Source organism: Limnohabitans sp. INBF003 (assembly GCF_055396645.1).
In genome coordinates, this window is record NZ_AP029222.1 from 165,001 (window position 1) to 220,190 (window position 55,190).

Annotated in this window: 53 protein-coding genes and 2 rRNA genes (1 of these 55 running past the window's edge); 32 read left to right on the forward strand and 23 right to left on the reverse strand. The window is 61.6% G+C overall.

The genetic code is table 11. The features are described 5' to 3' along the window. The 9 genes from ACZ5VE_RS00775 to ACZ5VE_RS00815 all read left to right on the forward strand — a co-directional run. Window positions 1-977 (forward strand): 23S ribosomal RNA (locus ACZ5VE_RS00775); it begins 1,903 nt to the left of the window's first position. Between the two features lie 171 nt (window positions 978-1,148). Then, window positions 1,149-1,261: ribosomal RNA gene (gene rrf, locus ACZ5VE_RS00780) — 5S ribosomal RNA — on the forward strand. Window positions 1,262-1,468: 207 nt separating this feature from the next. Next, window positions 1,469-3,802, forward strand: a complete 2,334-nt coding sequence (locus ACZ5VE_RS00785; protein ID WP_464456189.1) for a bifunctional salicylyl-CoA 5-hydroxylase/oxidoreductase — start codon at window positions 1,469-1,471, stop codon at window positions 3,800-3,802. Between the two features lie 158 nt (window positions 3,803-3,960). Next, window positions 3,961-4,749, forward strand: a complete 789-nt coding sequence (locus tag ACZ5VE_RS00790; RefSeq protein WP_464456190.1) for an SDR family NAD(P)-dependent oxidoreductase — start codon at window positions 3,961-3,963, stop codon at window positions 4,747-4,749. 98 nt (window positions 4,750-4,847) lie between these two features. After that, window positions 4,848-5,318: a MarR family winged helix-turn-helix transcriptional regulator gene (locus ACZ5VE_RS00795; RefSeq protein ID WP_464457410.1), complete on the forward strand. Its 471-nt coding sequence runs from the start codon at window positions 4,848-4,850 to the stop codon at window positions 5,316-5,318. Next, window positions 5,315-6,175: an enoyl-CoA hydratase family protein gene (locus ACZ5VE_RS00800; protein WP_464456191.1), complete on the forward strand. Its 861-nt coding sequence runs from the start codon at window positions 5,315-5,317 to the stop codon at window positions 6,173-6,175. Before ACZ5VE_RS00795 ends, ACZ5VE_RS00800 begins: the two co-directional genes overlap by 4 nt. Before the next feature lies 1 nt (window position 6,176). Next, entirely contained in the window at window positions 6,177-7,346 is a 1,170-nt protein-coding gene (locus ACZ5VE_RS00805) for an acyl-CoA dehydrogenase family protein (protein WP_464456192.1), read from the forward strand. A 1-nt stretch (window position 7,347) separates the two neighbouring features. Next, window positions 7,348-9,018 carry an AMP-binding protein gene (locus tag ACZ5VE_RS00810; RefSeq protein WP_464456193.1) on the forward strand — a complete coding sequence of 557 codons (1,671 nt, stop codon included), beginning with the start codon at window positions 7,348-7,350 and terminating at the stop codon, window positions 9,016-9,018. Between the two features lie 10 nt (window positions 9,019-9,028). After that, a complete protein-coding gene (locus ACZ5VE_RS00815; RefSeq protein WP_464456194.1) occupies window positions 9,029-9,424 on the forward strand; it encodes a RidA family protein in 396 nt (131 codons plus the stop codon). Between the two features lie 29 nt (window positions 9,425-9,453). Here the strand turns inward: ACZ5VE_RS00815 and ACZ5VE_RS00820 are convergent, their stop codons facing one another. From ACZ5VE_RS00820 to ACZ5VE_RS00830, 3 genes are all read right to left on the reverse strand, one after another. Then, on the reverse strand, window positions 9,454-10,470 hold the full coding sequence (locus ACZ5VE_RS00820; protein WP_464456195.1) for a YeiH family protein: 1,017 nt from the start codon (window positions 10,468-10,470) through the stop codon (window positions 9,454-9,456). Between the two features lie 25 nt (window positions 10,471-10,495). Further along, entirely contained in the window at window positions 10,496-11,482 is a 987-nt protein-coding gene (locus ACZ5VE_RS00825) for a Bug family tripartite tricarboxylate transporter substrate binding protein (RefSeq protein ID WP_464456196.1), read from the reverse strand. A 131-nt stretch (window positions 11,483-11,613) separates the two neighbouring features. After that, on the reverse strand, window positions 11,614-12,642 hold the full coding sequence (locus ACZ5VE_RS00830) for an AraC family transcriptional regulator (RefSeq protein ID WP_464456197.1): 1,029 nt from the start codon (window positions 12,640-12,642) through the stop codon (window positions 11,614-11,616). Window positions 12,643-12,814: 172 nt separating this feature from the next. Between ACZ5VE_RS00830 and ACZ5VE_RS00835 the strand changes: the two genes are divergently transcribed. The 5 genes from ACZ5VE_RS00835 to ACZ5VE_RS00855 are packed head-to-tail and all read left to right on the forward strand — an operon-like array spanning window position 12,815 to window position 17,014. Further along, window positions 12,815-13,795 carry a quinone oxidoreductase family protein gene (locus ACZ5VE_RS00835; RefSeq protein ID WP_464456198.1) on the forward strand — a complete coding sequence of 327 codons (981 nt, stop codon included), beginning with the start codon at window positions 12,815-12,817 and terminating at the stop codon, window positions 13,793-13,795. 9 nt (window positions 13,796-13,804) lie between these two features. Next, window positions 13,805-14,662 carry a TauD/TfdA dioxygenase family protein gene (locus ACZ5VE_RS00840; RefSeq protein ID WP_464456199.1) on the forward strand — a complete coding sequence of 286 codons (858 nt, stop codon included), beginning with the start codon at window positions 13,805-13,807 and terminating at the stop codon, window positions 14,660-14,662. Window positions 14,663-14,719: 57 nt separating this feature from the next. Then, window positions 14,720-15,778, forward strand: a complete 1,059-nt coding sequence (locus ACZ5VE_RS00845) for a beta-keto acid cleavage family enzyme (RefSeq protein ID WP_464456200.1) — start codon at window positions 14,720-14,722, stop codon at window positions 15,776-15,778. Next, window positions 15,778-16,422 carry a DsbA family oxidoreductase gene (locus tag ACZ5VE_RS00850; RefSeq protein ID WP_464456201.1) on the forward strand — a complete coding sequence of 215 codons (645 nt, stop codon included), beginning with the start codon at window positions 15,778-15,780 and terminating at the stop codon, window positions 16,420-16,422. The genes ACZ5VE_RS00845 and ACZ5VE_RS00850 overlap by 1 nt, the downstream gene beginning before the upstream one ends. A 10-nt stretch (window positions 16,423-16,432) precedes the next feature. Next, window positions 16,433-17,014: an RBBP9/YdeN family alpha/beta hydrolase gene (locus ACZ5VE_RS00855; protein ID WP_464456202.1), complete on the forward strand. Its 582-nt coding sequence runs from the start codon at window positions 16,433-16,435 to the stop codon at window positions 17,012-17,014. A gap of 126 nt (window positions 17,015-17,140) precedes the next feature. On the opposite strand, the gene ACZ5VE_RS00860 is transcribed toward ACZ5VE_RS00855, so the two are convergent. Both ACZ5VE_RS00860 and ACZ5VE_RS00865 read right to left on the reverse strand, forming a co-directional pair. Continuing rightward, complete coding sequence (locus ACZ5VE_RS00860) at window positions 17,141-17,575, reverse strand: MarR family winged helix-turn-helix transcriptional regulator (RefSeq protein ID WP_464456203.1); 435 nt, start codon at window positions 17,573-17,575, stop codon at window positions 17,141-17,143. Beyond that, window positions 17,572-18,120, reverse strand: a complete 549-nt coding sequence (locus tag ACZ5VE_RS00865) for a flavin reductase family protein (RefSeq protein WP_464456204.1) — start codon at window positions 18,118-18,120, stop codon at window positions 17,572-17,574. The genes ACZ5VE_RS00860 and ACZ5VE_RS00865 overlap by 4 nt, the downstream gene beginning before the upstream one ends. Window positions 18,121-18,219: 99 nt before the next feature. On the opposite strand from ACZ5VE_RS00865, the gene ACZ5VE_RS00870 reads away from it, so the two are divergent. The 3 genes from ACZ5VE_RS00870 to ACZ5VE_RS00880 all read left to right on the forward strand — a co-directional run bounded on the left by ACZ5VE_RS00870 (window position 18,220) and on the right by ACZ5VE_RS00880 (window position 19,700). Continuing rightward, entirely contained in the window at window positions 18,220-18,348 is a 129-nt protein-coding gene (locus tag ACZ5VE_RS00870; RefSeq protein WP_464456205.1) for a hypothetical protein, read from the forward strand. 24 nt (window positions 18,349-18,372) lie between these two features. After that, window positions 18,373-18,606: an AMP-binding enzyme gene (locus ACZ5VE_RS00875; RefSeq protein WP_464456206.1), complete on the forward strand. Its 234-nt coding sequence runs from the start codon at window positions 18,373-18,375 to the stop codon at window positions 18,604-18,606. An 83-nt stretch (window positions 18,607-18,689) separates the two neighbouring features. Continuing rightward, window positions 18,690-19,700, forward strand: a complete 1,011-nt coding sequence (locus tag ACZ5VE_RS00880) for a Bug family tripartite tricarboxylate transporter substrate binding protein (RefSeq protein ID WP_464456207.1) — start codon at window positions 18,690-18,692, stop codon at window positions 19,698-19,700. A gap of 116 nt (window positions 19,701-19,816) precedes the next feature. Here ACZ5VE_RS00880 and ACZ5VE_RS00885 read toward each other — a convergent pair whose 3' ends face one another. The 9 genes from ACZ5VE_RS00885 to argS all read right to left on the reverse strand — a co-directional run bounded on the left by ACZ5VE_RS00885 (window position 19,817) and on the right by argS (window position 28,649). Then, window positions 19,817-20,593 (reverse strand): YecA/YgfB family protein, encoded by a 777-nt coding sequence (locus tag ACZ5VE_RS00885; protein ID WP_464456208.1) that lies wholly within the window; start codon window positions 20,591-20,593, stop codon window positions 19,817-19,819. Between the two features lie 56 nt (window positions 20,594-20,649). Beyond that, window positions 20,650-21,045: a PIN domain-containing protein gene (locus ACZ5VE_RS00890; RefSeq protein ID WP_464457411.1), complete on the reverse strand. Its 396-nt coding sequence runs from the start codon at window positions 21,043-21,045 to the stop codon at window positions 20,650-20,652. A gap of 80 nt (window positions 21,046-21,125) precedes the next feature. Beyond that, complete coding sequence (locus ACZ5VE_RS00895) at window positions 21,126-22,457, reverse strand: THUMP domain-containing class I SAM-dependent RNA methyltransferase (protein WP_464456209.1); 1,332 nt, start codon at window positions 22,455-22,457, stop codon at window positions 21,126-21,128. Between the two features lie 10 nt (window positions 22,458-22,467). After that, window positions 22,468-24,009 (reverse strand): RNA polymerase factor sigma-54, encoded by a 1,542-nt coding sequence (locus ACZ5VE_RS00900; protein WP_464456210.1) that lies wholly within the window; start codon window positions 24,007-24,009, stop codon window positions 22,468-22,470. Between the two features lie 40 nt (window positions 24,010-24,049). After that, window positions 24,050-24,808: an LPS export ABC transporter ATP-binding protein gene (gene lptB / locus ACZ5VE_RS00905; RefSeq protein ID WP_464456211.1), complete on the reverse strand. Its 759-nt coding sequence runs from the start codon at window positions 24,806-24,808 to the stop codon at window positions 24,050-24,052. Beyond that, window positions 24,805-25,437, reverse strand: coding sequence for a lipopolysaccharide transport periplasmic protein LptA (lptA, locus tag ACZ5VE_RS00910; RefSeq protein WP_464456212.1), 633 nt, complete (start codon window positions 25,435-25,437; stop codon window positions 24,805-24,807). Before lptA ends, lptB begins: the two co-directional genes overlap by 4 nt. Before the next feature lie 143 nt (window positions 25,438-25,580). Continuing rightward, window positions 25,581-26,255 (reverse strand): thiol:disulfide interchange protein DsbA/DsbL, encoded by a 675-nt coding sequence (locus ACZ5VE_RS00915; RefSeq protein ID WP_464456213.1) that lies wholly within the window; start codon window positions 26,253-26,255, stop codon window positions 25,581-25,583. 28 nt (window positions 26,256-26,283) lie between these two features. Next, the gene (locus ACZ5VE_RS00920; protein WP_464456214.1) at window positions 26,284-26,937 is read right to left on the reverse strand and encodes an SPOR domain-containing protein; all 654 of its coding nucleotides are present in this window, start codon (window positions 26,935-26,937) and stop codon (window positions 26,284-26,286) included. A gap of 14 nt (window positions 26,938-26,951) precedes the next feature. Next, window positions 26,952-28,649 (reverse strand): arginine--tRNA ligase, encoded by a 1,698-nt coding sequence (gene argS, locus ACZ5VE_RS00925; protein ID WP_464456215.1) that lies wholly within the window; start codon window positions 28,647-28,649, stop codon window positions 26,952-26,954. 177 nt (window positions 28,650-28,826) lie between these two features. Here argS and ACZ5VE_RS00930 point away from each other — a divergent pair, with 177 nt between their 5' ends. Continuing rightward, a complete protein-coding gene (locus ACZ5VE_RS00930; RefSeq protein WP_464456216.1) occupies window positions 28,827-29,165 on the forward strand; it encodes a PsiF family protein in 339 nt (112 codons plus the stop codon). A gap of 83 nt (window positions 29,166-29,248) precedes the next feature. Here the strand turns inward: ACZ5VE_RS00930 and ACZ5VE_RS00935 are convergent, their stop codons facing one another. Continuing rightward, the gene (locus ACZ5VE_RS00935) at window positions 29,249-30,175 is read right to left on the reverse strand and encodes a LysR family transcriptional regulator (RefSeq protein ID WP_464456217.1); all 927 of its coding nucleotides are present in this window, start codon (window positions 30,173-30,175) and stop codon (window positions 29,249-29,251) included. Window positions 30,176-30,246: 71 nt separating this feature from the next. Then, on the reverse strand, window positions 30,247-31,176 hold the full coding sequence (locus tag ACZ5VE_RS00940; RefSeq protein ID WP_464456218.1) for a hydroxymethylglutaryl-CoA lyase: 930 nt from the start codon (window positions 31,174-31,176) through the stop codon (window positions 30,247-30,249). Between the two features lie 184 nt (window positions 31,177-31,360). Between ACZ5VE_RS00940 and ACZ5VE_RS00945 the strand changes: the two genes are divergently transcribed. The 4 genes from ACZ5VE_RS00945 to ACZ5VE_RS00960 all read left to right on the forward strand — a co-directional run bounded on the left by ACZ5VE_RS00945 (window position 31,361) and on the right by ACZ5VE_RS00960 (window position 36,266). After that, entirely contained in the window at window positions 31,361-33,592 is a 2,232-nt protein-coding gene (locus ACZ5VE_RS00945) for a malate synthase G (protein WP_464456219.1), read from the forward strand. Between the two features lie 119 nt (window positions 33,593-33,711). Continuing rightward, window positions 33,712-33,981 carry a cysteine-rich CWC family protein gene (locus tag ACZ5VE_RS00950; RefSeq protein WP_464456220.1) on the forward strand — a complete coding sequence of 90 codons (270 nt, stop codon included), beginning with the start codon at window positions 33,712-33,714 and terminating at the stop codon, window positions 33,979-33,981. Beyond that, a complete protein-coding gene (locus tag ACZ5VE_RS00955) occupies window positions 33,978-35,498 on the forward strand; it encodes an MFS transporter (RefSeq protein WP_464456221.1) in 1,521 nt (506 codons plus the stop codon). Before ACZ5VE_RS00950 ends, ACZ5VE_RS00955 begins: the two co-directional genes overlap by 4 nt. A 3-nt stretch (window positions 35,499-35,501) precedes the next feature. After that, window positions 35,502-36,266: a class II glutamine amidotransferase gene (locus ACZ5VE_RS00960; protein WP_464456222.1), complete on the forward strand. Its 765-nt coding sequence runs from the start codon at window positions 35,502-35,504 to the stop codon at window positions 36,264-36,266. 52 nt (window positions 36,267-36,318) lie between these two features. Here ACZ5VE_RS00960 and gshB read toward each other — a convergent pair whose 3' ends face one another. The 3 genes from gshB to icmF form a co-directional block, all read right to left on the reverse strand. Next, a complete protein-coding gene (gene gshB, locus ACZ5VE_RS00965; RefSeq protein ID WP_464456223.1) occupies window positions 36,319-37,260 on the reverse strand; it encodes a glutathione synthase in 942 nt (313 codons plus the stop codon). Window positions 37,261-37,335: 75 nt separating this feature from the next. After that, on the reverse strand, window positions 37,336-38,832 hold the full coding sequence (locus ACZ5VE_RS00970) for an AMP nucleosidase (RefSeq protein ID WP_464456224.1): 1,497 nt from the start codon (window positions 38,830-38,832) through the stop codon (window positions 37,336-37,338). A gap of 113 nt (window positions 38,833-38,945) precedes the next feature. After that, window positions 38,946-42,236 (reverse strand): fused isobutyryl-CoA mutase/GTPase IcmF, encoded by a 3,291-nt coding sequence (icmF, locus tag ACZ5VE_RS00975; RefSeq protein WP_464456225.1) that lies wholly within the window; start codon window positions 42,234-42,236, stop codon window positions 38,946-38,948. A 159-nt stretch (window positions 42,237-42,395) separates the two neighbouring features. Between icmF and ACZ5VE_RS00980 the strand changes: the two genes are divergently transcribed. Together ACZ5VE_RS00980 and ACZ5VE_RS00985 are read left to right on the forward strand one after the other, a co-directional pair. Further along, the gene (locus tag ACZ5VE_RS00980; protein ID WP_464456226.1) at window positions 42,396-42,830 is read left to right on the forward strand and encodes a rhodanese-like domain-containing protein; all 435 of its coding nucleotides are present in this window, start codon (window positions 42,396-42,398) and stop codon (window positions 42,828-42,830) included. Window positions 42,831-42,897: 67 nt separating this feature from the next. Continuing rightward, complete coding sequence (locus ACZ5VE_RS00985) at window positions 42,898-44,220, forward strand: acetylornithine deacetylase/succinyl-diaminopimelate desuccinylase family protein (protein WP_464456227.1); 1,323 nt, start codon at window positions 42,898-42,900, stop codon at window positions 44,218-44,220. Window positions 44,221-44,223: 3 nt separating this feature from the next. On the opposite strand, the gene ACZ5VE_RS00990 is transcribed toward ACZ5VE_RS00985, so the two are convergent. Next, window positions 44,224-45,678 (reverse strand): amidase, encoded by a 1,455-nt coding sequence (locus ACZ5VE_RS00990; protein ID WP_464456228.1) that lies wholly within the window; start codon window positions 45,676-45,678, stop codon window positions 44,224-44,226. Between the two features lie 12 nt (window positions 45,679-45,690). Between ACZ5VE_RS00990 and ACZ5VE_RS00995 the strand changes: the two genes are divergently transcribed. Further along, window positions 45,691-46,458, forward strand: coding sequence for a type III pantothenate kinase (locus ACZ5VE_RS00995; protein WP_464456229.1), 768 nt, complete (start codon window positions 45,691-45,693; stop codon window positions 46,456-46,458). Between the two features lie 50 nt (window positions 46,459-46,508). Here the strand turns inward: ACZ5VE_RS00995 and ACZ5VE_RS01000 are convergent, their stop codons facing one another. Further along, a complete protein-coding gene (locus ACZ5VE_RS01000; RefSeq protein ID WP_464456230.1) occupies window positions 46,509-47,174 on the reverse strand; it encodes a TetR/AcrR family transcriptional regulator in 666 nt (221 codons plus the stop codon). Between the two features lie 22 nt (window positions 47,175-47,196). Further along, window positions 47,197-47,691: a phasin family protein gene (locus tag ACZ5VE_RS01005; RefSeq protein ID WP_464456231.1), complete on the reverse strand. Its 495-nt coding sequence runs from the start codon at window positions 47,689-47,691 to the stop codon at window positions 47,197-47,199. Window positions 47,692-47,801: 110 nt separating this feature from the next. Here ACZ5VE_RS01005 and rfbB point away from each other — a divergent pair, with 110 nt between their 5' ends. The 7 genes from rfbB to ACZ5VE_RS01040 all read left to right on the forward strand — a co-directional run bounded on the left by rfbB (window position 47,802) and on the right by ACZ5VE_RS01040 (window position 53,816). Further along, window positions 47,802-48,911 carry a dTDP-glucose 4,6-dehydratase gene (gene rfbB, locus ACZ5VE_RS01010; RefSeq protein WP_464456232.1) on the forward strand — a complete coding sequence of 370 codons (1,110 nt, stop codon included), beginning with the start codon at window positions 47,802-47,804 and terminating at the stop codon, window positions 48,909-48,911. Further along, complete coding sequence (gene rfbD, locus ACZ5VE_RS01015) at window positions 48,908-49,798, forward strand: dTDP-4-dehydrorhamnose reductase (protein ID WP_464456233.1); 891 nt, start codon at window positions 48,908-48,910, stop codon at window positions 49,796-49,798. Before rfbB ends, rfbD begins: the two co-directional genes overlap by 4 nt. Window positions 49,799-49,857: 59 nt before the next feature. Further along, complete coding sequence (gene argB / locus ACZ5VE_RS01020; RefSeq protein ID WP_464456234.1) at window positions 49,858-50,757, forward strand: acetylglutamate kinase; 900 nt, start codon at window positions 49,858-49,860, stop codon at window positions 50,755-50,757. A 49-nt stretch (window positions 50,758-50,806) separates the two neighbouring features. Continuing rightward, entirely contained in the window at window positions 50,807-51,430 is a 624-nt protein-coding gene (gene slmA, locus ACZ5VE_RS01025) for a nucleoid occlusion factor SlmA (RefSeq protein WP_464456235.1), read from the forward strand. A 101-nt stretch (window positions 51,431-51,531) separates the two neighbouring features. Continuing rightward, window positions 51,532-51,804, forward strand: a complete 273-nt coding sequence (locus ACZ5VE_RS01030; RefSeq protein ID WP_464456236.1) for a helix-turn-helix domain-containing protein — start codon at window positions 51,532-51,534, stop codon at window positions 51,802-51,804. Beyond that, window positions 51,794-53,026: a type II toxin-antitoxin system HipA family toxin gene (locus ACZ5VE_RS01035; RefSeq protein WP_464456237.1), complete on the forward strand. Its 1,233-nt coding sequence runs from the start codon at window positions 51,794-51,796 to the stop codon at window positions 53,024-53,026. The genes ACZ5VE_RS01030 and ACZ5VE_RS01035 overlap by 11 nt, the downstream gene beginning before the upstream one ends. Before the next feature lie 169 nt (window positions 53,027-53,195). Further along, window positions 53,196-53,816: a glutathione S-transferase family protein gene (locus ACZ5VE_RS01040; RefSeq protein WP_464456238.1), complete on the forward strand. Its 621-nt coding sequence runs from the start codon at window positions 53,196-53,198 to the stop codon at window positions 53,814-53,816. A 149-nt stretch (window positions 53,817-53,965) separates the two neighbouring features. On the opposite strand, the gene manD is transcribed toward ACZ5VE_RS01040, so the two are convergent. Further along, window positions 53,966-55,177 (reverse strand): D-mannonate dehydratase ManD, encoded by a 1,212-nt coding sequence (manD, locus tag ACZ5VE_RS01045; RefSeq protein ID WP_464456239.1) that lies wholly within the window; start codon window positions 55,175-55,177, stop codon window positions 53,966-53,968. Between the last annotated feature and the right edge of the window lie 13 nt (window positions 55,178-55,190).

The window sequence follows — 55,190 nt, forward strand, 5'->3', positions numbered from 1 at the left end:
AAGGTAGCGAAATTCCTTGTCGGGTAAGTTCCGACCTGCACGAATGGCGTAACGATGGCCACACTGTCTCCTCCTGAGACTCAGCGAAGTTGAAATGTTTGTGATGATGCAATCTCCCCGCGGAAAGACGGAAAGACCCCATGAACCTTTACTGTAGCTTTGTATTGGACTTTGAACAGATCTGTGTAGGATAGGTGGGAGGCTTTGAAGCCGGGACGCTAGTCTCGGTGGAGCCAACGTTGAAATACCACCCTGGTGTGTTTGAGGTTCTAACCTAGGTCCATTATCTGGATCGGGGACAGTGCATGGTAGGCAGTTTGACTGGGGCGGTCTCCTCCCAAAGCGTAACGGAGGAGTTCGAAGGTACGCTAGTTACGGTCGGACATCGTGATAATAGTGCAATGGCATAAGCGTGCTTAACTGCGAGACTGACAAGTCGAGCAGATACGAAAGTAGGACATAGTGATCCGGTGGTTCTGTATGGAAGGGCCATCGCTCAACGGATAAAAGGTACTCTGGGGATAACAGGCTGATACCGCCCAAGAGTTCATATCGACGGCGGTGTTTGGCACCTCGATGTCGGCTCATCTCATCCTGGGGCTGTAGCCGGTCCCAAGGGTATGGCTGTTCGCCATTTAAAGAGGTACGTGAGCTGGGTTTAAAACGTCGTGAGACAGTTTGGTCCCTATCTTCCGTGGGCGCTGCAGATTTGAGGAAGCCTGCTCCTAGTACGAGAGGACCGGAGTGGACACACCTCTGGTGTATCGGTTGTCACGCCAGTGGCATTGCCGAGTAGCTAAGTGTGGAAGAGATAACCGCTGAAAGCATCTAAGCGGGAAACTCGTTTCAAGATGAGATCTGCCGGGGCCTTGAGCCCCCTAAAGAGTCGTTCAAGACCAGGACGTTGATAGGTCAGGTGTGGAAGCGCAGTAATGCGTTAAGCTAACTGATACTAATTGCTCGTGCGGCTTGACCCTATAACTTTGATCACACATCGAAAGGTGTGCATTGGTCAGGGAAGTTATGCCAAGTTGACGCATTCAAAAAAGGTGAAAGACTGGGTGAGAGCCTGGTGAACAAGCCTAAAATCTGATTCGAAACTCTATGAATTCGTTGTCTTGACTTGGTCAAGATGACAACAAGTTATGCCTGATGACCATAGCAAGTTGGTACCACTCCTTCCCATCTCGAACAGGACCGTGAAACGACTTAGCGCCGATGATAGTGCGGATTCCCGTGTGAAAGTAGGACATCGTCAGGCTTCTAACAGCCCAAAACGCCTCACCATTCGGTGGGGCGTTTTGCTTTGTGCGCGGCATTCTTGCCCGCCACGTATTCGCCCCCTTTTCATGCCTTAACTACGGGTTATTACCCGATTGACGGCAGCTGCCTTTGCTTAAATACTTCAGGCTTCAAATATGCAAGCCTCAATTAGTTGGTCTTGTTGTCAACAGCAAAGAGAGTGAACATGAAAATCGTGTGCATTGGCGGTGGTCCTTCCGGGTTGTATTTCGCGTTGTTGATGAAAAAACTCGACCCCCACCACGACATCACGGTGGTCGAGCGCAACAAGCCCTACGACACCTTTGGCTGGGGCGTGGTGTTTTCGGATCAGACGCTGGAGAACATGCGCCAGTGGGACATCGAGACCGCCAACGAGGTGCAGCAGGCATTCAACCACTGGGACGACATCGAGCTGCATTTCAAGGACCGCGTGATCCGCTCGGGCGGCCACGGTTTTGTGGGCATTGGCCGCAAGAAACTGCTCAACATCCTTCAGGCGCGCTGCGAGCAACTGGGCGTGAAGCTGCTGTTCGAGCAGGATGTGCAGTCCGATCTGGACTTCCCAGACGCCGACCTGATCATTGCCAGTGATGGCGTGAATTCGCGGGTGCGTAGCCGTTTGCCTGAGGTCTTCAAGCCCGACATCGTGTCGCGACCCAACCGTTTCATTTGGCTGGGTACCAACCGCCAGTACGACGCCTTCACCTTTTTGTTTGAGAAGACTGAGAACGGTTGGTTCCAGGCGCACGTCTACAAATTCGACAACCAGACGTCCACCTTCATCGTCGAGTGCCCCGAACACGTCTGGCTGGCGCACGGCCTGGACAAGGCCGACCAGGACGCGTCGATTGCCTTCTGCGAAAAGCTCTTTGCCAAAAACCTGCAAGGCGAAAAGCTGATGACCAACGCCCGCCACCTGCGGGGCTCGGCCTGGCTCAACTTCCAGCGCGTCAAGTGCGCCAACTGGTCGACCTTCAACGGCAACAGCCATGTGGTGCTGATGGGCGACGCGGTGCACACCGCCCACTTTGCGATCGGTTCGGGCACCAAGCTCGCGCTCGAAGACGCGATCGAGCTGGTGCGCCAGTTCAAGGCGCTGGGCGACACCGCAGACCACATTCCGGAAGTGCTCCAGCACTACCAAGCAGTGCGCGAGATCGACGTGATCCGCCTGCAAAACGCCGCCTGGAATGCGATGGAATGGTTCGAGGTCTGTGGTGAGCGCTACTGTGACCAGCTCGAACCCGAGCAGTTCATGTACTCCATGCTCACCCGCAGCCAGCGCATCAGCCACGAGAACTTGCGTCTGCGTGACAAGGCCTGGTTGGAAGGCTACGAAGCCTGGTTTGCAGGTCGCACTGCGAAGCCGGGCATTCGCCCGCCGATGTTCACGCCATACACCCAACGCTCGGTCACGCTCAAGAACCGTGTGGTGGTCTCGCCCATGGCGCAATACATGGCGGTGGATGGCCGCGTGGGTGATGACCACCTCGTGCATCTGGGCGCGCGCGCCATGGGCGGCGCCGGGCTGGTGATGGTCGAGATGACCGCGCCCAGCGCCGACGGTCGCATCACACACGGCTGTCCGGGCCTGTGGAATGAGCAGCAGACCAGCGACTTTGCAAGAATAGTGGACTGGGTGCATGCCAAGTCTGACGCCAAAATTGGCCTGCAGATCGGCCACGCCGGGCCCAAAGGCTCGACCTGTCGCCCCTGGCAAGGCGCGGGCATGGACCAGCCTGTGCCCGCAGACGATGCAGAAGGCAACTGGCCGCTGATTGCCGCATCGCCCGTGCCCTATTTGCCCCATGGCGATGTGCCCCGAGCCATGACGCGCGCCGACATGGACCGCGTCACGGCCGACTTTGTGGGCAGCACGCAGCGCGCTGCACAAGCCGGGTTTGACTGGCTGGAGCTGCACTGTGCGCACGGTTATCTGTTGTCGAGCTTCATCAGCCCGCTCACCAACCAACGCACCGACGCGTACGGCGGCTCGCTCGAAAACCGTCTGCGTTACCCGCTGGAAGTCTTTGCTGCCGTGCGTGCGGCTTGGCCCAAGGACCTGCCCATGTCAGTGCGCATCTCGGCGCACGACTGGGTCGAAGGCGGCATCACGCCGACCGACGCGGTCGAGATCGCCCGCGCCTTCAAGGTCGCAGGCACCGACATGATCGACTGCTCTTCGGGTCAGGTCAGTGCGCAGCAAAAGCCGACCTACGGCCGCATGTACCAAACCCCCTTTGCCGACCGCATCCGCCAGGAAGCGGGCATCGCCACCATCGCAGTCGGTGCCATCTCAGAGGCCGACCACGTCAACAGCATCCTGGCCGCTGGCCGCGCCGACCTGTGCGCAGTGGCCCGCCCGCACCTGGCCAACCCGGCCTGGACACTGACCGAAGCGGCGCGCATCGGTTTCAAGGATATCGCCTGGCCGCGCGCCTACGTGTCGGGCAAGCCGCAGCTCGAAGCCGGTTTTGCACGCGAGCGAGCGCTGCAGACCGCGAGCAAAGGGGATTGAGATGAATGACATGACGCAAGCTGTCCCTTGTAGGAGCTTGCCTGCAAGCGATGTGTCGCTGCGCAACAAGCGACTGAATCGCCAGCAGGCTGGCTCCTACGCAAAACATTTCGCTAGATGTTGCAGGCAGGCCAGCGCCAACAAACTGCGGGGGTGTCATGCATAACCGCCATGCCCTTATCACTGGCGCGGGCGTAGGCATCGGTGCGGCCATTGCACTGCAGCTCGCGCAAGCGGGTTGTCGCCTCACGCTTTGTGGCCGCTCGCAGGACAAGCTGCAGGCGCAAGCCGAAGAACTGCGTGCGCAAGTGCCCGACGTGGCGGTGCTGATCGCGCCCATGGACGTGGCCGATGAGCATGCCGTGCAAGCGGCGGTGCAGCAGGCGCAGGCCCGCTTTGGCGCTGTGAACATCTTGGTCAACAACGCGGGCCAGGCGCACAGCGCCCCCTTTGCCAAGACCGATGCCGCGCTGTGGCAGCAGATGTTGAGCGTGAACCTCACTGGTACCTACCACTGCATCCAGTCCGTGCTGCCGGGCATGCTCGAAGCAGCAGCGAGCGGAACACCGGGACGCATCGTCAACATCGCCAGCACGGCGGGCCTCAAGGGTTATGCCTATGTAAGCGCCTATGTGGCCGCTAAGCACGGCGTGGTCGGTCTGACCAAAGCGTTGGCCCTGGAGTTGGCCCGCAAGGGTGTGACCGTGAACGCGATTTGCCCGGGTTACACCGAGACCGACATCGTGCGCGAAGCGGTGCAGAACATCGTGAGCAAAACCGGCAAGAGCGAAGTTGAAGCGCGTCAGGCGCTGGCCGCCAGCAACCCGCAGCAGCGCTTGGTGCAGCCGCACGAAGTGGCGCAAAGCGTGCTGTGGCTGTGCGCAGCGGGCAGCGACGCGATCAACGGCCAGGCCATCGCCATCGATGGTGGGGAGCTGGCAGGATGAGCACGAGCGCAGCACCGAGCCGCCTCAAGCCAGCTCGCACCCCCTCGGGGGGCAGCGAAGGACACGCAGTGCCGAGCGTGGGGGCCGCATTTGTCGACATGGAAGTGCGTGCGCACGCCGATCACCATGCCTCGCTGCGTCTGTGGCTGCGCCTGTTGTCGGCCACCACCCGCATCGAAGACACGATCCGCCAGCGCCTGCGTGAGCAGTTTGACATCACGCTGCCGCGCTTCGACCTGATGGCGCAACTGGAGCGTGAACCGCAAGGCCTGTCGATGAGCGAGCTGTCGCGCCGCATGATGGTCACGGGCGGCAACGTCACCAGCATCGTCGACCAGCTGGAAAAAGAACAACTGGTGCAGCGGCAAATGCAGGCCAGCGACCGCCGCTCCTATACCGTCAGCCTGACGCAGGCCGGGCGGACCGCTTTCGCGTCCATGGCACAGGCCCATGAAGGCTGGGTCGTCGAGCTGCTGTCGCCACTGGCGGCACGCCAACAAGAACAACTGTACAAATTGCTGGGCACCTTGAAGTCCGGCACCCCTACAAATCCTGAGGAGAAGACATGAGCCAACGCTACCTGCCCGGCCAGCCGCACCAGCTGCCCCGCCACAACCATCCCATGGCGGGCTACCAGCCCGAGCATTTTTTGCTGTCCGTCAAGGGCGGTGTGGCCACGGTGAGCCTGAACCGCCCTGAGCGCAAGAACCCGCTGTCGTTCGATTCGTACGCCGAGTTGCGCGACTTCTTCCGTGCACTGCCCTACGCACCCGACATCCACGCCGTCGTCATCACGGGCGAAGGTGGCAACTTCTGCTCGGGGGGTGATGTCCATGAAATCATCGGTCCGCTCACGAAGCTCGACATGCCGGGCCTGCTGGCCTTCACCCGCATGACGGGCGATCTGGTCAAGGCCATGCGCGCTTGTCCGCAACCCATCATCGCCGCCATCGACGGCGTGTGCGCAGGCGCAGGTGCGATCCTGGCCATGGCCTCGGACCTGCGCTACGGCACCGAGCGCAGCAAGACCTATTTCCTGTTCAACAAGGTGGGCCTGGCCGGTTGCGACATGGGCGCGTGCGCGCTCTTGCCACGCATCATTGGCCAGGGGCGCGCCAGCGAGCTGCTGTTTACCGGGCGTGGTCTGAGCGCACTGGAGGCCGAGCGCTGGGGCTTCTACAACCGCGTCTGCACGCCCGAGACGGTGCTGACCGAAGCCCAGACCATGGCCGCCCAGCTGGTCGCCGGACCGACCTTTGCTAACGGCATCACCAAGAAAATGCTGCAGCAGGAATGGAACATGGGTGTGGACGAAGCCATCGAGGCCGAAGCCCAGGCCCAAGCCATCTGCATGGCCACCAACGACTTCCACCGGGCGTACCACGCCTTTGTGGCCAAGCAAACGCCCGTTTTTGAAGGGGATTGAAATGAGCCATCCACCCGAACTCGACTGGCCCTTCTTTGACAACAGCCACCGCGACTTCAAAGTGCGCCTGGATGCTTGGTGTAACGCGCACCTGGCCCACGCGCACCACGACGAAAGCCGCGACGCAGTGGATGCCGAATGCATCCGCCTGGTGCGCCTGCTGGGCGCAGGCGGCTGGCTCCGGCACGCGGTGTCTGGCACGGCCTATGGCGCAGCGTCCGACGTGATCGACACGCGCCAGCTGTGCCTGCTGCGCGAAACGCTGGCCTTCCACAACGGCCTGTCGGACTTCGCGTTTGCCATGCAGGGCTTGGGCACGGGCGCCATCAGCCTGATGGGCACAGCCGATCAAAAGCAGCGCTACCTGCCGCGTGTCGCGTCGGGCCAGGCCTTGAGCGCCTTCGCCCTGAGTGAGCCCGATGCAGGCTCAGATGTGGCGGCCATGCAGTGCAGCGCCACGGCCACGGCAGACGGCTATGTGCTGAGCGGCCGCAAGACCTGGATCAGCAACGGCGGCATCGCCGACTTTTATGTGGTGTTCGCCCGCACGGGCGAGGCGCCTGGCGCACGCGGCATCACGGCTTTCATTGTCAATGCCAACACACCCGGCCTGTCGATTGAAGAGCGCATCGACGTGGTCGCACCGCACCCGCTGGCCACGCTGAAATTCGACAACTGCAAGGTCGCTGCCAACCAACGCATTGGCGAAGCAGGTCAGGGCTTCAAGGTCGCCATGGCCACGCTCGATGTGTTCCGCACCTCGGTGGCGGCTGCCGCTTTGGGCTTTGGGCGGCGTGCGCTGCACGAGTCGATTGCTTGGGCGCGTTCACGCAAGATGTTTGGCCAGAGTTTGGGCGACTTCCAGATCACCCAGACCAAGATCGCCCAGATGGCCACCATGCTGGACGCGGCCACGCTCTTGACGTACCGCGCCGCTTGGCTGCGCGACCAAGGCGGGCGCATCACCCGTGAAGCAGCCATGGCCAAGATGACCGCCACCGAAAACGCCCAGCAGATCATCGACATGGCGGTGCAGATGCACGGCGGCATGGGTGTCAAAAAAGGCGTGATGGTGGAGTCGCTGTACCGCGAGATCCGGGCGCTGCGCATTTACGAAGGCGCCACAGAAGTGCAGCAGCTGATCATCGGCAAGGACTTGTTGAAAGGTTGACATGAGCGACTGGAACCAACTGCTGCCCAGCAGCCACACCGACACCTTTGCACGCGATCGACTGCCGCCCAAAGACCAGCTGCCCGTGTTCATCGCCGACCGGCCCGAGCTGGACTACCCGGACCAGATCAACTGCGCGGTGGAATTGGTGGACCGCCATGTGCAGGCAGGCCGAGGCGATCGCATCGCGCTGCATGGCGTAAGCGACTTCAACAAGGGCGGTGGCGACTTCAGCTGGACTTATGCGCAGTTGCAAGACAAGAGCAACCGCATCGCCCAGGTCCTGACCCAGGACATGAGCCTGGTGCCCGGCAACCGCATCCTGCTGCGTGGCGGCAACAGCCCGATGATGGCGGCTTGTCTGCTGGGCGCGCTCAAGGCGGGCCTGGTGGCGGTGCCCACCATGCCGCTGCTGCGTGCGGGCGAGTTGGCGCAGATCATCGACAAGGCCCAGGTCAGCGCCGCGCTGTGCGACAGCCTGCTGGCCGATGAACTGCAGCACTGCATGACCCCTGGCCACGCCAGCCACATGGCCAGCTTGCAGCAGCTGGTGCAGTTCCGCAGCGATGCCCCCGATGGCCTGGAGCAGCGCATGGCCCGGCAGAGCGGCGCGTACACCGCCCATCCCACCAGCCGCGACGACGTGTGCCTGATCGCATTCACCAGCGGTACCACGGGCAAGCCCAAGGGCACCATGCACTTCCACCGCGATGTGCTGGCGATGTGCGATTTGTTCCCGCGCAACATCCTGCAGATGGATGAAAACGACGTGGTCTGCGGCACGCCGCCGATTGCCTTCACCTTTGGGCTGGGTGGGCTGCTGGCGTTTCCGCTGCGCTGTGGCGCGAGCACCGTGCTGCTGGAAAAGCACACGCCCGAGACCTTGATGCAGACCATCGCCAAGTACCGCGCCACGCAGTGCTACACCGCGCCCACCATGTACCGGCAAATGGCGGCACTGGCTAAAAGCTTTGACCTCTCCAGCCTCCAGCACCCCGTCTCGGCAGGCGAAGCCTTGCCCGACGCCACGCGCCAGTTGTGGAAGCAGGCCACGGGCATCGAGATGACCGACGGCATTGGCGGCACCGAAGTGATCCACATCTACATCTCCAGCGCAGGCGCCAAAGTGCGCCCCGGCAGCATCGGTCAGGTGGTGCCCGGCTATGTGGCGCAGATCGTGGGCGACGACATGCAGACTGTGCCGCCTGGCACCGTGGGGCGTTTGGCGGTGCGTGGGCCCACCGGTTGCAAATACCTGGACGACCCGCGCCAGCAAGACTACGTGAAAGACGGCTGGAACCTGCCGGGTGACACCTTCGTCATGGACGCCGACGGCTACTTCAGCTACCAGGCGCGCAACGACGACATGATCATCTCGGCCGGCTACAACATCGCTGGCCCCGAGGTGGAAGGCGCTTTGTTGCAACATCCGGCCGTGGCCGAGTGCGGCGTGGTGGCCATGCCTGACGAGGACCGAGGGAACATCGTGCAGGCCTATGTGGTGCTCAAGCTTGGCCACACGGGCGATGCGGCCATGGAAAAAGCCTTGCAGGAACACGTCAAGCAAACCATCGCCCCGTTCAAGTACCCGCGCAAGGTGGTCTTTCTGGATGCCTTGCCCCGCACCGAAACCGGCAAACTGCAGCGCTTCAAGCTGCGTCAAATTTCTTAAGGAGCCCACTATGTTCAACGTCTTGCAACCCGAAGGTTGGGCACCCGCCAAAGGCTATGCCAACGGCATCGAAGCGCGTGGCCGCATGGTGTTCGTCGCGGGCATGATCGGCTGGAACGGTCAGGCCCAGTTCGAGACCGATGACTTTGTGGTCCAGTGCCGCCAGGCCCTGCAAAACATCGTCGACACGCTGGCCTGCGCGGGCGCTGGCCCGCAGCACATGGCCCGCATGACCTGGTACGTCAAGGACAAGAAGGAATACCTCGCCCGTGGGCGCGAACTGGGCAAGGTCTACCAGGAAGTCATCGGCAAGAACTACCCGGCCATGACGCTGGTGCAGGTGGCCGATCTGGTCGAAGACCGGGCTAAGGTGGAGATCGAAGTGACGGCGGTGGTACCTGAGTGAGCAGACCTGGGGCCACCGCCCCTCGGATTTCAGCGCTGCAATAAAAGCATGTAGACAAGAACAGCCAGAAACACCGTCTCCAGCAGCATCAAGGCCACCGGCTTCCAGCCCACGCTCAGGATGTCCTTCAGATGGGTTTTGATGCCAATGGCCGCCATCGCGGCCACCAGAAATGCCCGTGACAAAGCATGTCCCGTACTGACCACGATTTCTGGCAGGTGCAGCAGGCTGTTGAGCAGCACCAGCAGCACGAACACCACCGCAAACCACGGTAGCAGGGGCGGCCTGCTCGCCGGTGCGCCTGCTGCCTCACTGTTCGCTGACTGTGCATGTGTGGCCCGCGTCATCCAGGCCGCCACCACGATCACCGGCACCAGCATTGCCACCCGCATGAGCTTGACCACCGTGGCCGCATCACCGGTTTGCTGCCCCATGCTGTAACCGGCACCGACCACCTGCGCCACATCATGGATGGTGCCGCCTAGAAAGAAACCCGCCTGCTGGGGATCGAGGTCCAGCCAACGCACCAGAATCGGATACACCACCATGGCCGCCGTCGACAAGGTGCTCACGCTGATGACCACAAACAGCGTGGCCCGGTCTTTTTGCGGGTGGTTGGGGAATGCAGCAGCAATCGCCATCGCCGCCGAAGCCCCGCAAATGCCCACCGAGCCGCCGGACAGCAAACCAAAAAAGGGTTTGAAGCCCATCCATTTGGCCACCACAATGCCCAGACCAATGGTGAGCGACACCGCCAGCACCACCATGAACACGGCTTGCCAGCCCAGCGACTGCACTTGGTCAAGGGTGATCCTCAGGCCCAGCAAGGCCACGCCCCAGCGCAACACTTGGCGCGCCACAAACTCGATGCCGGTTTTGCAGCGCGCATCCTCCGAAAGGAAGTTTACTGCCATGCCCAGCAACAGGGCAAACAGCATCACGGGGGCGCCGTAATGCTCGGCCAGGAATTGTGCCGCCACCGCCACCACCGCAGACATGGCCAGGCCAGGCCACAGTACGGCACAGCGTGCATACAAGGCGTTCATGCTTCCAATTCCCCTGGCAATCCGTTCACTGATTGAGTTGGATGTTGAACTGTTTGACGATGGCTGCGTTGCGCTCGAACTCTGTTTTGGCCGCTTGCGTCAACTGCGGAATGCTCCAGTCCTCGGCCCCTTCAAATCCGGAGGCAAACATGCGGCCACGGAACTTCGGGTTGAGGGCCACATTGCGCACCGCCTTGTGGATTTTTTCCTGCAGCTCAGGCGACATGCCTGAAGAAACGATCACCCCCATCCAGTTGGAAAAATCGAGGTCCGGGTAGCCCAGCTCGGTCAGCGTCGGCACCTCGGGCAACTGGCTGAGCCGGTGCTTGCCGGCCACGGCATAGGCCTGCACCTTGCCGGTGGCGATCAGGTTGCGCGAAGTGGCGTAGCCGTCGAACATGACCGGAATTTGCCCACCCATCACCTGGGCCAGCGCGGGTGGCGAACCCTGAAAAGGCACATGCTGCAGATCAAGACCGGCTTTCTGGTTCAGGATCATGCCGGCGTAGTGCGAGATGGTGCCCGCGCTGTAGGAGGCAAAACCCAGACTGCCGGTGTTCTTTTTGGCATAGGCCACAAAGCCCTTGAAATCCTTGGCGGGCACATTGGGCGCGGCAATCATCACCAAGTTGCCACGGGCCACAATGCCCACAGGCTTCACGTCCTTGAGTGGATCGAAACCACCCTTGAGCACATGGGGGATTTCGGTCAGCACATTGCTGGCGATCATCATCACCGTCTGCCCGTCAGCGGGTGCCGAACGCAGGGCCTGCACCGCAATCGCCCCACCGGCACCGGGCTTGTTCTCCACCACCATGGGCTGGCCCAGGTCTGTTGTCAGCTGATCGGCCACCAAGCGGGCAATCACATCGATGTTGCCGCCAGCGGGGGCGGGCACCAGCATCTTGACGGGCTTGTCGGTCCAGGCCATGGCGGCCGGCATGGCGATGCTGCTCGCAAGGGCCATCAGGATGGCGCGGCCCAGTCGGCGGGTGTGTGTGCACGATGTCATGTCTTGTCTCCAGAAAAGTATGGCGGGATCGCAGTTCCCGTTGGTTGATTGATAGGGCGATTGTTCTCAAAGCCTCACCGCATCGCTTACCCATTCACGACAACCATTTATCATTACATGTCACATCGGGTTCACACTGATCGGGTCGACCCAGGCGCATCCTCACGCATTTTCGAGGGCGAACAACCAAACGTCGAGGAGAACCAGCGCGTGAAGGAGCTGAGGTTGGAGTAGCCCAATTGCTCCGCCACACGGCCCATGGAATGTGGCGTATGGGTAATGTAACGTTGCGCCAGTTCACTGCGCACTTCATTGAGCACCTGCGAAAAACTCACACCTGCTTCGTCCAATCGGCGTTGCAAGGTGCGCACATTCACCCCCAGGCCGGAAGCGATCTGCTCGACACTGGCACGGCCCATGGGCAACAGCAAATACACCGAGCGGCGCACGTCCTGCACCACCGAACTCTGGCCACGCTGGGGCATCGCGTCCATGAACGACTGGGCATAACTGGCCATGGCGGCATCCGCCCGTTCATTGGGGCGGTCCATGTCGGCCTTGAGGCACACCAGCCCACTGAAATCGCTGTCGAAATGCAGAGGGCAGCCAAACAGGCGTCGATGGATCTGCACATCCGCATTCGCCGAATGGGTGAAATGCACCGCTTGCGACCGCCAATGCTCACCGAGCATCGCGCGAAAAATCAGCACCAGCACACCCACGGCCATGTCGGTGGACTGCTGCGTGCTGCCACGGTAGTCGCTCATGATTTCCTCGCGGATCAGCGTGGTTTTGCCCACGTCCTCGATGTGCATGCCCAGGGATTCATTGAGCAAATGCCGGTACTGCGCAATCATCTGCAGCGCGATGCGGATGGATGGCTGATGGGTCAACAGCAGGCTGATGGGGCCGAAGTCCGACAGCAGCCGTGCTTCGGCCATGTGCAGGCCAAACGTGTCACACCGGCTTTCCGTGGCCGAAATCTCCAGCAGTGCCAACGCGCTGTCCAGAGGAATCAGTTGGCTGGGAGAGGCCAGCATGCCGGGCGTCAGGCCCACCTTGCGCAGCATGGCTTGCGGGTTCAGGTCCAGGCGTTTGGCCACATCGTCGTAATGCGACAGCACGGCGGCACGAACCTGCAAAGCATGGCGGGTGTTCATGAAATATCCTGATTGAAAGCGGGCGAAAAACGGGCGCAAAAACGGCGCAAAAGGATGGCGGCGGCGATCTGTCATGAAATGCTAACCGAAAGTCATGAATTGGCAAACGGAATTCATGGGCGCGCACATAAATTCCATCACTCATACACCCACTCATTCAGGAGATCGCCCAATGGCCAAGGCCGTGACATTTGACCGCATCGGCGGACCCGAGGTACTCCAATACGGCGATGCCGAAGTCGGCCAGCCCGGACCCGGTCAGGTGCGATTGCGCCATGTGGCCGTCGGCCTCAACTACGCAGACACCTACTTTCGCAACGGCACCTACCCGATCCCGCTGCCCAATGGCATGGGCGTCGAAGGTGCAGGTGTGGTGGAAGCCATTGGCCCCGAGGTGGGCAACGTGGCCGTGGGCGACCGCGTCACTTACACCGGTTTCATCAACACCTTGGGCGCCTACAGCACCGAGCGCCTGATCCCCGCTGCACCGCTGATCAAACTGCCCGACGCCATCTCTTTTGAAACGGCCGCAGGCATGACCATGCGCGGCCTGACCTCGGCCTACCTGATGCGCCGCATCTATGACTTCAAGCCTGGCGAAACCATCTTGCTGCACGCCGCCGCCGGTGGCGTGGGCCTGATCGTGTCGCAATGGGCCAAGCTGCTGGGCCTGAACGTGATCGGCACGGTCTCGACCGAAGAAAAAGTCGCCGTGGCCCGCGCGCACGGTTGCGACCACACCATCAACTACAGCCACGAGGACATCGCCAAGCGGGTGCGTGAACTCACCGGCGGCCAAGGTGTGGATGTGGTGATCGACAGCGTGGGCAAGAACACCTTCATCGCCTCGCTCGACTCGCTGCGCCGCCGCGGCCTGATGGTGTGCGTGGGCACCGCCAGTGGCACGATCGACGGCTTCAACCCCAACCTGCTGGCCCAAAAAGGCTCGCTCTACCTCACGCGCCCGGCCCTGGCCGACTACATCGCCGACCCCGCCGAAAAGGCCGAGCTGGCCGGTGAGATCTTCGGCCACATCGCCGCTGGCCGCATCCAGATCGAGATCAACCAGCGCTACGCCCTGCAGGACGCGGTGCAGGCCCACCGCGACCTCGAGGCCCGCAAGACGATTGGCTCGTCCATCTTTGTGATTTAAGGAAGCACCATGCGCATCGAACCCCTGACCTGCGCCATCGGCGCGGAACTGGTGAATGTCAACCTCGCCGATGCCGTGCGCGACGATGGTTTGTTTCAAGAGATTTACGCCGCCCTGCTCCAGCACAAGGTGCTGTTTCTGCGCGACCAGACGCTGGACAAACTCTCGCGCCAGAACCACATGGCATTTGCCCAGAAATTGGGGGAGCTGGAAACCCACCCGATGGTGCCCAGCCATCCTGAAGCCCCTGGTCTGGTGCAAATCTACAAGACGCCCGAAAACCCGCCCGACCGCTACGAAAACTCCTGGCACACCGATGGCACCTTCCGCGAAAAACCCGCGCTGGGCTGCGTGCTACGCTGCATCGAATGCCCGCCCGTGGGCGGCGACACCATCTGGGCCAACATGGTGCTGGCTTACGACAAATTGCCCAGCGATGTGAAGCAGCAGATTGAGGGCCTGATCGCCAACCACAGCTTCAACTCCACCTTCGCGGCCGCCATGCCGATCGAAAAACGCCTGGCCATGAAAGCGCAATACCCCGACTCGGAACACCCGGTGATCCGCACCCACCCCGACACGGGCGAGAAAGTGCTATTCGTCAACGGCTTCACCACGCACTTTGTGAACTTCCACAACAAGGACAAGGTGCGCTACGGCCAGGACTTCAACCAAGGCGCGGGCGATCTGCTGCAGTACCTGATCAGCCAGGCCTACATCCCCGAATACCAGGTGCGCTGGCGTTGGAAACCCTACAGCGTCGCCATCTGGGACAACCGCGCCACCCAGCACTACGCCGTCATGGACTACCCGCCCTGCCACCGCAAGATGGAACGCGCAGGCATCGTCGGCACAAAGCCTTTCTGATTCCCACCTTTCTGATCCCCTCCCATTTTCTTGCACCTCTTCTTTTGGAGACAACACATGTACTTTCTCGACGGCCACCTCTATCCTGAAAATCAGGAAAAACTCATCATCACCGCCGCCCCCTACGGCCCCGAGTGGATTCCTTCGGACTACCCCGAAGACATCCCGGTGACGATGGAAGAACAGATCCAAAAAGCGGTGGACTGCTACAACGCCGGTGCCACCGTGCTGCACCTGCATGTGCGCGAACTCGACGGCAAGGGCAGCAAGCGCCTGTCCAAATTCAATGAACTGATCGCTGGTGTGCGCAAGGCCGTGCCCGACATGATCATCCAGGTCGGTGGCTCGATCTCGTTCGCACCGGTCGGTGATGGCGAGATCGCCAAGTGGTTGTCCGACGACACCCGCCACATGCTGGCCGAGCTCGACCCCAAGCCCGACCAGGTGACGGTGACCATCAACACCGTGCAGATGAACGTGATCGAGCACATGGAAGAAGCCGACATCGCGGGCACCTCCATGGCCACGCCCGAAGGCCGCCGCGCCTACAGCGAAATGGTGGTGCCCTCCAACCCCGCCTGGTACGAAGAGCACATCCGTCGCCTGAGCGCCGCCGGCATCCAGAGCGCCTTCCAGTTCTACAACCTCAACAGCTTCGAGACCGTCGAGCGCCTGATGCGCCGTGGCGTCTACAAGGGTCCGCTGGTTTGCAACTGGGTCGCCATCAGCGGCGGCATGGACGCGCCCAACGTCTACAACCTGGCCAACTTCCTGCGCGCCATCCCTGACGGCACCAAGCTGACGGTCGAGAGCAGCATGCGCAATACGTTGCCAATCAACATGATGGGCCTGTCCATGGGACTGCATGTGCGCTGCGGCATCGAAGACAACCTGTGGAACCAGTCGCGCACCGCCAAGATGAGCACGGTGGAGCAGATCGAGCAACTGGTGCGCATCTCGCGCGAGTTCGGCCGCGAGATCGCCACCGGCAAGGAAGCCCGCGAAATCCTGAAAATCGGCGTGTTCTACGACACCGTCGAGGAATCGCTGGCCACCAACGGCTTCTCGCCCAACCGCAACGGCGGCAACCAGGGCTTCCTGCGCAAAGCCGCCTGATGTCCGTGACACCCACCGCCACGGTGCAGGTCGATGTCTACTTTGACCTGATCTGCCCCTGGTGCTGGATTGGCAAAACGCACCTGGACACTGCACGCCGCCAGCTGGCCGAGCGCCAGCCCGGCGTGCGGGTTCAGCTGCGCTGGCATTCGGTGCAGCTGATCCCGCAGACGCCACCGCAGGGCTGGCCTTATCAGGCGTTTTACGAACACCGGCTTGGCGGCCCCGAGGCGGTGCGTGCGCGCCGCGCCCAGGTGCAGGCCGCTGCGGCCCGCGCAGGGCTGACCATCCATCACGAGCGCATTGCCGTGTTTCCCAATACCTGGCGCGCGCACCAGCTGCTGGCCCAGGCCGCACAGCAACATCCCGACCAGTACGAGGCCTTGTTGGACGCCCTGTTCGAGGCGTTCTTTGTGCAAGGCCTGGACATCGGCAACGACCAGGTGCTGGCGTCGCTGGCGCAAGCCCATGGCGTGGACAGCACCGAGGCTGAAGCCTTGGATGCAACACCCGTCTGGGCTTTGCCCGATGGTGCCTCGGGTGTGCCCCTGTTCGTCTTCAATCAGCGCCAGGCCGTGTCCGGCGCACAGCCTCCTGAAGTTTTGCTCGCAGCCCTGCTTGCCGCCAGCCAGAGCACCGACTGAAAGCTTTTCTATGTCCCCCACTGTATTGATCGTTCCCGGTCTGCGCGACCACGTGGAGGCCCACTGGCAAACCCTGCTGGCCGCCGAACTGCCCAAAGTGCACAGCGTGCCGCCCATGGGCCGCGAAGACCTCGACTGCGCCAAGCGCGTGCAGGCCATCGAAGCGGCCATGGCCGCCATCGAAGGGCCTGTGGTCCTCGTGGCGCACAGTGGCGGCTGCGTGATGGTGGCGCACTGGGCGCACACCAGCGCGCATGCGCACCGCGTGGTGGGTGCCCTGCTGGCCACGCCGCCCGACTTTGAGCAACCCATGCCCGAGGGTTACCCCACGCTGGCCGCCCTGCAGGCTGGCGGCTGGCTGCCGGTGCCGCGCAAGCCTTTGCCATTTCGCAGTCTGGTGGCCACCAGCGACAACGACCCGTTGGCCGCACGCGAAAGCGTGCTGGCACTGGCCAAAGACTGGGGCAGCGAGACGGTTGATCTGGGCGCGGTCGGTCACCTGAATCCGGCATCGGGTTATGGCGAATGGCCCATGGCCAATGCGTTGATCAAAATGGCCATCAGCGGCGGCATGGACCAGGCCAAGATCTAAACTTGGCCGACATGCCGTTCGCTGTGCACGTTGGTGCCCTTGTCATCCGCGCGAACTGGACAGTGCCTAACGGTGTCAGTGGTTTCAGCCATCCATGTGTGGATAGACTGCGTGGAAAGCACGAATTCAACAGCGAGCCTGAATCAACTGCTCCAGAGTGCGTTTGAGCAGAGTCACTTCATCTGCACCGATTTCTGTGATCAACTGGGCCTCGTGCAGCCGGGCTTGGTTCAGCAAGGGTTTGACTTTGCGGTGGCCACCCGGCGTGAGGCTGACCAGCGACTGGCGTTTGTCGTGTGGGGCGTCAACGCGCTGGACCCAGCCGGCTTCTGCCATGCGGCCCACCAGCTTGGTCACGGTGGGCTGCTTGGTCAGCACGATGTCGGCCAGCTCGCCGATGCTCAGCGCGACCTTGCCCGCCAGGCTGGCCATGACGCGCCATTCCATCAGGCTCAAGCCGCTGGCTTCGACCACGGCGTGAAATTCGCTTGAAATCAAATGGCTGGCGCGGTCCAGCAGGTCGGCCAGGTAGTCGTCAACAAAACCCGGGGTCTCGCTCATGGCAGTTTTTGTGTGGTGTTGAACTGCCCTTGTTGAAACACCAAAGGCGGGCCCCCGTCGGCAAAGCCGCAGCGCTCGACTTCGCCCACAAAAATCACATGATCGCCTTCTTCGTAGCGACTGCGGTTGTGGCATTCAAACCAGGCCAGCGCGCCTTTCAAAATCGGCAGACCGGCTTGCCCCAGGCTGTAGTCGGTCTGGGCAAAGCGGTCGCCTCGGCCGGATGCAAAGCGTTGGCACAGATCCAGCTGATCTGCTGCCAGCACATTCACTACGTAATGTGTGCCCGCATGGAACAGGGGCAAGCTGCTGGCGCGGTGCCCTAGGCTCCACAACACCAAAGGTGGCGAGAGCGACACTGAATTGAACGAGCTGGCCGTGATGCCGACAAAGTGGCTGCTGGTCGAGTCGCCTTTTTGTGCGCCGGGTGCGAACGTGGTGATGACGGTCACGCCCGTGGCAAAGCGCGACAGGGCTTGCCTGAAGTGATGCGCATCGAAGTCTGGACTCAGTGGCAGGCTGGAATGGGGCGGGGTTGGGCGCATAGGGTCATTATGGATGAAATTACATGAATATTCATATAAACTGTTTTCGCAGAGGGGGTGGCTGAGTCGTGTGACAGCCCCAGCGTTCAGGAGAACAACATGTTGGTGGAAAAGATAGAACACAAGTGGCTGGCGGCATTCGTTCGCACCTTCACTTTGTGCAAAGTGCAGCCGGGTGAAGTGGTGGCCATTTTGGCCGAAACGCAGTCACGCTGCGTGAACGTCTAATTGGCCCGGCTGGCGCTGGAGGGCATGGACGCAAAGGTGTTTGAAGTGACCTTGACCACGCCTGCGCTCACCGCGCCTGTGCGCGCTGACGATGCCAACGGGCAAGCCCTGACCCCCGAGGCGGTGATGCAGCACTTGCAAAGCCGAATTGCCCGCTTCAAGCTGCCGCGCCGAGTGGTGTTCATGGACAGCCTGCCCAAGAGCGCTTTGGGCAAGGTGCTCAAACACCAGCTGCAAAAACTCCTGAAAAACCCTTAAAACCGCCGCTTTTCTTCGCCTGCGTGACAGCATTTGCGCAGGTGGGTGGCATCATGGTTTGCATCTGTTGCAAGGAGGCAAACATGGTCCATTTTTCAAAGTCATTCACGCGTCGTCCGGTGTTGGGCGTGGCTGCTGCCATCTTGTTGTCGACCACCACGGCGGCTTGGGCGCAGACCGCCTGGCCCAACAAACCCGTCAAGATCGTGGTGCCTTTCGCACCCGGTGGTACCACCGACATCCTGGCCCGCGCCATCGCGCCGGACTTGGGCAAGGCCTTTGGTCAGCAGTTCGTGGTCGAAAACAAAGGCGGTGCGGGCGGCAATCTGGGAGCCGAGCAAGTGGCCAAGTCGGCGGGCGATGGCTACACCCTGCTCATGGGCACGGTGGGCACGCACGGCATCAACCGCGCCTTGTACGCCAAGCTGCCTTATGACCCCTTCAAGGACTTTGTGCCCATCACTTTGGTCGCGGGCGTGCCCAACGTGATGGTGGTCAACACCGAAAAAGCGGCGGCCAACAAGATCAACAACGTCAAAGACTTTATCCGTTACGCCAAAACCAACCCCGGCAAGCTGAACATGGCCTCCAGCGGCAACGGCACCTCTATCCATTTGGCGGGTGAGCTGTTCAAGTCGCAAACGGGCACCTTCATGGCGCACATCCCTTACCGCGGCTCAGGCCCGGCCCTGCTCGACTTGGCGGGCGGCAGCATGGACGTGATGTTCGACAACCTGCCCTCGGCCATGCAGCTCATCAAGGCGGGCAAACTCAAGGCGCTGGCCGTGACCAGCAACCAGCGCTCAGCCGCCATGCCCGACTTGCCCACCGTGGAAGAAGCCGCCGGCCTCAAAGGCTTTGAAGCCAGCAGCTGGTTTGGCTTGCTGGCCCCCGCAGGCACGCCCCCTGATGTGGTCAGCCGCATCCAGCAAGAAGTCGCCAAGTCGCTCGCCACACCTGCCATGAAAGAACGCCTGGCCACCTTGGGCGCTATCCCCAGCGGCAACACGCCCGCACAGTTTGCTGCGCTGATCGAAGCCGAGCACAAGAAGTGGGCCGAAGTCGTCAAAGCCTCGGGTGCCAAGGTCGACTGATCGCTTGCAGGCAAGCTCCTACAAGGCAGAACCGTTTGCGGGGCAGGCTACGACGGTGCGCCGGTTTTTTCTAGGAGCTTGCCTGCAAGCGATGGCCCGCAGACCACAGCACTCGCTCAAGCCCCGCAGCACTTCTTGTATTTCTTACCGCTGCCGCACGAACACGCATCGTTGCGCCCGGGCGTGGCTTCTTTGATGACCTGGGCCACACGCGGGCCAATGTTGCGCCAGATCTCGCGCAGGTCGTACACCGCCCACAGCGCTTCGCCATAAGCGTTCAGGCGGTTTTCGCTCACGCTGGGTGGGCCGTCTTCTGACAAGGCCGACAAGGTGGGCACATCGGTGTCGTCTTCGGTCAGGGCCACGACGGCTTCGAGCGACAAGTCATGCCACTTGGTGGCCTCTTTGTCTTTGGGCGCAGCCCACTCTTCGGGCCAGTTTTCTACTGCGAACATGAAGCCCAGCGCCCAGACTTGGGCAAACGACGGAATCTCGCTGTCGTCAATCTCGGCGCGTTCCTCGGGTGGCAGCGACGCAATCGCACCGCGCACATCCATCACCTCCGGGGCATAGGCCTTGTCGTCGTCCAGCGCTTCCACGGGGGTGTCGAGTGCGAGCTTGATCTCGTCAAAGCGGCGCTGCCACAAAGCCATGAACTGCTGGCGCTGAGCGTCGTCGGCAAAGCTGCCGCCTTCTGCATCGTCCGCGTCAATGCCCAGCAGCATCGGCAGCCACTCGTTTTCTGCCAGCGGGCGGCGGCAGCAAACCAGCGCGGCCATGAAGCCTTCGCAAAATTCCCACTGGGGCGTCTCTTCAAAGCGCTCGCGCAGGTCGTCCAGGATGTTGTCCAGGGTGTCAAAGTCTTCGGCTTCCAAGCCAGCAGTCGTGTTCATGGGGTGTTCCTTTTGCAATGCGAGGATTGTAGGAGGAGCGTCGGCTGGCGACCGGTTCAGGGCGTGACCGGGTTCATCACCACGCCGCAGCGGGCCAGGCGGTTTTTCATGCAGAGCACTTGTGCGTCTTTGCTGTGCAGGGCGGCGGTGTGGGCGACGGCCAGGTCGATGAACTTTTGGTCGTCGGGGTCTTTGCAGACGTATTCGGCTTTGGGCGCGTCGGGGTGCAGCTGGGCGTGGCGGTCAAAGTGGCTGAGCACGGCGCTGGCAGGCAGTTCGCGGTGCGTCAGGCGCTTGGCGATTTGCGGGTAGGCCAGCACGCGGGCCAGCTCCTCGCGCATGGCGGCGGTGGCCAGCCAGTGCGTGCGGCCGGTTTCGACGCTCACTCGCAGGACTTCGGCCTTGGGTTCGTCAAACACCCACAGGTCGAGCACGATGTTGGTGTCCAGCACGCAGCGTGTTGGGGCTTGAGCGAAGTCTGCACTCAGACATTCGCTCAGAACCGTGCCCACCTCAACGCTCACCTCCAGGCTCATGGGGCAGACGTTCCCGATGTGTCGGGTTCGGGCGTGCCCGCTGGGCTGTTGGGGCCATCGTTGGGCGTGCGCTTCAAGCTGCCCTTGATCATGTCAAAGCGGAACAGGCGGCATTCGATGGGACCGTTCCACATGGGCACGCGGCGCGATTCTTTCAGGCGCATTTTGCCGGGCAGCTTCAGGTCGGGCGTGAGCATCCAGGCGCTCCAGCCGCTGTAGTTCTTCTTCCAGTGGCTGGCCAGTTGGGCAAAGAAGTCGCCGCCGTCGTCGGTCTGGGCGGTTTCGCGGTGGTGGCTTTGGTCGGCGGCACGGGAACTTGCACGGGCATCCGAAAGGGCACCAGGTTGGAAGTTGTCACGCCCGCGCCCGGCCACACCCGCTGCGGCGATCCGCTCGCCATAAGGTGGGTTGAGCAGCATGATGCCGGGTGTTTCGCAAGGCGGCATGCGTTGCAACGCGTCGCCACCCCGGAACTCGATCACGCCCGACACCCCTGCGCGCTCGGCATTGCGCTCGGCAAAGTCAACCATGCGGAAGGCCACGTCGCTGCCAAAGATGGGCGCGGTGGGTTCGTGCTCCAGATCGCGGGCTTCTTCGATCAGGCCTTGCCACACGTGGTTCTGGAAGGGCAATAGCTTTTCAAAACCAAAGCGCCGCTGCAAACCGGGGGCAATGCCGCAGGCGATTTGAGCCGCTTCGATCGGGATGGTGCCGCTGCCGCAGCAGGGGTCATACAAAGGCACGGTGGCGTCCCAGCCACTGGCCGCGATCATGGCGGCGGCCAGGGTTTCCTTCAAAGGCGCGTCGCCCTTGTCGGTGCGCCAGCCGCGCTTGAACAGCGGCTCACCCGAGGTGTCGATGTAGAGCGTGAGGGTTTCGGGCGTGACGTGGGCATAAATGCGCACATCGGGCCAGGTGGTGTCCACGCTGGGGCGCTCGCCGCGTTTGGCGCGAAAACGGTCGGCCACCGCGTCTTTTATTTTGAGGGCCGCAAAGTTCAGGCTGGTCAGCGGGCTGTGTTGCGCCGTGATGTCGATTTTGAAGGTTTGTTTGGGTGTGAACCAGATTTCCCAGGCCACTTCGCTGGCGGCGTTGTACAGGTCGTTTTCGTTGCGGTAGTCGGTCACCGACAGCTGCACCAGCACGCGCTGGGTCAGGCGGCTGTGCAGGTTGATGCGCATGGCGTCGCGCCAGGAGGCGCGGGCCATCACGCCGCCGCGTCCGGTCATCAGGTCATGGCCGGTCAGCCCCGTGATGGCGTGGACCTCGTCGGCCAAAAAGCCCTCGACGCCAGCGGCGCAAGGCATGAACAGGTTCAATGAATTCACTCGAATACTCTCAAAGGGTTTTGCGCAGGTTCGCAGGCGCGATCTTCAGGGCTTCGCGGTATTTGGCCACCGTGCGCCGGGCGCAGTCGATGCCTTGCTCTTTCAGCATTTCGGAAATCTGGTTGTCAGACAGGGGTTTGGCCGGTTTTTCGGCCGCCACAAACTGCTTGATCAGCGCGCGCACGGCGGTGCTCGATGCCGCGCTGCCGCTGTCGGTGCCCAGGCCCGAGCCAAAGAAATACTTCAGCTCAAACGTGCCTTGCGGCGTGGACATGTATTTGGCCGTGGTCACACGGCTGATGGTGGACTCGTGCATGCCCAACTCGTCAGCGATTTCGCGCAGCACCAGCGGGCGCATGGCCAGCTCGCCGTGCGTCAAAAAGTTCTTTTGCCGCTCGACGATGGCGGTGGACACACGCAGGATCGTGTCAAAGCGCTGCTGGATGTTCTTGATGAACCAGCGGGCTTCTTGCAGGCGTTGTTGCAAGCCCGCGTGTGACGAGCCTTTGCTGCCACGCAGCGCGTTGGCATAGATGTCGTGCACGCGCAGCTTGGGCATCACGTCGGGGTTGAGCTGGATGCGGAATTTGGGCGTGGCCGTCTTGCTGGTGTTCACCACCAGCACGTCGGGAATGACGATGTTTTGTTCGGCCTGCGCAAACGGGCGGCCGGGTTTGGGCTCCAGCCGGGCAATGAACGGGATGGCGGCTTTGACCATGGCTTCGCTCAGGCCGCAGGCCACGGCCAGGCGCTTGAAGTCGCGTTTGGCCAGCATTTCCAGCGGCTGGGCACACACGGCCAGTGCGGCCTGGGTGACTTCGTCGTCGGGTGCGTCTTTGAGCAAGGCCTTGATCTGGATGCGCATGCACTCGGCCAAGTCGCGGGCACCCACGCCCACCGGTTCGAGCGATTGCAGCAAACCCAGCGCCACGGTGAAGCGGTGCACCAGTTCGTCCAGTTGTTCGTAGTCCTCGCTGCCTGCCAGACTGGCGGCCAGCTCGGGCAGGGTGTCGGTCAGGTAGCCATCGTCGTTGAGCGACTCGATCAGAAAGCGCAGGGCCGCGCGGTCAATCTCGGACAGGCGCAGCGACAAGGCCTGGCGGTGCAAAAAGTCGGTGAGCGAGCCGCTGCTGCGGGCCAGGTCGATGGCGTCGGCGGTTTCTTCGCCGTTGTTCTGGCGTGGTCCGGCGTCGCCGCCCCATTCGCTGTCGTCGGGGCGCATGTCCACGCTGCCGTCGCCGTCCCAGCTTTCGGCCACATCGGTCACGGCTTCGTCACGGGTTTCGCTGGCGCTGTCATCGCTGCTGCTGGCCGTGCTGGCTGTTTCACTGACGCGGTCGCCCAGACTCACTCGGGTGTCGGTCTGGTCCAGGCCAAAAGCCTCCATGGGGGCTTCTTCTTCGCTGCGCTCCAAAAACGGGTTGTCGTCCAGCATCTGGTCGACCTCTTGTGACAACTCCAGCGTGGACAGTTGCAGCAGGCGGATCGATTGTTGCAACTGGGGCGTCAGCGCCAGGTGCTGGGACATGCGAAGCGACAGACCGGGTTTCATGGCTGTGCTTTCAGGTAGTGTGCGGACGGTATGCGGTTCATCACATTCGGAAGTGTTCGCCCAGGTACACCCGGCGCACCTCGGTGTTGGACACGATCTCTTCGGGGGTGCCAGCCGCCAGCACGCGGCCTTCGCTGATGATGTAGGCGTGGTCGCAAATGCCCAAGGTCTCGCGCACGTTGTGGTCGGTGATGAGCACACCAATGCCACGTTGCTTGAGGAAGGCAATGATGCGCTGGATTTCGATGACGGCGATCGGGTCGATGCCGGCAAAGGGTTCGTCCAGCAAGATGAAGCGCGGGTCGGTGGCCAAGGCGCGTGCAATCTCGACCCGGCGTCGTTCGCCGCCAGACAAGGCCACGGCGGGCGAGTCGCGCAGATGGTCCACCCGCAGGTCGGCCAGCAGTTCACTCAGGCGTTTTTCAATGTCGGCCTGCGGCAGTGCCTGGCCTTGTGCATCGGTTTGCAGCTCCAGAATGGCACGCACGTTGTCGGCCACGCTCAACTTGCGAAAGATGGAGGCTTCTTGCGGCAGATAAGACAAACCCATGCGTGAGCGCTTGTGGATGGGCATGCGCGTCACGTCTTCGCCGTCGATCAGTATCTGGCCGCCATCACCGCGGACCAAGCCCACGATCATGTAAAACGAGGTGGTTTTGCCAGCGCCGTTGGGGCCCAGCAGACCGACCACTTCGCCCTTGCCTACCTGCACGGAGACATCGTGCACCACCTTGCGGCTGCCATAGGCCTTTTTCAGGTGGTGTGCTTCCAGTCGACTGGTCACCAGTGGCTCGCTCATGGTTTTTGACTTTCGCCTGCACTCGGGCTGGTCCGCAGTGCGGGGGCTGCCGAAGTCGGTGCCGTTGTGGGGGGCGACGGCGTGACCGTTTTCCGGGGGGTCAGCACAGCGCGCACACGTTGGTCGCGCGGGTCTGTGGCTTTGGCACCTTTGGGGGGGGCATCAACGGTCATCACTTCGGTGGTGTTGTTGAAGACGATTTTTTCGCCATTGATTTGGTCGGCCAATTCCGTGCCGCGCAAAATCCGGACCTCTGCCCGCTGGATCAGTGTCACCACATCGGCCTGGCTGTCGTAAATGGCCATTTCGCCTTCGCCTTCGGTGAACTCGTCGACCCCTTCGCGTTTCTGGCGAAAGAACACCCGTTCTTTGGGCGCCGCCCAGACGTGAGCCACTTGTTGGCCTTGTTTGTCTTGTTGCACTTCCATGCGCGCACCGCGCAGCACCATGGTGCCCTTGAAAGCGACCACGTTGCCGATGAAATGGGTGAGCAGCTTGTTTTCGTCGTGGCGCATCGCATCCGCCTCAATGAGCATGGGCTTGTCTCGGTCGGCTTTTTCGGCCCAGGCAGGCGTGCAAAACAAGCTCAGCGCTGCGGCGAGGAGGCTGATGGTTCGGAGAATTGTCATTGGGGGCATGAATCTTGCTGATGACGAATTTTGATTGTAGAGGCAAGAGCGAGCAGATCGCTCTTGCTGCGTGTGCCAAGGCATAAAAAAAGCCCGCTCAGGTGACTCACCCGCGGGCTTGGGTTGGGCCTGCTGGCGCAGGCTCAGTTTTTCTTCTTGGCTGCTTTGGCGGTGCTTTGGGCAGGGCGCGACTGGGCGATCAGGGCTTCTGCCACTTTCAGCGCTTGCTCCATGCTGCCAGCCAGTGTGCCGTCCACGTAATAGCGGCCGGCCACCCCCAAGGAGGGCACGCCTTCGACTTTGAAGTCGTTTTGCAATTGGACCGCACGCTTGAGTTTGCTGGCCAGGCCAAACGATTTGTAGATCTCGTTGAACTTGACTTTGTCCAAGGGCTGCTTGTCTGCCCAGGCCAGCACGCTGGCATCGGTGTTGAGTGGCAGCTTTTCAATATGGACCGCAGCAAACACCTTGGCATGCAGGGTGTCGAGCAAATTCATGGCTTCGAGCGTGAAAAACAGGCGCTGCTGCGGCGCAAAGTCGTCGCGGAAAGACACTGGGATGCGGCGCACCACCACATCCTTGGGCGCATTTTTGACCCATTGGGCAAAGGTGGGCTCAAACGCATTGCAGTGGGGGCAGCTGTACCAAAAGAACTCGATGACTTCGACTTTGCCTGTGCCCGCTTCGGTGGCCACAGGACGGTCCAGCGTCAAGAAGTCTTTGCCGGACTTGAACACAACAGCTTGGGCCCAGGCGGCAGAGGTGCTGAGCCACGCGGAGGCAGTCACCAAGGCGGTAGAGAAGAAACGGCGTTTCATGGGGTGCTCCAGATCATGAAGGGTGGGTTCAGCGCTGAACACGCACCAAGGTGTTTTCAATGCCGCTGCCCTCCAGGCGGGTGCGAATCTTTTCAGCGGCGGCTTTGTCTGCAAAGGGGCCCAAGCGTACACGGAAGATGGTGCGGCCGGCTTGATCTCGCTCAGAGACCTTGGCATCCAGGCCCATCATGGCCAGCTTGGCTTTTTGGGCATCGGCGTCGTTGCTGGTCCGGTAAGCGCCGACCTGGATGACGTAGTCAAACGGATCGGCACTGGCGCTGGGGGCGGCAGGGGTTGAGAGCCCCGACTTGGATTTGGCCAAATCAGCCAAAGGGTCGGCAGTGACCGCTGGACGCGGCTCGGTCTTGCTGACTTCGGGTGTGCTTTTGACAGGTGCCGTGGGCGCGGGTTTGTCGGCGACGGCATTCGGTGCGGGTGTGGCGGTGGTGCTTGCGGGCACCTCTGCGGGTGGTTTGGGCTGGAACACACCGTTCGGATTCCAATCCTTGTTTTTCTGGCTTTCCTGCACGTCCTGGTCGTTGGTGCGTGGCTGGTTTTTGTTGGAAAAAGGTGTGGGCACCTTGGTCACATAAACGGCCACAGCCAAAGCCACACCCAGACCGAGCACCAGCCCGATGATGAAGCCCAGAAAAGTACCGCCGCGTTGGGGGTGGAGTTGCATGCTGTTGAGTCCGTTCACATTTTTTGGGGTGCTGACACGCCCAGTACTTGCAGGCCATTTTTGAGCACCTGTGCGGTGGCCGCGACCAGGGCCAGGCGGGCGGTCTTGACCGCTTCGTCGTCCACCAGGATGCGCTCGGCGTCGTAATAGCTGTGGTACAGCGAGGCCAGGTCGCGCAGGTAAAAGGTCACGTCGTGCGGCGCAAAGTCGGTGGCCGCAGACGTCAGCATCTCGGGGTACTTGGCCAAAGCCAGCATGAGCGCATGGGCTTGCGGGCTTTGCAGTGGCGACAAATCGGCCTTGGCCAAGGTGGCCACATCGCCACCGTCTTTTTCTTTCCAAGCGGCCAGCACCGAGCAGATGCGGGCGTGGGCGTACTGCACGTAATAGACCGGGTTGTCGTTGTTTTGCGCCAGCGCCAGGTCGATGTCGAAGATGTATTCGGTGTCGGGCTTGCGCGACAGCAAGAAGAAGCGCACCGCGTCCTTGCTGGTCCACTCGATCAGGTCGCGCAGCGTGACATAGCTGCCGGCACGCTTGGAGATCTTGACCTCTTCGCCGCCCCGCATCACGCGCACCATGGTGTGCAGAACGTAGTCGGGGTAGCCCTCGGGAATGCCCACGCCTGCAGCCTGCAGGCCTGCGCGCACCCGGGCAATCGTGCCGTGGTGGTCGGTGCCCTGGATGTTCACCACACGGCCAAAACCGCGCTCCCATTTGGTGATGTGGTAGGCCACATCGGGCACAAAGTAGGTGTAGGTCCCGTCGCCCTTGCGCATGACGCGGTCCTTGTCGTCACCGTAGTCGGTGGACTTGAGCCACAGCGCACCGTCGTGCTCATAGGTCTTACCCGCTTCGCGCAGTTTTTGCACGGCGGCGTCGACCTTGCCGCTGGTGTAGAGGCTCGACTCCAGGTAATAGTTGTCAAACTGGACATCAAAGGCCTTCAAGTCCAGGTCTTGCTCGTGGCGCAGGTAGGCCACGGCAAACAGGCGCATGCCGTCCAGATCGTTCAAGTCACCGCTGCCTGTGAATTCGCGGTCATCGGACTTGACGGTCTTTTTAGCCATGAAGTCGTTGGCGATGTCCTGGATGTAGTCACCGTTGTAAGCCGGTGCATTTTCGCCACTGGGCCACTCGGCATCGCCCGGCTTGAAGCCCTTGGCGCGCAGCTGGGTGGAGTTGGCCAAAGTGCCAATCTGCACGCCCGCATCGTTGTAATAAAACTCGCGGTAGACCTGCTGCCCCTGTGTGGCCAGCAGGTTGCAGATCGCGTCGCCCAAGGCGGCTTGGCGGCCATGGCCCACATGCAGGGGGCCGGTGGGGTTGGCCGAGACGAACTCGACCAGCACTTTGTCGGTTTTGGCGCTTTGGCTGCCAAAGTCGGCACCGGCTTGCAGCACCTCGTGGACCACCGCCTGCTTGGCCGCGTCCTTGAGACGGATGTTGATGAAGCCTGGCCCGGCGATCTCGATCGCGTCCACCCAGCGTTCAAATGCGGGCGTCAACAACAAGGCCGTGCGCAGGGTTTCGGACAGCTGCCTGGGGTTTTGCTTGAGGGCCTTGGCCAGTTGCATGGCGGCCGTGCAAGCCAGGTCACCGTGGGAGGCCACTTTGGGGGATTCAAATGCCGCGCGCGCACCGGCGCCGGGTTGGAGTTTTTCAAGCTCTGCGGCCAGGGCCGTGAGCAAATGTTGTTTGGCAGAAAGCATAGGGAGCGATTTTACGGGGATGGGGTGGCTTGCCGCCGGGGTGCCTGCAGCAGGGGGCGTTTTTCTGTGCGGCCATTACAGTTGCTCACAAGGGGTGTCGACCTGCGGCGGTTTTTGCGCGTTAATGAAGGGTCTGCACATCCGTGCAGCATTGATCATCTTTTTGGGAGTTCATTCATGCGTCATTCCATCTCTGTTGCTGCTTTGGGTTTTGCCTTGGTTTCTGGCATGGCTTTCGCTGCGGGTCCCGCTGCCAATGCGGCTTCTGCTGCTGCACCCGCTGCTGCCGCGTCGGCCCCCGCCGCAGAAAAAACCCCTCAGCAAAGCAAAATGGCCACCTGCAACAAGTCGGCCGAAGGCAAAAAGGGCGATGAGCGCAAAGCCTTCATGAAAGATTGTCTGAGTGCCAATAAACAAGAAAAACAGCAAAGCAAGATGAAAACTTGCAACGCTGAAGCCGCGGGCAAAAAAGGCGATGAGCGCAAGGCTTTCATGTCTGAATGCCTGAAAAAGTGATCTGAGGGCGTAGAAAGCGCACGCCTTTCCTGCCTGAAGTACATCGGCCCGGCTTGTCCGGGCTTTTTTGTGCCCGCAGGGGATCAATTGAGGCTTGTTTGCCAGTAACCGGCTTGAGCGTAGTGGTGTTTCAGGTAGTCAATCCACAGCCTCACCCGCAATGGCAAGTGCTTGCGCTGCGGGAACACCACAAAGATGCCGTTGGGCGGGGCGGCAAAGTCTTCCAGCACCGCCACCAGCTGGCCCGACTGGATTTCGCTTTCGACTTCCCAGGTGCTGCGCCAGGCAATGCCGTAGCCCGCCAGGCACCAGTCATGCAGCACTTGGCCGTCCGAACAGTCGAGCGGACCACCGGGGCGCAGGTGTGTGACTTCGTGGCCCGGTTCGGTTGGCGTGCGAAAAGCCCAGCCTCGGGTTTGTGAGGCATCGCTCGACAAGGTCAGGCAATCGTGCTGCAACAGGTCGGAGGGCTGCAAAGGCGTGCCGCGCCGCGCCAGGTAAGCCGGGGTCGCGACGCACAGGCGGCGGTTGTCGGCCATGCGCACGCTCACCAGAGACGAGTCGGGCATGTCGCCCACGCGCACGGCGCAGTCAAAACCCTCGGCCGCGAGGTCCACCACCCGGTCGCTCAGGTTGAGCGAAATCGACACATCGGGGTGCAGTTCGCGAAAACGCGGCACCAGCGGGGCCACATGGCGGCGGCCGAAACCGGCCGGGGCGGTGATGCGCAAATGCCCACTGGCCTTCACGCCGCCTGCTGACACACTGGCTTCGGCGTTGGCCACATCGGAGAGCAAGCGCTGACAATCCTCCAGAAAAGCGCTGCCTTCGTGGGTCAGGGTGATGCGCCGGGTGGTGCGCACCAGCAGCTTCACGCCCAGGTTTTCTTCCAGCGCATCGAGTCTGCGGCCAATGATGGCCGGGGCCACGCCCTCGGCCCGGGCGGCGGCGGTCAGGCTGCCTTTGGTGGCAACCGAGACGAAGGTTTCGAAGGCTTTGAGCTTGTCCATGCGCCCCGATTATGCGGGTTCAAGGTTGCAATGCTGCCGCCGCCGTGGGTGATTGGTGTGTGCAGAGGTGCTCAATAGCCGGGCCAGCCCTTGGGCAGGCCCGCCTCGGGCGTCATGCCATAGATGGGCTCGCCAGGCAGCCCGGCTTGCAGTGGGGCGCGTGCGGCCATGAGTTGGGTCAGGTCGATTCCAGTGGACACGCCCATGGCCTCGAACATGAAAACCAAATCTTCGGTCACCACATTGCCCGATGCCCCTGGCGCATAAGGGCAGCCGCCCAGGCCGCCGAGTGAACTGTCGAAGGTGCGCACGCCCGATTCGTAAGCGGCCAGGCAATTGGCCAGGCCGAGCCCCCGGGTGTTGTGCATGTGGGCCGAGCCTGTGAGAGCGCCGATTTCTTGAAACAGGCGCTTGAACAAGCGACTCACTTGCGCCGGGTTGCCCATGCCCGTGGTGTCCGACAGGCCAATCTCGTCCACGCCCGTTTCTGCCAGCAACACCGCCAGGCGGACCACATCGTCTTCGGGGACTGCCCCTTGCAAGGTGCAGCCAAAGGCGGTGGACATGCCCACCTCAACGGGCACGCCCGGCGCGATCTCGTCGCGCAAGCGCAAAACCGCCTTGACCTCTTCGACCATGGCTTCGGGCGTCTTGCGCACGTTGGCCATGGAGTGCGCAGGGCTGGCCGATACCGGGAGGGTGAGCTTTTGTGCGCCCGCTTGAAGTGCCGCTTGGGCGCCCCGCAGGTTGGGCACCAGGGCCATCACCCGCACGCCTGTGTGGCGCAAGGCATGCTGCACCACTTGCGCTGCATCGGCCATTTGCGGTAGCAGTTGGGCGGGCACGAACGAGGCGACTTCGATCTCGCGCAGCCCAGCAGCTGCCAGTGCATCGATCCAGCGCAGCTTGTCGGCGGTGGGCATGGTGGCTTTGACCGACTGCAGGCCATCGCGTGGGCCCACTTCGCTGATCAGGACCTCAGGGACATAGATGTTGGTCATGACACGATTAAACAACAGTGGATTTGTGCGGAAAAGTCATGGGTTTATGGCTTTTGAACGTGTTTATCTGCATGCAAACTTAGAATAAAGTCCTTTCTCACTGAATGGATGCGCTTGCCTTGTCCAATGGCAGTGTCCATTCAATGACCGATTTCCTGTTTTTCAACATCCTTTCGAGGTTTCCATGACTGCACGCACCGCGATCCACAACCTGCAAGTGGCCAACCCCCTGCTGAGTTTCATCAACGACCAGATGCTGCCCGCCACCGGCGTGGACAAAGACGTGTTCTGGAAAGGCTTCAACGACATCGTGGCCGACCTGGCCCCGAAAAACATCGCGCTGCTGGCCGAGCGTGACCGCATCCAGACCGCCATGGACGAGTGGCACACGGCCAACCCCGGCCCGGTCAGCGAAGGCAAGGCCATGAAGGCCTACCGCAAATACCTTTCGCAAATTGGTTACCTGGTGCCCGAGCCGCGCAATGCTCAGGCCACCACCGCCAACGTGGACGCCGAGCTGGCCAAGCTGGCTGGCCCGCAGCTGGTGGTGCCGATCTTGAATGCCCGCTACGCCCTGAACGCCGCCAACGCCCGTTGGGGCAGCTTGTATGACGCGCTGTACGGCACCGACGCGATCTCTGAGGCCGATGGTTGCGAAAAAGGCACCGGCTACAACCCCCAGCGCGGTGCCAAGGTCATCGACTACTGCCGCAACGTGCTCGACCGCTGTGCGCCGCTCAAGACCGGCTCGCATGTGGGCAGCAAGGGCTACGCCGTCAAAGCAGGCAAGTTGGTCGTGACCCTGGCCAATGGCAAGAGCACCACGCTGGCCGACGCCAAGCAGTTTGTCGGTTACACCGGCGATGCCAAGGCCCCCGCATCTGTGCTGTTCGTGCACAACGGCATCCACCTCGATCTGCAAATCAACAAGTCCACCCCCATCGGCAAGACCGACCCGGCGGGCGTGTCCGACCTGATCGCTGAAAGCGCCCTGTCCACCATCCTCGACCTCGAAGACTCGGTGGCCGCGGTGGACGCCGACGACAAAGTGCTGGCCTATGCCAACTGGTTGGGCATTTTGCAAGGTACGCTGAGCGAAGAAGTGCAAAAGGGCGGCAAGAGCTTCACGCGCACCATGAACGGTGACCGCGAGTACACTAAACCCACGGGCAAGGGCAGCGTCAAGTTACACGGCCGCTCGCTCATGTTTGTGCGCAACGTCGGTCACCTGATGACCAACCCCGCCATCCTCTACAAAGCCGCCGACGGCAGCACCAAAGAGATCCCCGAGGGCATCCTGGACGCCATGGTCACCGTGACCTGCGCCTTGGTCGATTTGCAGAAAAAGTCTTCGCACCCCCTGCGCAACAGCCGCACCGGCAGCGTCTACATCGTCAAGCCCAAGATGCACGGCCCGGCCGAAGTGGCCTTTGCCGACGAGCTGTTTGGCCGCGTCGAAAAAGTCATCGGCATGAAGCCCTCCACCGTCAAGCTGGGCATCATGGACGAAGAGCGCCGCACCAGCGCCAACCTGAAGGCTTGCATTGCCGCAGCCAAGAGCCGCGTGGCCTTCATCAACACCGGCTTCCTGGACCGCACCGGTGACGAAATGCACACCTGTATGCTGGCTGGCCCCGTCATGCGCAAGGGCGACATCAAGAACAGCGTCTGGCTGGGTGCTTACGAGAAAAACAACGTCAACGTGGGTCTGGCCTGCGGCCTGCGCGGTCGCGCCCAGATCGGCAAAGGCATGTGGGCCATGCCCGACCTGATGGCCGACATGTTGAAAGCCAAGATCGGCCACCCCCTGGCCGGTGCCAACACCGCTTGGGTGCCCAGCCCCACCGCCGCCACGCTGCACGCCATGCACTACCACCAGGTGGACGTGCCTGCCCTGCAAAAGCAGATGGAAAAGGCCGTGCTCAAGCAAGACGCCAAAGAATTGCGCGAAGCCACCCTCAACCAGTTGCTGCAGTTCCCGGTCGTTGCCAAAGACGCCGCCAACTGGTCCGAAGAAGACAAGCAAAAGGAACTCGACAACAACGCCCAGGGCATCCTGGGTTATGTGGTGCGCTGGGTCGACCAGGGTGTGGGTTGCTCCAAGGTGCCCGATATCAATGGCGTGGGCCTTATGGAAGACCGTGCCACGCTGCGCATCAGCAGCCAGCACATGGCCAACTGGCTGCACCACGGTGTGGTGACCGAAAAGCAGGTTCGCAAAACCATGGAGCGCATGGCCGCTGTGGTGGACGCACAAAACGCCGGTGATGCCGCTTACCAACCCATGGCCGGCAACTTCGCCAAGTCGGCCGCTTACAAAGCTGCTTGCGACCTGGTCTTCAAAGGCAAGGCCCAACCCAGCGGCTACACCGAGCCACTGCTGCACGCCTGGCGCTTGAAGGTCAAGGCGGCCTGAAAGCAGTCAGACCGGACACGGTCTGACACTTGAAAAACGGCTCCTTCGGGAGCCGTTTTGCTGTGTGTCATGCACTGCGATGCCGGGGATGCCTGAAAATAGGGCTTTTGGAGGGCGCGATGCGCTGGACAGACCGAACCCCCTCGTTGCCTGCAATCGATCCTTGCTGCTGCCCCTTGTGCGGACAGCCCAACGCCTGTGCCATGGCCACGCCCCAGACGACAGCCCAGACGGCCGAGGCGGTGCCCGCCGGGCCGTGCTGGTGCACGCGCGTGCACTTCAGCGTCGATTTGCTCAAGCAAGTGCCTGAAGCGGCGCGCAACAAGGCCTGCATTTGCGCGGCCTGTGTGGCTGCCTCTGAGGCCCAACCCCAAGGTGAGCGCGCATGAGCTTGGCCCAAGGCCCCCACAGCCTGCAGGCGTTGAAGGCGCGCTACGGCGAGCGCCACCGCTGGTTACTGCTGTTGTCGGTGATGCTGGGCTCGATGGCGGCGGTGATGTCCTCGACCATCATGAACGTGGCCATCCCGGACATGAGCCAGCACTTCACCCTGGGCCAAAGCCGGGTGCAGTGGGTTACCTCGGGCTTCATGGTGGCCATGACGGTGTCCATGCTCACCACGCCTTGGCTGCTGGCCCGCTACGGTTACCGGCGGGTGTACGAGGTGTGCATGTGGCTGCTGTTAGGGGGCGGCGTAGCGGGTGGTTTGGCCAACGACTTTCCGCTGGTTTTGGTGGCCCGTGTGGCCGAAGGCCTGGCAGCAGGCATTGTGCAGCCCATTCCCGCGATCATCATTTTGCGCGCCTTTGCGTCTGAAGAGCAGGGCCGTGCGAGCGGGCTGTTTGGCATGGGCGTGGTGCTGGCCCCGGCCATTGGCCCCAGCATCGGTGGTGTGTTGGTTGATGTGTTCGGCTGGCGCTCGATCTTTTTCATGGTGGTGCCGCTGGCCATGGTGGCGCTGTGGCTGTCGCGCCGCTATGTGCCCACCTCTGCGCCGGGCGGTGTGCAGGCCGATGCCGACAGCCCGGGTCTGGACTGGATCGGGCTGGCGCTGGCCAGCGTGTCCACCCTCATGCTGCTCAATGGCCTGGTGCAACTGCGTGGAGACGACCACACTGCCGCCATCATCCTGTTGGTGTTGGCGGGTCTGGGCATGGCGGCGTTTGTGGCTTGGCAACGTTACTTGTTGCAGCCCCGCAAGCGTTCTGCGCTGCGCGGCAGGGTGGGGGCGCCGGTTCGACAGGCCCAGCGTGGTCCGCTCATGAACCTGCAGGTGTTTGGCCACCGCAACTTTGCGATGGGGGCCTTGGTGTCGTTCACCTATGGCATCGCGTTGTTTGGCTCCACGTATTTGCTTCCGGTGTACATGCAAATGGGCTTGCGCTTGTCGCCGTCCTACATTGGCGCAGCATTGCTGCCAGCGGGCATTTTGCTGGCCGTGACCATCGCGCTCGTGGGGCGCTTGTCTGACCGTTACAAGCCAGCCCACTTGGTGAGCCTGGGCTTGGCCTTGTTGGCCTTGTCGTTTGCCCTCATGCCCTTGGTGCACCCGGCGGCGGGCTTGACTCTGCTGTGGGTGTTGGTGATTTTGGGGCGCATCGGTTTGGGCTTCATCTTGCCTTCACTCAATCTGGGCGCTTTGCGCCAATTGCCCAAAACCTTGATCCCGCAAGCCTCCAGCGTCATTGGCTTTGTGCGCATGCTGGGGGGCGCAGCGGGGGTGAGCATTTGTGCCATCGTGCTGGAATGGCGGCTGGCTTTTTATGCCGAAACGGCCACGGTGGCAGGCCGTGCGAATTTGCGGGCCTTCCATGAAACCTTTGTCTTCCTGGCCGTCATCACCGCACTGGCGCTTTTGGCCGCCTGGAAAATGGGCGAGTCCTCCGCCCCTCACAAGAAAGACTGAACCATGTGCCAACTGCTCGGCATGAACTGCAACACCCCGACCGATGTGACCTTCAGCTTCAGCGGGTTTGCACAGCGCGGCGGCATCACCGACCACCATGGTGACGGCTGGGGCATCGCCTTTTTTGAAGGCCAGGGTGTGCGCCATTTTGTGGACCACCAAAGCGCCAGCAGCTCGCCCGTGGCCGAGCTGATTCGCCGTTACCCGATCAAAAGTCGCAACGTCATTGCACACATCCGCAAGGCCACGCAGGGCGAGGTGAGCCTTGAAAACTGCCATCCGTTTGTGCGAGAGCTTTGGGGGCGTTATTGGGTGTTTGCGCACAACGGCAATTTGGTGGACTATGCTCCGCGGCTGCACGGCAGCTTCAAACCCGTGGGGCAGACCGACAGCGAGCGCGCGTTTTGCTGGCTCATGCAAGAGCTGGCCAAGTCACACGCCAGTGTGCCCAGCGTGTCCGAACTCAGTTGCACCCTGCGCGAACTGGTGCCGCAAATAGCCAAGCATGGCACGTTCAATTTTCTGTTGTCCAACGGGGAGGCCCAGTGGGCACACGCCAGCACACACTTGCACTATGTGCTGCGCAGGCATCCGTTCAACCGCGCCACACTGAGCGATGAAGACCTGAGCGTCAATTTTGCGGAGCACACCCGCGAGAACGACCGTGTGGCGGTGGTGGTGACGCAACCGTTGACCACCGACGAAGCCTGGGTGGCGTTTGAGCCAGGCCGGGTTTACACCTTTGAAGAAGGTGACTTGAGGCCGTAGCCCTTGCCGCGATCAGCGGCGGGCAAGTGCTGCGGCAACGGCGATGGGTAGCTTAAAGCGCCGCTTCTACCGCGTCCATGAACAGCGCCGCCACATCGCAGCCCATCTGGTCGGTGATTTCCTGAAAGCAGGTCGGACTGGTCACGTTGATCTCGGTCAGGCTGTCGCCAATGATGTCCAGGCCCACCAGCATGAGACCGCGTGCGAACAGGATCGGGCCCAGGGCTTCGGCAATTTCGCGGTCACGGGCCGAAATCGGCTGGGCCACGCCCTTGCCGCCAGCGGCCAGGTTGCCGCGCACTTCGCCTCCTTGGGGGATGCGGGCCAGGCAAAAGGGCACGGGCTTGCCGCCGATCAGCAGCACCCGCTTGTCACCCTGTGCAATGCCAGGCAAGAACTTTTGCACCATCACGGTTTGCGCGCCATCCCGGTTCAGTGTTTCAATGATCGCGCCCAGGTTCAGGCCGTCGGCCCCGACCTTGAAAATGCCCATGCCGCCCATGCCGTCCAAGGGCTTCAAGATGATGTCGCCGTGCGTGGCGTGGAACTCGCGGATGTCGGCCTCGTTGCGCGTGACCAGCGTGGGCGCGATGAACTGGGGGAACTCCATGATCGCCAGTTTTTCAGGGTGGTTGCGCAGTGCCGCAGAGCTGTTGAACACCTTGGCACCTTCGCGCTCGGCCTGACCCAGCAGGTGTGTGGCGTAGAAGTACTCGCTGTCAAAGGGTGGGTCTTTGCGCATGACCACCGCGTCAAAGTCTTTCAGCGCGGTGCGGCCGGTGGTGGTTTCTGTGAACCAGGTGGTCTTGTCACCGGTCAGCACAATTTCGCGCACCTGCGCCGACACCGCTTCGCCTTGCTGCCAGCGCACATCGGTCATCTCGCAGGCCACAACCTGGTGCCCGCGTTTTTGGGCTTCGCGCATCATCGAAAAAGTGGTGTCCTTGTAAATCTTGAACGATTCAAGGGGGTCGGCAACGAAGAGGATTTTCATGAATGGCATTTTAGGGTTGAGGCATTCCCCCCGCTGTCTTTCGGGTGTCTGACGCGGGGGGAGAAGGGGTACGCTTTATTGGAACGCCACTTCGGCAAAACTGCGCAGCTTGCGGCTGTGCAGCTGGGCGGGGCCTGCGGCGCGCAGCAATTCGAGCGCCCTTATGCCGATCTGCAGGTGTTGGTTGACCCGCTCGCGGTAAAAGTGGTTGGCCATGCCCGGCAGCTTGATTTCGCCGTGCAGCGGCTTGTCGCTCACGCACAGCAAAGTGCCATAGGGCACGCGAAAGCGAAAGCCGTTCGCGGCAATGGTGGCGCTTTCCATGTCGAGCGCGACGGCGCGGCTCTGGCTGAAGCGGCGCTGCGGTGTGTTGTCGGGCAGCAGTTCCCAGTTGCGGTTGTCGGTGCTGGCCACGGTGCCGGTGCGCATGAGCCTTTTGAGGTCCGCGCCATGGCAGCCCGTGACCTCGGACACCGCACGCTCCAGCGCCACCTGAATCTCGGCCAGCGCCGGAATCGGCACCCAAAGCGGCAGTTCTTCGTCGAGCACATGGTCTTCGCGCACATAGGCATGGGCCAGCACATAGTCGCCCAGCTGCTGGGTGGTGCGCAGGCCCGCGCAGTGGCCCAGCATCAGCCAACTGTGCGGGCGCAGCACCGCGATGTGGTCGGTGATGGTCTTGGCGTTGGCCGGGCCGACGCCGATGTTGACCATGGTGATGCCGCTGTGGTCTTCGCGCACCAAGTGGTAGCCGGGCATTTGCGGCAGGCGTGGCGGAGCCGCGCCCAAAGCGTCTTCGGGCTGGGCGCTCAGACCCACGCGGCGCGTGACCACATTGCCCGGCTCCACAAAGGCCACATAGGGGCTGTCGGGTTTGGCCATCTCGGCATGGCCCAGCGCGATGAATTCGTCGATGTAGAACTGGTAGTTGGTGAACAGCACAAAGTTCTGGAAATGCGCCGGGTTGGTGCCGCAGTAGTGGCGCAGGCGGTGCAGCGAGTAGTCGATGCGCGGCGCGGTGAACAGTGACAGCGGCGCGGGCTGGCCGGGGGCGGGCTCGTAGGTGCCGTTGGCAATGCCGTCGTCCATGGCCGTGAGGTCGGGCAGGTCAAACACCTCCCGCATCTGGGCGCGGCGCTCGGCGCTCATCTCGCCTTCGATGTGGTCGTTTTCGGCAAACGAAAAATGCACCGGAATCGGCAACTGGCTGGTGCCCACCTCCAGCGCCACGCCATGGTTGGCCAACAGCAGGGCAAACTGCTGGCGCAGGTACACGGCAAACAAATCGGGGCGCGTCAGTGTGGTTTCGTACCGCCCGGCCGTGGCCACAAAGCCGTAGCTCAGCCACTCGGACTCCAGGCTCTTGGGCGGCACCCAGCCGGTGGTGGTCTGTAGCCGCACAAAGGGATAGCAGGCGCGTACTTTGTCGACCATGGGCTCGCCAGCGACATAGCGGCGCATGGCTTCGCGCAGGTGGTTCAGGCTTTGCTCGTAGATGGCTTGCACCCGTGCCAGGGCGGCATCGGCGCTGTCGAATACCTCGGGGGCGATGAAGGGGATCGGTCTTTGCATGACCCCATTGTGCACACCTGGCATGACATTTTTCAGACATGCAGGCATGAAAAAACCCCCGGGGCACCTTGCGGTGCGCTCAGGGGCGGGTCAGGGGCGTGAAGCCCGGAGGCTTACATGTTGCGCCGGTACTGACCGCCCACCTCAAACAAGGCGTTGGTGATCTGGCCCAGCGAGCAGACCCGCACCGCGTCCATCAGCACCTCGAACACGTTGCCGTTGTCGATCACGGCTTGTTGCAGGCGCTTGAGCATCACGGGCGATTCGCTGGCATGCAGGGCGTGGAAGTCTTGCAGGCGCTTGAGCTGCGACTGCTTTTCTTCCTCAGTCGAGCGGGCCAGCTCCAGGCTTTCCAGCACTTCGTCGCCCTTGGGGTTGCGGAAGGTGTTGACGCCGATGATCGGCAGCTCGCCCGTGTGCTTGAGCATTTCGTAGTGCATGGATTCGTCTTGAATCTTGCCGCGCTGGTAGCCGGTTTCCATCGCGCCCAGCACACCGCCGCGCTCGGCGATCTTTTCAAACTCGGCCAGCACCATTTCTTCAACCAGCTCGGTCAGCTCGTCGATGATGAACGCGCCCTGGTTGGGGTTCTCGTTCTTGGCCAGACCCCATTCGCGGTTGATGATGAGCTGGATCGCCATGGCGCGGCGCACCGAGTCTTCGGTGGGTGTGGTGATGGCTTCGTCAAACGCGTTGGTGTGCAGGCTGTTGCAGTTGTCGTAGATCGCGATCAGCGCCTGCAGCGTGGTGCGGATGTCGTTGAACTGGATCTCTTGTGCGTGCAGCGAGCGGCCCGAAGTCTGGATGTGGTACTTGAGCTTTTGGCTGCGTTCGTTCGCGCCGTATTTCTCCTTCATGGCCACGGCCCAGATGCGGCGCGCCACGCGACCCAGCACCGTGTATTCGGGGTCCATGCCGTTGCTGAAGAAGAAGGAGAGGTTGGGCGCGAAGTCGTCGATGTGCATGCCGCGTGCCAGGTAGGCTTCCACAAAGGTGAAGCCGTTGGACAGCGTGAAAGCCAGCTGGCTGATGGGGTTGGCCCCGGCCTCGGCGATGTGGTAACCGCTGATCGACACGCTGTAGAAGTTGCGCACATCGTGGTGCACAAAGTACTGCGCGATGTCGCCCATGACCTTGAGTGAGAACTCGGTCGAGAAGATGCAGGTGTTTTGGCCTTGGTCTTCTTTCAGGATGTCGGCCTGCACCGTGCCGCGTACATTGGCCAGCACCCATTCCTTGATTTTGGTGGTCTCGGTCTCGGTGGGCTCGCGGCCGTTCTCGGCCTTGAACTTGTCGATGTTCTGGTCGATGGCCGTGTTCATGAACATGGCCAGGATCGAGGGCGCAGGGCCGTTGATCGTCATCGACACGCTGGTGGTCGGGTTGCACAGGTCAAAGCCCGAGTACAGCACTTTCATGTCTTCGAGGGTGGCCACGTTCACTCCCGAGTTGCCGATTTTGCCGTAGATGTCCGGACGCACGTCGGGGTCGTTGCCGTACAGTGTGACCGAGTCGAACGCGGTGGACAGGCGCTTGGCCGGCAGGCCTTCGCTCACCAGCTTGAAGCGGCGGTTGGTGCGGAAAGGGTCGCCTTCACCGGCGAACATGCGGGTCGGGTCTTCGCCCTCGCGCTTGAAGGCAAAGGTGCCCGAGGTGTAGGGGTAGCTGCCGGGCACGTTGTCCAGCATCAGCCACTTGAGCACTTCGCCGTCGTCTTCGTATTTGGGCAGCGCGACCTTGCGGATGGTGGTGCCGCTGAGCGATTTGGTGGTGAGGGCCGTTCGGATTTCCTTGTCGCGGATTTTCACCACGTACTCGTCGCCCGCATAGGCTTGTTGCATGTCAGGCCACTGGGCCAGCAGTTTGCGGGCGTGGGGGTCTTGGGTTTGTTCGCGTTGCACTGCCAGGTCAATCGCGGCTTCGGCGGCCTTGGCTCGGCCGGCTTTGCCCACTTCGAGCATGCGGGCGGCAGCGCGCAGTTGCTGGATTTCGCGTGCCATATGAGACTGGTCAATGGCGCGTTTTTTGTAGCCGCGCACGGTGTCGCTGATCTCGGCCAGATAACGGGTGCGGGCAGACGGTACCACCGGGTTCTGGTGGGTGCTGTGGCGCACGTTGACCGCCGGTAGACGGCCTTCGGTGGTGGGCATGCCCAGCTCGGCCAGACGGTTTTTCAGCGCCTGGTACAGCGCGGTCACGCCATCGTCGTTGAAGCGCGCGGCCATGGTGCCAAACACCGGCATCTGCTCGGTCGGCACCGTCCAGGCTTCCTTGTTGCGCTGCACCTGCTTGGCCACATCGCGCAGCGCGTCGCTGGCACCTTTGCGGTCGAATTTGTTGATGGCCACGAACTCGGCAAAGTCCAGCATGTCAATCTTTTCGAGCTGGCTTGCCGCGCCGAACTCGGGCGTCATCACGTACATGGGCACATCCACATGCGGCACGATGGCGGCGTCGCCCTGGCCGATGCCGGAGGTCTCGACCACGATCGCATCAAACCCGGCCACTTTGCAGGCAGCGATCACGTCGGGCAGGGCGGCCGAGATTTCAGAGCCGAAGTCACGCGTAGCCAGCGAACGCATGAACACACGCGAGCCGTTCGACCAGGGCGAGATGGCGTTCATGCGGATGCGGTCGCCCAGCAGCGCACCACCGCTCTTGCGGCGGGATGGATCGATGGAAATCACGGCCACGCGCAGCGCGTCGTCCTGGTCCAGGCGCAGGCGGCGGATCAGTTCATCGGTGAGGGATGACTTGCCTGCACCGCCGGTGCCGGTGATGCCCAGCACAGGCACTTTCTTTTGCGCAGCCTGCTCGCGCACGGCTTTGACCACGCCTGCATCGGCTTTGTCGTTTTCCAGCGCGGTGATCAGTTGGGCCAAGGCGCGCCAGTTCATCTCGCCGTGACCCTGAATCGCATCCACGGTTTTGGGGGCCAGTGGGCTCACGTCCTGGTCGCAGCGCATCACCATCTCGCCGATCATCCCGGCCAAGCCCATTTTTTGGCCATCTTCAGGGCTGAAGATGCGCACGCCTTTGTCGGCCAAAGCTCGGATTTCGGACGGCACAATCACGCCGCCACCGCCACCAAAGACTTGGATGTGCTCACCGCCTCGCGCCTTGAGCAGGTCCACCATGTAGCTGAAGTATTCGTTGTGGCCGCCCTGGTAGGAGCTGATGGCGATGCCCTGGGCGTCTTCTTGCAGTGCGGCGGTGACCACCTCGTCCACCGAGCGGTTGTGGCCCAGGTGGATGACTTCGGCCCCCATGCTCTGCAAAATGCGGCGCATGATGTTGATGGCGGCGTCGTGGCCGTCGAAAAGAGAAGCGGCGGTGACAAAACGCACCTTGTTGGTGGGACGGTATTCGGCCAGGGCTTTGAATTCGGCAGACAGATCGGTCATGGTTGTCTCTGTGTTGGTTCAGTTGACGTTGACGTAAACGTCAATCAAGACCCGCATCTTAGCCGTTGACGGCTTTCCTGTCACTGACGACCGGATTTGAAGCGATAGGGACCCAAAAAGTTATCATTCACGCCTGTTTCAGCCCCACAGGACACCCCCATGAATGCGCCTCAAGCCTCTTTGCCGTCCGGTGTACATCCCGCAGCGGGTTACGCCGGTGACCTCAGCCCTGCGTTGGCGTGGGCTTGGGTGCAGTCGGGCGAGGCCGAACTGGTCGATGTGCGCAGCGATGCCGAGCGTACCTGGGTGGGTTTTGTGCCGGGTGCCCATGCGCTGGCCTGGAAGCAGTGGCCGGGCATGGCCATGAACCCCGAATTCGATGCCGGTGTGCAGGCCCTGGGCGCGGGGGGCAAAAAACTGGTGTTGTTGTGCCGCAGCGGCGTGCGATCCATCGCTGCAGCCCAGCGCGCCACCGAATTGGGGCTGCAGGCGTACAACATTCTGGAAGGCTTTGAGGGTGACCCGGATGATGCGGCCCACCGGGGCATGGTGGGCGGTTGGCGTTTTCACGGGCTGCCTTGGCAACAAAACTGATGGTGCGTTGGGGCTGTTGAGCCCTTTGTGACTTCCTTCGCGTGGCGGCTGACGATAGACTGAGGCCATGAATACACCGGTTCAAAAGCTGCTCGAGCGCATCGAGGCCAAGCGTGACGAGGTCACCGCCCTCACGCAAGACCTCGTGCGCATCCCCACCGTCAACCCGCCGGGTGACGCCTATGAGGCCTGCGCCCATTTCATTGGCGAACGGTTGGCCAAAAAGGGTTTCTCGGTTGAATACGTGCGCGCCCTGGGCGCCCCCGGCGACAGTGACAGCCATCCGCGCACCAATGTGGTCGCGCGCTGGCAAGGTCAATCGACAGGCGAGTGCGTGCATTTCAACAGCCACATCGACGTGGTCGAAGCCGGTTCGGGCTGGACTTATGAGCCCTTTGGCGGGCAGGTGAACAACGGCCGTGTGTACGGTCGTGGCACCTGCGACATGAAGGGTGGCTTGGCGTCCAGCATCATCGCCTGCGAGGCCCTGATCGAGTCGGGTTTGCCGATTCCCGGCGCTCTGGAAATCAGCGGCACGGTGGACGAAGAATCCGGCGGCTTTGCGGGTGTGGGCTACCTGGCCGAGCGTGGTTATTTCAGCAAGCCGCGTGTTCACCATGTGATCATTCCTGAGCCTTTGGGCGTGGACCGCATCTGCCTGGGCCACCGGGGTGTGTGGTGGGGCGAAGTCGAAACCCGGGGGCGCATCGCGCATGGCTCCATGCCGTTTCTGGGCGACAGCGCCATCAACCATATGAGCGCCTTCATCCATTTGCTGGAAACGCAGTTGCAGCCGCGCCTGCAAGGCCGCCGCACCGCCGAGCCGGTGGAGCCGCCAGGCGCACGGGTGAGCACGCTCAACATCAACAGCATCCACGGCGGGCAGGTGGAGCAGCACTATGCCAACGACGCGCGCGGCTGGCCCACAGCGCAAACACCCGCGCCGGTGGTGGCGCACAGCTGCCGCACAGTGCTCGACCGCCGCTTCATCGCCGAAGAAAACCTTGAGGCCGTCAAGCAGGAAATCATCGACATGCTCGACGAACTCAAGCGCACTCGGCCGGGCTTCGACTATGGCATCCGCGACATCATGAGTTTTGTGCCCACCGCCACACCCAAAGACGCGCCGGTGGTTGATGCCACAGCCCGGGCCATTGCCCGCGTGCTGGGCCGCGAGCCCAGCTACATCGCCAGCCCCGGCACCTATGACCAAAAGCACATCGTGCGTACCGGTAAGTTGCAAGACTGCATCGCCTACGGTCCCGGCATCCTCGATCTGGCGCACCAGCCCGATGAATACGTGGGCATTCAGGAGTTGGTGGATTCGGCCAAGATCATGGCGCTGGCCTCATTGGACCTGACCGGCTGGTCGCGCATGGTGGCGGGCTGAGCCTCAGACGCCGGGTGGCCTTTGGGTGATCATGGCCTGGTTGGCCATTTCGTAGGCGTGGGCCAGTTTCAGCAATTCCAGATCGCCCTGAGGTTTGCCGATCAAGGCCAGACCCATGGGCAAGCCGTTTTCGCCAAAACCCGCAGGCACGCTGATGGATGGCAAGCCCGCAAAGGTGGCGTAAATTACCACCTCCATCCAACGGTGGTAGGTGTCCATGCTGCGGCCCGCCACGCTGTGTGGCCAGCGCAAGTTCACATCAAACGGCCAGACCTGCGCGACCGGTATGGCCAACACATCGAACGTTTCAAACAACTGCAGCATGCTTTGGTAAAAGCGCGTGCGGCTGGCGCTGGCCGACATGAGCTGTGCGTCAGTCAATCTGAGCGATTGGTCATGTTCCCACAGGGCTTCGGGCTTGACCTGGGCGCGGTTGGCCGGATTGACCAAAAAGGGCGCGACACGCGGCCCGACCAAGGCCTGGCGCCAGACCAGCCAGGCTTGCCAGATCTGCTCTGGCGGCATGCTCAGCACCGCTTCGTCCATGGTGCAACCCATGCCCAAAAAGCTTTTCAGTGCTGATTGACACAGGTCCAGAATGCCGCTTTCCATGGGCAAATAGCCTTGCAGGTCGCCCAGCCAGCCGATGCGCTGACCTGTCGGGTCACTGTCCAATGGTCCCGCAAATGCGGCAGGGTCTGCCGTCAGGCTTAAAGGGCTTGAGGCATGTGGGCCCGCTTGCGTCGACAGCAGAAGGGCCAGGTCACTCACATGTCGGGCCATGGGGCCTTCGGTGCCCAGTTGGGCAATGAACACGTCTTGTGCAGGCCACATGGGCACGCGGCCTTGCGAGGGGCGCATGCCAAATACGTGGTTCCAGCCCGCCGGGTTGCGCAGGCTGCCCATGAAGTCCGAACCATCGGCCACTGGCAGCATGCGTTGGGCCAGTGCCACGGCGGCACCGCCGCTGCTGCCTCCCGCTGATTTGGTGGGGTTCCAGGCGTTGCGGGTGGGGCCAAACACCTCGTTGAAGGTGTGTGAGCCCAGGCCGAACTCGGGGGTATTGGTCTTGCCGATGACGATGGCACCTGCCGCTTTCATGCGCTGGGCCATGAGGCCGTCTTCGTTGGCCACAAAATCCTTCATGAGCGGAGAGCCCAGCGTGGTGCGCAGGCCTTGCACGTTGGACAGGTCCTTGATGGCCTGAGGGATGCCGTGCATCCACCCCATGGATTCACCGCGCATCAACAGCGCATCGTGCGCATCGGCTTGTCGCAGCAATAGTTCGCTGTCCATGCGGCTGACGATGGCATTGCTGCCAGGGTTGAGTCGGTCTACCTGCGTCAGTGTGGCGGCCATGACCTCGCGGCAGGAAACCTGCTTTTGGTGGATGGCTCGGGACAGCGCCTGTGCGCTCAGGTGGGGAATGTCATGAGGATGTGCGGGCATGAAAGTCATTATCATCCTGCCATGACCTTTTTAGCTCTTGACGTCGGCAACACTCGACTCAAGTGGGCGCTCTACGAGCGGCCACACCCCGATGCCGTACTGTTGGCCCATGGTGCGGAGTTTCTGGAAAACATTGACCGCCTGGCTGAAGGCCCGTGGGCCGATCTGGCCGAGCCTGAGCACATGCTGGGCTGCGTGGTGGCGGGTGATGCCATCAAACGCCGCGTGCAAGAGCAGATGGAAATCTGGGACATCACGCCCAAGTGGGTGGTGCCCAGTGTCTCTGAAGCTGGGCTGACCAATGGTTATGACCACCCCAGCCGACTGGGGGCAGACCGCTGGGTGGCCATGATCGGTGCGCGCCAGCGCATGTTGGCACTGGGCCAGCCGCCGCGTCCTTTGGTGGTGGTCATGGTGGGCACGGCCGTGACGGTCGAGGCCATTGACGCCGAAGGCCGATTTTTGGGCGGCTTGATCCTGCCGGGCCACGGCATCATGCTGCGCGCCCTCGAATCCGGTACGGCAGGCCTGCACGTGCCCACGGGAGAGGTGACGCCTTTCCCCACCAACACCAGCGATGCCCTGACCAGCGGCGGCACTTACGCGATTGCAGGGGCCTGCGAGCGCATGGTGCAACACCTGCGCGAGCACACCGGCCAAGAGCCGATGTGCGTCATGACCGGTGGTGCGGGCTGGAAAATGGCGCCCAGCATGTCGCTGCAATTCGAATTGGTGGACAACCTGATTTTTGATGGGTTGTTGGCGCTGGCGGCGCAGCGGTTCAGCTGAACTCTTGGAGGCATGGACGGCGCTAGTGAGGCGCACGTCTTGGCCATGTGTCAGCGATCCGGTGCGCTGTAAGCGGCCGTCAAACCTTGTAAGTGCGTTTGTAAATCGGTGCTGGCCATGTAAGGCGTTAAAAGCGCCAGCACATGCTGCGCACCCCGGGTCAGCGCCAGCCCTGCGCTGGCTGGCTCCAGGGCTTGCCGGGGGTTGCGCACATACTCATAGCTCAACCAATACGTCACCATCACCGACATGCTGGCCGACAGGGTTTCGATGCTGTCCGGGTCGATGCGCATCAGGCCCGCTGCGGCCAATGACTCCAGCATCAACCTGAAGGCGTGGGTTTTGCGTTCCAGCACCGCATGAAAATGCGTTTCTAGGTGCCGGTTGCCTGACAGCAAGTTGTTCAGGTCGCGGTACAAAAACCGGTGGTTCCAGACCTGCTCAAACAGCGAGTGCAGAAAAAACCAGGCGTCCTCGATGTCTTGCACATCCGGAGCCGCATCCAGCAGCCCGAGCATGGCGGCTTCGTATTGGTCAAACAAGCGGTTGACCAAGGCGTCTTTGGACGCGAAGTGGTAGTACAGATTGCCGGGACTGATGTTGAGTTCGGCCGAAATCAGTGTGGTCGAGACATTGGGCTCGCCAAACCGGTTGAACAGCTCCAGCGTGACCTCGGCAATGCGCTCGGCGGTGCGTCGGGGTGCTTTTTTGGCCATATCTGAAGGCGGGGTCTGTCAATCAGACGGATTTTCTGGCGGGCTTGGTGGCGCTTGCGGCTTTGGGCTTGGCTTTGACCGGGGTCGATGGGGGCTTTTTTTCCCCGGCTCCTGGCAATGCCGCCAGCTGCGCTTCCAGTTGGGTCACCCGGTCGGTCAGCATCTGGATGTCCAGCAGCGTGGGCATGCCCAAGCGGTGCAAGGCTTTGGCCACGCGGTCTTCAAACAGGTGTTCCAGTTTGTCCACCCGCCCGGAGGTTTGCTGGCCAAAGTCGCTGGCCATGTGGGTCAGGCGTTCGGTGGCTTCGTGCAGGCGCTGTTGTGCTTCGGCCTGGCTTTTGCGTTGAAAGGCCAAACCATCGTTCACCAAGGCTTCAATGGCTTTGCTGCCTTGTTCCTGGGCTTTGGCCATGGCACCCAAGCCAGCCAGCCAGACATGCTGGGCGGGTGGTGTGCTGCTGTCTTGTTGCGCGGTGGCGCTTGTTTTGTTGCGCGTGGAGTCGTTTGATTTGGCCATGGTGAACTTCCTGAACAAGGTGTCACTTTAACCTGCGTTCGTGCGCAATGCTTCTAAAATCGCGACACAGTGGTGCCGCGTCCCGCAGCACCCACCTGATCTGCATTCTCATGACCATTCTCGTCACCGGCGGTGCCGGCTTCATCGGCGCCAACTTTGTCCTCGACTGGCTGGCCACCAGCAACGAGGCCGTCATCAATCTCGACAAGCTCACCTATGCGGGCAACCCCGAGACCCTGGCCAGTCTGCAAGGCGATGCCCGTCACCAGTTGGTGCAAGGCGACATCGGTGACAGCGCTTTGGTCAGCCGCTTGCTGGCCGAGCACAAGCCCCGCGCCGTCGTCAACTTTGCGGCCGAAAGCCATGTGGACCGTTCCATCCATGGCCCGGGTGAATTCATCGAGACCAACATCGTAGGCACCTTCCGGCTGCTGGAGTCGGTGCGGGGATATTGGGACGGTTTGGTTGATTCAGACATTCGCGAGCAGGGGCTCGCTCCCACAGGGGCAGCTGACAAGCCCACAAAAGCGGGTTTTCGGTTTTTGCATGTTTCGACTGACGAGGTGTATGGCTCCTTGGCCAAGGACGAGCCAGCCTTTGCCGAAACCCACCGCTATGAGCCGAACAGCCCTTACAGCGCCAGCAAAGCGGCATCCGACCATCTGGTGCGCGCCTGGCACCACACCTACGGCCTGCCGGTGCTCACCACCAACTGCAGCAACAACTACGGCCCATACCACTTCCCAGAAAAACTCATCCCGCTGATGATCGTCAACGCCTTGGCGGGCAAGCCCTTGCCCGTGTATGGCGACGGCATGCAGATCCGTGACTGGCTGTACGTCAAAGACCACTGCAGCGCCATCCGCCGCGTGCTCGAAGCCGGGCGCTTGGGCGAGACCTACAACGTGGGCGGCTGGAATGAAAAGCCCAACATCGAGATCGTGCAGACCATTTGCAAACTGCTCGACGAGATGCGCCCCAAGGCCGACGGCAGCTACGCCAGCCAGATCACCTACGTGACCGACCGTCCGGGCCACGACCGCCGCTATGCCATCGATGCCCGCAAGCTCGAAGCCGAACTGGGCTGGAAGCCCGCCGAGACCTTTGACACCGGCATCCGCAAAACCGTGGCGTGGTACCTGGCCAACCCCGAGTGGGTGGCCCATGTGCAAAGTGGTGCCTACCGCGAGTGGGTGCAAAAACAATACAGCGCCTCATGAAAATCCTGCTGCTGGGTAAAAACGGCCAGGTCGGCTGGGAGCTGCAACGCAGCCTGGCCCCCTTGGGTGAGGTGCTGGCGCTGGACCGGCACAGCACCGACTTTTGCGGTGACCTGAGCCAACCCGAGCGCTTGGCCCAAACCGTGCGGGACTGGCGGCCCGATGTGGTCGTCAATGCCGCAGCCCATACCGCGGTGGACAAAGCCGAGTCCGAGCCCGAGTTGGCGCGCTGCCTCAATGCCACAGCGCCTGCCGCACTGGCGCAAGCCGCTGCCGAAGTGGGTGCGTGGTTGGTGCATTACTCGACCGACTACGTGTTCAACGGCCAGGGTGAGCAACAGTGGCAAGAGGGCAGCCCCACAGGCCCGCTCAGCATGTATGGACAGACCAAGCTCGAAGGCGAGCAACACATTGCCGCCAGTGGCTGCAAGCACCTGATTTTTCGGACCAGCTGGGTGTATGCGGCGCGGGGCGGCAACTTTGCCAAAACCATGCTGCGGTTGGCGGGGGAGCGTGAACGCCTGACCGTGATCGACGATCAGCATGGCGCCCCCACGGGCGCGGACCTGATCGCTGATGTGACGGCCCATGCGATCCGAAGCGTCCTCCAAAATCCGGCGCTGGGAGGCGTTTACCACTTGGTGGCCTCTGGTGAAACCACATGGCATGGCTACGCCAGCCACGTCATCGCGCAGGCGCGGCACATCCAACCCGAGCAGGGCTTGAAAGTGACCGAAATCGCCCCCGTGCCCACCACGGCATTTCCAACGCCCGCACAGCGCCCACTCAATTCGCGACTGAGCACCCACAAGCTGCAGCAAGCCTTTGGCTTGGTGTTGCCGCCGTGGCAGCAAGGCGTCAACCGCATGCTGGCCGAGATCCTCTGAAGGGTCACAGGCTTGCGGCACAATCCCCTGAACTTTGACTTTTCTTCAGAAATTTCGCCATGACCGATACCACTGCTGTCACCCCTGTTGCGCCGCATGACCAGGCCCAGATCCTGGCGCAGGCCATGCCCTACATCCGCAAGTTCCACGGCAAGACCCTGGTCATCAAATACGGCGGCAACGCCATGACCGACCCGGCCCTGCAGCAGGCCTTTGCCGAAGATGTGGTCCTGCTCAAATTGGTGGGCATGAACCCGGTGGTGGTGCACGGCGGTGGCCCGCAGATTGAAACGGCCTTGAAGCGCTTGGGCAAAAAAGGCGAATTCATCCAAGGCATGCGCGTGACCGACGCCGAAACCATGGAAGTGGTCGAGTGGGTGCTGGGCGGCGAAGTGCAGCAAGACATCGTGGGCATGATCAACCGCGCAGGCGGCAAGGCCGTGGGCCTCACGGGCCGTGACGGTGGCCTGATCCGTGCCAAAAAACTGCGCTTGGTGGACAGCCAGGACCCGACCAAAGAACACGACGTGGGCCAGGTGGGCGAGATCGAGAGCATCGACCCGTCGATCCTGACTTGCCTGCAAGGCGATGCCTTCATCCCCGTGGTCAGCCCCATCGGCTTTGGTGCCAACAACGAAAGCTACAACATCAACGCCGATGTGGTGGCCGCCAAACTGGCCACCGTGCTGCAAGCCGAAAAGTTGCTCATGCTCACCAACATCCGTGGCGTGCTGGACAAAGAAGGCCAACTGCTGACCGAATTGACGGCCAGCCGCATCGACGAGTTGTGTGCCGATGGCACCATCAGCGGCGGCATGATCCCCAAAATCGCGGGTGCGCTCGATGCCGCCAAGAGCGGCGTGAACGCGGTGCACATCATCGACGGCCGCGTGCCCCACGCCATGCTGCTCGAAGTGCTGTCCGAGCAAGCGTTCGGCACCATGATCCGCAGCCGTTGATGTCTTGCGCGGGTCTGCACGACCAGGCGAATTAAAAAGAGGGCGAGAGATGGCAGACCAGCAATCACCAAGTGAGCGGTTTTCTGACGACGAGGCGGCTCCTGCGCGCAAGCGCCCGCGCCCGGGTGAGCGGCGCTTGCAGATTTTGCAAACCCTGGCCGCCATGCTGGAGCAGCCTGGGGCCGAGCGTGTGACCACCGCCAGCCTGGCCGCCAAGATCGGCGTGAGCGAAGCGGCTTTGTACCGCCACTTTGCCAGCAAGGCTCAGATGTTCGAAGGCCTGATTGATTTTGTGGACCAGTCGGTGATTGGCCTGATCCGTCAAGTCACCGACCGCGAACCCGCAGGTCCTGTGCAAGCGAGCCGCATCGTGGCGCTGCTGCTGCAGTTTGCCGAGAAAAACCCGGGCATGAGCCGCGTGATGATCGGCGACGCGCTGGTGCTGGAGCACGAACGCCTGCAAGAGCGCATCAACTTGCTGTTTGACAAGATCGAAGCGCAGCTGCGCCAATCCCTCAAAGGCATGGAGTCGGCAACCCCCACAGCCGACGCGCAGTTGGTGGCCTCTTTGCTGGTGGCCTTCATGCAAGGGCGCTTGCAGCGCTTTGCGCGCTCGGGTTTCAAACGGTTGCCTTCGGAGCATTTGCAGGCGGCGTTGGCCAGGATTCTGTAAGCAGTTGTGGCCAGCCTCATACAGTATGAGTTGACAGAATAGCGGGTAATTCTGCAAGTCATAACTTGCAGAATTGAATTTTCATGGTTAATATGCAAGCCATGACTGACAATATACGATTGCCTGATGAACTGGGTCGCCAACTGCAAGCGCGTCGCGAAGCGCTGGGTCTGAGCAAGACTGCGCTGGCCGAAAAGGCTGGCAAGGTCCGAGAAGTCATTTACCGGCTGGAAGCGGGTGAGGAGTCCACGGTGTCGTCGCTCCTGGCTGTCATGGGCGCCTTGGGCCTGGTGATGCGCATGGAACGCTCAGGCCTGCCGACGGCCAGCGAAGTTGCTGCCAGGTTCATCGAAGAGGACGATGATGCTGCCTGAAAAAATCCGGTTGCTGAATGTCTCGATTGGCGATGCAGAAAACGCCGGGCAGTTGATCAGGGCGTCCACCTACGAATTCCGTTATGTGCAACCCCAAGCTGAGCAAGCTGCCGTGGCCTTGCTCATGCCCGCCGCGCAGCAGCTCACCTGGCAAGATGGTGACCTGTTTCCTCCAATGGACCAGAACCTGCCTGAGGGCGACTTGTTCATGAAGATTCGGGAACTCTTCCCGAAGCAACCCATGACGCCCATGCACATGCTGGCGCTGGTGGGTCGCAATGGCATTGGGCGATTGGGCTACAGCTTGCCCGATCAAGCGCCCATACCCATGCCCAGAACCTTGAGTAAAAGCGAATTGCTGGGCACAGCCTACACGCCAGAGGTGTTCAACGATCTGGTGGCCGCCTACCTGAGCACAGGCGCGGGCATCGCGGGCATGCAACCCAAAATCATGGTGCCTGACCGGCCCACCGTGCCGATTCCCTCCCTGATCGTGAAGGCGGCCAGCCCCGCATACCCAGGCTTGGCTGCTAATGAATTTTTGTGCCTGACGGCAGCCCAAGAAGCGGGTATCGAGACACCGACGTTCTCGTTGTCTGACGATGGGCAGATGCTGGTGCTTGACCGATTTGACCTGGTCGTTCATGACGATGGGCGGCTCGAGCGTTTGGGGTTTGAGGACATCGCGGCCCTGGCTGGGCTGCGTGTGCGCGATATCTTGTCTGACCGCAAGTACCAAGGCAGCTACCAGCGCATCGCAGAACTGTTGCGACAGCTCCAGTTGCACAGCGATAACCTGAATCGGTTTTTTGAGCAGGTCGCGTTTTCCATCATGGTGCGCAATGGCGATGCTCATCTGAAAAATTTTGGACTGCTCTACCGTTCATCCGAAGATGTTTGGCTGGCCCCGATGTTCGATGTGGTGACCACCAGCATCTACACCTACACCCAATACGCAGGCGGCCCCGAATTGGAGGACCGAACCCTGGCGCTCAAACTGTTTGCGGGCAAACACCACACCAAAGCCTATCCCACCAAAGATGAACTGGAAGATTTTGGCCGTCGCGTGTGCGGGGTCAGTCAGCCCAGCCAAACGCTCAAGCGCATCGCCCAGGCCATGCACAGCACCATGGAAAAAGCCAAAGGTGACCCGCGTGTGCCCCAGGCGTTGCGGGTTCAGATGGCGCAGGCTTGGGAGTTGGGGTACGGGTATGCGAAATAGGCTGCTCAGGAGTTTTGTTGGTTTTTAAACCTGAAAGTTCATACACGCTGCTAATGGAGACGGGTACTCGGTCAATAATGACCTATGACCCTTTTGCAAACGTGCTATTTCACGACGCGCCTGCAAATCGTTGAATTGCCACCGCATACATCTAAGTTAGGCTTCACAAATGCATCTTTTCGGTAGCACGGATTCAGGACACTCTTTTAAGGTCAAGTCATATTTACAAATGTCCAACCTCGATCACAGCTACGAGTGGATTGATCTGAGCGTGCCGCGATCCAGTAGGCCAGCGCACTTTCGCACTGTGAGCAAGTTCGATGAGGTTCCCGTCCTCATAGACGAAGGCCATACGCTCTGCCAATCCAATGCCATTTTGTTGTACTTGGCGGTGAAAACAGGAAAGTTTGGCGGGACTGCTCAAGAGCAGCCGCACGTTCTGGAGTGGCTGTGTTGGGAGTCCAATCGCATCGGCTTTAGTGTCCCAAATCTACGGTACGCGATGAGATGGGCCAAGCAACCTCCTGACGTGCTTAGTTACTTGCACAGCCGAGCCATCGCTGATCTCAATAGCCTGAACCGCACCCTTGATGCAACTGAGTACTTGTTGCCATCAGGTCCAACCATTGCAGATATCAGTTGCTCAGCCTATCTTCATTGGCTGGATCAAACTGGAATATTGATTGCTGAATATCCAAGTGTCGAACGCTGGTTGCGTTCACTTCGGGAGTTGCCAGGCTGGGTACATCCGAATATCGCACTACAACCGACTCACACAAGCGAAGCCTAATCCTACCTCTAGCGAGCTCCGCGCTCTGCATAGCTTGAATGTACGACCGCACTTGAGCAGAATCAGGACGGTATTCAGCCCAGCAGAGTTATTCCTCGCCTAAATCCCAATGACCCCTGACGCTGGCGGATTCAACTGGTCAGCGCACCTCACCAATTCCAAAGCGTCCCATCATGCTGCAGCCGGTTCACTGGCAGATAAGCCCTTTGGTACGGGTACTTGGCCGCCAGCTTTTCGTCGATGTCCACCCCGTGGCCAGGTGATTCGCCGCAGTACATCATGCCGCGCTCAAAGCGCCAGTCGTGTGGGAAGACCGAGAGCATTTCTTCGCTGTGCGGCATGTATTCCTGCACGCCGAAGTTGGGCACCCAGGTGTCAAAGTGCAGGGCTGCGCCCATGCAGACTGGCGACAGGTCGGTCGCGCCGTGGCAGCCGGTGCGCACTTGATACAGGCTCGCCAGATCGGCGATGCGCCGCAGGTGCGTGATGCCGCCCGCGTGGACCACGGTGGTGCGGATGTAGTCGATCAGCTGTTTCTCGATCAGCGTCTTGCAGTCCCAGATGCTGTTGAAAATCTCGCCCACGGCAATCGGCGTGGTGGTGTGGTGGCGAATCCACTGAAACGCGTCCTGGTTTTCAGCCGGGGTCGGGTCTTCCATCCAGAACATGCGCACCGGCTCCAGCGCTTTTCCCAGCTGGCCTGCTTCAATCGGGGTCAGGCGGTGGTGAACGTCGTGCAGCAAATGGATGTCGGGGCCCACGGCTTCGCGCACGGCTTCAAACAGGCCGGGCGTGTGGCGCAAATATTTCTCGGTGCTCCAGTCGTGCTCGCTGGGCAGGTTGCCGTCGGCGGGTTCGTACATGCGGTTGGAGCCGCTCACGCCATAGACCTTGTTCAGGCCCGGCACGCCGCTTTGGGCGCGGATGGCGAGGTAGCCTTCTTCCTTGTGGCGCAAGACTTCATCGACCGTCTCGGCGGTGTCGCGGCCGTTGGCGTGGCCATAAACCATGACCCCGGTGCGGCTGCGCCCACCCAGCAGTTGGTACAGCGGCATGTTGGCCATCTTGGCTTTGATGTCCCACAGCGCCGTGTCCACGGCGGCAATCGCGCTCATGGTCACCGGGCCGCGCCGCCAGTAGGCGCCTTTGTAGAGGTATTGCCAGATGTCTTCGATCTGCTGCGGGTCGCGCCCGATCAGGCAGGGGATGAGGTGGTCTTCAAGGTAGCTGACCACGGCCAGTTCACGGCCGTTGAGTGTGGCGTCACCGATGCCGGTGACGCCTTGGTCGGTTTCGATTTTGAGGGTGACGAAGTTGCGGCCGGGGCTGCAGACGATGACGCGGGCGGCGGTGATTTTCATGGCTCAGGCCTCC

Bases quoted from the DNA above. Each gene is read 5' to 3' on its own strand.
- ACZ5VE_RS00820 (WP_464456195.1), bottom strand. From the start codon at position 10,470: ATGAACGCCTTGTATGCACGCTGTGCCGTACTGTGGCCTGGCCTGGCC.
- argB (WP_464456234.1), top strand. From the start codon at position 49,858: ATGACCGATACCACTGCTGTCACCCCTGTTGCGCCGCATGACCAGGCC.
- ACZ5VE_RS00995 (WP_464456229.1), top strand. From the start codon at position 45,691: ATGACCTTTTTAGCTCTTGACGTCGGCAACACTCGACTCAAGTGGGCG.
- ACZ5VE_RS00935 (WP_464456217.1), bottom strand. From the start codon at position 30,175: ATGGACAAGCTCAAAGCCTTCGAAACCTTCGTCTCGGTTGCCACCAAA.
- ACZ5VE_RS00915 (WP_464456213.1), bottom strand. From the start codon at position 26,255: ATGAAACGCCGTTTCTTCTCTACCGCCTTGGTGACTGCCTCCGCGTGG.
- ACZ5VE_RS00940 (WP_464456218.1), bottom strand. From the start codon at position 31,176: ATGACCAACATCTATGTCCCTGAGGTCCTGATCAGCGAAGTGGGCCCA.
- ACZ5VE_RS00985 (WP_464456227.1), top strand. From the start codon at position 42,898: ATGAATACACCGGTTCAAAAGCTGCTCGAGCGCATCGAGGCCAAGCGT.
- ACZ5VE_RS01030 (WP_464456236.1), top strand. From the start codon at position 51,532: ATGACTGACAATATACGATTGCCTGATGAACTGGGTCGCCAACTGCAA.
- ACZ5VE_RS00960 (WP_464456222.1), top strand. From the start codon at position 35,502: ATGTGCCAACTGCTCGGCATGAACTGCAACACCCCGACCGATGTGACC.
- icmF (WP_464456225.1), bottom strand. From the start codon at position 42,236: ATGACCGATCTGTCTGCCGAATTCAAAGCCCTGGCCGAATACCGTCCC.
- ACZ5VE_RS00980 (WP_464456226.1), top strand. From the start codon at position 42,396: ATGAATGCGCCTCAAGCCTCTTTGCCGTCCGGTGTACATCCCGCAGCG.
- ACZ5VE_RS00920 (WP_464456214.1), bottom strand. From the start codon at position 26,937: ATGCAACTCCACCCCCAACGCGGCGGTACTTTTCTGGGCTTCATCATC.
- ACZ5VE_RS00855 (WP_464456202.1), top strand. From the start codon at position 16,433: ATGTCCCCCACTGTATTGATCGTTCCCGGTCTGCGCGACCACGTGGAG.
- ACZ5VE_RS00885 (WP_464456208.1), bottom strand. From the start codon at position 20,593: ATGAACACGACTGCTGGCTTGGAAGCCGAAGACTTTGACACCCTGGAC.
- ACZ5VE_RS01040 (WP_464456238.1), top strand. From the start codon at position 53,196: ATGCATCTTTTCGGTAGCACGGATTCAGGACACTCTTTTAAGGTCAAG.
- ACZ5VE_RS00945 (WP_464456219.1), top strand. From the start codon at position 31,361: ATGACTGCACGCACCGCGATCCACAACCTGCAAGTGGCCAACCCCCTG.
- manD (WP_464456239.1), bottom strand. From the start codon at position 55,177: ATGAAAATCACCGCCGCCCGCGTCATCGTCTGCAGCCCCGGCCGCAAC.
- rfbB (WP_464456232.1), top strand. From the start codon at position 47,802: ATGACCATTCTCGTCACCGGCGGTGCCGGCTTCATCGGCGCCAACTTT.
- ACZ5VE_RS00875 (WP_464456206.1), top strand. From the start codon at position 18,373: ATGGACGCAAAGGTGTTTGAAGTGACCTTGACCACGCCTGCGCTCACC.
- ACZ5VE_RS00900 (WP_464456210.1), bottom strand. From the start codon at position 24,009: ATGAAACCCGGTCTGTCGCTTCGCATGTCCCAGCACCTGGCGCTGACG.
- ACZ5VE_RS00955 (WP_464456221.1), top strand. From the start codon at position 33,978: ATGAGCTTGGCCCAAGGCCCCCACAGCCTGCAGGCGTTGAAGGCGCGC.
- ACZ5VE_RS00845 (WP_464456200.1), top strand. From the start codon at position 14,720: ATGTACTTTCTCGACGGCCACCTCTATCCTGAAAATCAGGAAAAACTC.
- lptB (WP_464456211.1), bottom strand. From the start codon at position 24,808: ATGAGCGAGCCACTGGTGACCAGTCGACTGGAAGCACACCACCTGAAA.
- ACZ5VE_RS00805 (WP_464456192.1), top strand. From the start codon at position 6,177: ATGAGCCATCCACCCGAACTCGACTGGCCCTTCTTTGACAACAGCCAC.
- ACZ5VE_RS00950 (WP_464456220.1), top strand. From the start codon at position 33,712: ATGCGCTGGACAGACCGAACCCCCTCGTTGCCTGCAATCGATCCTTGC.
- ACZ5VE_RS00800 (WP_464456191.1), top strand. From the start codon at position 5,315: ATGAGCCAACGCTACCTGCCCGGCCAGCCGCACCAGCTGCCCCGCCAC.
- ACZ5VE_RS00830 (WP_464456197.1), bottom strand. From the start codon at position 12,642: ATGAACACCCGCCATGCTTTGCAGGTTCGTGCCGCCGTGCTGTCGCAT.
- ACZ5VE_RS01005 (WP_464456231.1), bottom strand. From the start codon at position 47,691: ATGGCCAAATCAAACGACTCCACGCGCAACAAAACAAGCGCCACCGCG.
- ACZ5VE_RS00835 (WP_464456198.1), top strand. From the start codon at position 12,815: ATGGCCAAGGCCGTGACATTTGACCGCATCGGCGGACCCGAGGTACTC.
- gshB (WP_464456223.1), bottom strand. From the start codon at position 37,260: ATGAAAATCCTCTTCGTTGCCGACCCCCTTGAATCGTTCAAGATTTAC.
- ACZ5VE_RS00860 (WP_464456203.1), bottom strand. From the start codon at position 17,575: ATGAGCGAGACCCCGGGTTTTGTTGACGACTACCTGGCCGACCTGCTG.
- ACZ5VE_RS01035 (WP_464456237.1), top strand. From the start codon at position 51,794: ATGCTGCCTGAAAAAATCCGGTTGCTGAATGTCTCGATTGGCGATGCA.
- rfbD (WP_464456233.1), top strand. From the start codon at position 48,908: ATGAAAATCCTGCTGCTGGGTAAAAACGGCCAGGTCGGCTGGGAGCTG.
- ACZ5VE_RS01000 (WP_464456230.1), bottom strand. From the start codon at position 47,174: ATGGCCAAAAAAGCACCCCGACGCACCGCCGAGCGCATTGCCGAGGTC.
- ACZ5VE_RS00825 (WP_464456196.1), bottom strand. From the start codon at position 11,482: ATGACATCGTGCACACACACCCGCCGACTGGGCCGCGCCATCCTGATG.
- ACZ5VE_RS00795 (WP_464457410.1), top strand. From the start codon at position 4,848: ATGGAAGTGCGTGCGCACGCCGATCACCATGCCTCGCTGCGTCTGTGG.
- ACZ5VE_RS00815 (WP_464456194.1), top strand. From the start codon at position 9,029: ATGTTCAACGTCTTGCAACCCGAAGGTTGGGCACCCGCCAAAGGCTAT.
- ACZ5VE_RS00850 (WP_464456201.1), top strand. From the start codon at position 15,778: ATGTCCGTGACACCCACCGCCACGGTGCAGGTCGATGTCTACTTTGAC.
- ACZ5VE_RS00930 (WP_464456216.1), top strand. From the start codon at position 28,827: ATGCGTCATTCCATCTCTGTTGCTGCTTTGGGTTTTGCCTTGGTTTCT.
- ACZ5VE_RS00840 (WP_464456199.1), top strand. From the start codon at position 13,805: ATGCGCATCGAACCCCTGACCTGCGCCATCGGCGCGGAACTGGTGAAT.
- ACZ5VE_RS00810 (WP_464456193.1), top strand. From the start codon at position 7,348: ATGAGCGACTGGAACCAACTGCTGCCCAGCAGCCACACCGACACCTTT.
- ACZ5VE_RS00790 (WP_464456190.1), top strand. From the start codon at position 3,961: ATGCATAACCGCCATGCCCTTATCACTGGCGCGGGCGTAGGCATCGGT.
- ACZ5VE_RS00870 (WP_464456205.1), top strand. From the start codon at position 18,220: ATGTTGGTGGAAAAGATAGAACACAAGTGGCTGGCGGCATTCGTTCGC.
- ACZ5VE_RS00865 (WP_464456204.1), bottom strand. From the start codon at position 18,120: ATGCGCCCAACCCCGCCCCATTCCAGCCTGCCACTGAGTCCAGACTTC.
- argS (WP_464456215.1), bottom strand. From the start codon at position 28,649: ATGCTTTCTGCCAAACAACATTTGCTCACGGCCCTGGCCGCAGAGCTT.
- slmA (WP_464456235.1), top strand. From the start codon at position 50,807: ATGGCAGACCAGCAATCACCAAGTGAGCGGTTTTCTGACGACGAGGCG.
- ACZ5VE_RS00785 (WP_464456189.1), top strand. From the start codon at position 1,469: ATGAAAATCGTGTGCATTGGCGGTGGTCCTTCCGGGTTGTATTTCGCG.
- ACZ5VE_RS00880 (WP_464456207.1), top strand. From the start codon at position 18,690: ATGGTCCATTTTTCAAAGTCATTCACGCGTCGTCCGGTGTTGGGCGTG.
- ACZ5VE_RS00970 (WP_464456224.1), bottom strand. From the start codon at position 38,832: ATGCAAAGACCGATCCCCTTCATCGCCCCCGAGGTATTCGACAGCGCC.
- ACZ5VE_RS00990 (WP_464456228.1), bottom strand. From the start codon at position 45,678: ATGACTTTCATGCCCGCACATCCTCATGACATTCCCCACCTGAGCGCA.
- lptA (WP_464456212.1), bottom strand. From the start codon at position 25,437: ATGACAATTCTCCGAACCATCAGCCTCCTCGCCGCAGCGCTGAGCTTG.